Origin of the sequence: Methylobacterium sp. E-025 (assembly GCF_022829705.1) — a bacterium.
Classification (GTDB): domain Bacteria; phylum Pseudomonadota; class Alphaproteobacteria; order Rhizobiales; family Beijerinckiaceae; genus Methylobacterium.
In genome coordinates this window covers 1-57,671 of sequence record NZ_JAKSYR010000052.1, presented here as the reverse complement: position 1 = coordinate 57,671, position 57,671 = coordinate 1, and the positions used below count along the sequence as shown (strand labels likewise).

Annotated in this window: 49 protein-coding genes, 2 tRNA genes and 3 pseudogenes (1 of these 54 running past the window's edge); 30 read left to right on the top strand and 24 right to left on the bottom strand. The window is 67.0% G+C overall.

Annotated elements, in window-relative coordinates; all coding sequences use genetic code 11:
* The 3 genes and pseudogenes from MKK64_RS04790 to MKK64_RS04780 form a co-directional block, all read left to right on the top strand.
* Positions 1-39: the end of a hypothetical protein gene (locus MKK64_RS04790; RefSeq protein ID WP_147843975.1), read on the top strand. Its footprint begins 405 nt before the window's first position; only the last 39 of its 444 coding nucleotides appear in the window; its start codon lies beyond the left edge, outside the window; it ends in the stop codon at positions 37-39.
* A 514-nt stretch (positions 40-553) separates the two neighbouring features.
* Positions 554-763: a hypothetical protein gene (locus MKK64_RS04785; RefSeq protein ID WP_147727535.1), complete on the top strand. Its 210-nt coding sequence runs from the start codon at positions 554-556 to the stop codon at positions 761-763.
* Positions 764-1,018: 255 nt separating this feature from the next.
* Positions 1,019-1,393, top strand: a pseudogene (locus MKK64_RS04780) (transposase); the annotation flags it as partial.
* Between the two features lie 106 nt (positions 1,394-1,499).
* Here MKK64_RS04780 and MKK64_RS04775 read toward each other — a convergent pair.
* Entirely contained in the window at positions 1,500-2,390 is an 891-nt protein-coding gene (locus tag MKK64_RS04775; protein WP_243932412.1) for a LysR family transcriptional regulator, read from the bottom strand.
* A gap of 80 nt (positions 2,391-2,470) precedes the next feature.
* Between MKK64_RS04775 and MKK64_RS04770 the strand changes: the two genes are divergently transcribed.
* The 3 genes from MKK64_RS04770 to MKK64_RS04760 all read left to right on the top strand — a co-directional run bounded on the left by MKK64_RS04770 (position 2,471) and on the right by MKK64_RS04760 (position 4,821).
* The gene (locus MKK64_RS04770) at positions 2,471-3,088 is read left to right on the top strand and encodes a pyridoxamine 5'-phosphate oxidase family protein (RefSeq protein ID WP_243932411.1); all 618 of its coding nucleotides are present in this window, start codon (positions 2,471-2,473) and stop codon (positions 3,086-3,088) included.
* Positions 3,085-3,489: a VOC family protein gene (locus tag MKK64_RS04765; RefSeq protein ID WP_147843978.1), complete on the top strand. Its 405-nt coding sequence runs from the start codon at positions 3,085-3,087 to the stop codon at positions 3,487-3,489. Before MKK64_RS04770 ends, MKK64_RS04765 begins: the two co-directional genes overlap by 4 nt.
* Before the next feature lie 75 nt (positions 3,490-3,564).
* Positions 3,565-4,821 (top strand): YbfB/YjiJ family MFS transporter, encoded by a 1,257-nt coding sequence (locus MKK64_RS04760; RefSeq protein WP_243932410.1) that lies wholly within the window; start codon positions 3,565-3,567, stop codon positions 4,819-4,821.
* A gap of 100 nt (positions 4,822-4,921) precedes the next feature.
* Here MKK64_RS04760 and MKK64_RS04755 read toward each other — a convergent pair whose 3' ends face one another.
* Together MKK64_RS04755 and MKK64_RS04750 are read right to left on the bottom strand one after the other, a co-directional pair.
* Positions 4,922-6,169 (bottom strand): winged helix-turn-helix domain-containing protein, encoded by a 1,248-nt coding sequence (locus MKK64_RS04755; RefSeq protein WP_409567881.1) that lies wholly within the window; start codon positions 6,167-6,169, stop codon positions 4,922-4,924.
* 73 nt (positions 6,170-6,242) lie between these two features.
* Positions 6,243-7,106 (bottom strand): helix-turn-helix transcriptional regulator, encoded by an 864-nt coding sequence (locus tag MKK64_RS04750; protein WP_243932408.1) that lies wholly within the window; start codon positions 7,104-7,106, stop codon positions 6,243-6,245.
* 99 nt (positions 7,107-7,205) lie between these two features.
* On the opposite strand from MKK64_RS04750, the pseudogene MKK64_RS04745 reads away from it, so the two are divergent.
* A pseudogene (locus MKK64_RS04745) lies at positions 7,206-8,107 on the top strand (SDR family oxidoreductase).
* 225 nt (positions 8,108-8,332) lie between these two features.
* Here the strand turns inward: MKK64_RS04745 and MKK64_RS28225 are convergent.
* Together MKK64_RS28225 and MKK64_RS28220 are read right to left on the bottom strand one after the other, a co-directional pair.
* Positions 8,333-8,461, bottom strand: a complete 129-nt coding sequence (locus MKK64_RS28225) for a hypothetical protein (protein WP_313898890.1) — start codon at positions 8,459-8,461, stop codon at positions 8,333-8,335.
* Positions 8,449-8,646 carry a hypothetical protein gene (locus MKK64_RS28220; RefSeq protein ID WP_313898889.1) on the bottom strand — a complete coding sequence of 66 codons (198 nt, stop codon included), beginning with the start codon at positions 8,644-8,646 and terminating at the stop codon, positions 8,449-8,451. Before MKK64_RS28220 ends, MKK64_RS28225 begins: the two co-directional genes overlap by 13 nt.
* A gap of 84 nt (positions 8,647-8,730) precedes the next feature.
* On the opposite strand from MKK64_RS28220, the gene MKK64_RS04735 reads away from it, so the two are divergent.
* The 4 genes and pseudogenes from MKK64_RS04735 to MKK64_RS04720 all read left to right on the top strand — a co-directional run bounded on the left by MKK64_RS04735 (position 8,731) and on the right by MKK64_RS04720 (position 13,554).
* Positions 8,731-9,564, top strand: coding sequence for a DeoR/GlpR family DNA-binding transcription regulator (locus MKK64_RS04735; protein WP_243932407.1), 834 nt, complete (start codon positions 8,731-8,733; stop codon positions 9,562-9,564).
* Positions 9,565-9,650: 86 nt separating this feature from the next.
* A complete protein-coding gene (gene glpD / locus MKK64_RS04730) occupies positions 9,651-11,183 on the top strand; it encodes a glycerol-3-phosphate dehydrogenase (protein ID WP_243932406.1) in 1,533 nt (510 codons plus the stop codon).
* A gap of 84 nt (positions 11,184-11,267) precedes the next feature.
* Positions 11,268-12,772, top strand: a pseudogene (gene glpK / locus MKK64_RS04725) (glycerol kinase GlpK).
* A 50-nt stretch (positions 12,773-12,822) separates the two neighbouring features.
* Positions 12,823-13,554 carry an MIP/aquaporin family protein gene (locus MKK64_RS04720; protein WP_243932405.1) on the top strand — a complete coding sequence of 244 codons (732 nt, stop codon included), beginning with the start codon at positions 12,823-12,825 and terminating at the stop codon, positions 13,552-13,554.
* Positions 13,555-13,564: 10 nt separating this feature from the next.
* On the opposite strand, the gene glmS is transcribed toward MKK64_RS04720, so the two are convergent.
* Positions 13,565-15,391 carry a glutamine--fructose-6-phosphate transaminase (isomerizing) gene (glmS, locus tag MKK64_RS04715; RefSeq protein ID WP_243932404.1) on the bottom strand — a complete coding sequence of 609 codons (1,827 nt, stop codon included), beginning with the start codon at positions 15,389-15,391 and terminating at the stop codon, positions 13,565-13,567.
* Between the two features lie 154 nt (positions 15,392-15,545).
* A complete protein-coding gene (glmU, locus tag MKK64_RS04710; RefSeq protein WP_243932403.1) occupies positions 15,546-16,937 on the bottom strand; it encodes a bifunctional UDP-N-acetylglucosamine diphosphorylase/glucosamine-1-phosphate N-acetyltransferase GlmU in 1,392 nt (463 codons plus the stop codon).
* Between the two features lie 367 nt (positions 16,938-17,304).
* Between glmU and MKK64_RS04705 the strand changes: the two genes are divergently transcribed.
* From MKK64_RS04705 to MKK64_RS04690, 4 genes are all read left to right on the top strand, one after another.
* Positions 17,305-18,816, top strand: coding sequence for a glucan biosynthesis protein (locus MKK64_RS04705; RefSeq protein WP_409567878.1), 1,512 nt, complete (start codon positions 17,305-17,307; stop codon positions 18,814-18,816).
* Positions 18,817-18,902: 86 nt separating this feature from the next.
* Positions 18,903-21,074 carry a glucans biosynthesis glucosyltransferase MdoH gene (gene mdoH / locus MKK64_RS04700; protein WP_243932441.1) on the top strand — a complete coding sequence of 724 codons (2,172 nt, stop codon included), beginning with the start codon at positions 18,903-18,905 and terminating at the stop codon, positions 21,072-21,074.
* A 53-nt stretch (positions 21,075-21,127) separates the two neighbouring features.
* Positions 21,128-21,217 (top strand) — tRNA-Ser (locus MKK64_RS04695).
* A 92-nt stretch (positions 21,218-21,309) separates the two neighbouring features.
* Positions 21,310-23,097 carry a site-specific integrase gene (locus MKK64_RS04690; RefSeq protein ID WP_243932402.1) on the top strand — a complete coding sequence of 596 codons (1,788 nt, stop codon included), beginning with the start codon at positions 21,310-21,312 and terminating at the stop codon, positions 23,095-23,097.
* Between the two features lie 35 nt (positions 23,098-23,132).
* Here MKK64_RS04690 and MKK64_RS04685 read toward each other — a convergent pair whose 3' ends face one another.
* Positions 23,133-23,354, bottom strand: a complete 222-nt coding sequence (locus MKK64_RS04685) for a helix-turn-helix domain-containing protein (RefSeq protein ID WP_243932401.1) — start codon at positions 23,352-23,354, stop codon at positions 23,133-23,135.
* A 192-nt stretch (positions 23,355-23,546) separates the two neighbouring features.
* On the opposite strand from MKK64_RS04685, the gene MKK64_RS04680 reads away from it, so the two are divergent.
* The 3 genes from MKK64_RS04680 (at position 23,547) to MKK64_RS04670 (ending at position 26,159) form a co-directional block, all read left to right on the top strand.
* Entirely contained in the window at positions 23,547-23,996 is a 450-nt protein-coding gene (locus MKK64_RS04680; RefSeq protein ID WP_243932400.1) for a hypothetical protein, read from the top strand.
* A gap of 496 nt (positions 23,997-24,492) precedes the next feature.
* On the top strand, positions 24,493-25,092 hold the full coding sequence (locus MKK64_RS04675; RefSeq protein ID WP_243932399.1) for a hypothetical protein: 600 nt from the start codon (positions 24,493-24,495) through the stop codon (positions 25,090-25,092).
* A 659-nt stretch (positions 25,093-25,751) separates the two neighbouring features.
* The gene (locus MKK64_RS04670; protein WP_243932398.1) at positions 25,752-26,159 is read left to right on the top strand and encodes a hypothetical protein; all 408 of its coding nucleotides are present in this window, start codon (positions 25,752-25,754) and stop codon (positions 26,157-26,159) included.
* Positions 26,160-27,257: 1,098 nt separating this feature from the next.
* Here the strand turns inward: MKK64_RS04670 and MKK64_RS04665 are convergent.
* The 5 genes from MKK64_RS04665 to MKK64_RS04645 form a co-directional block, all read right to left on the bottom strand.
* On the bottom strand, positions 27,258-27,662 hold the full coding sequence (locus MKK64_RS04665) for a type II toxin-antitoxin system PemK/MazF family toxin (protein WP_243932397.1): 405 nt from the start codon (positions 27,660-27,662) through the stop codon (positions 27,258-27,260).
* A 133-nt stretch (positions 27,663-27,795) separates the two neighbouring features.
* Entirely contained in the window at positions 27,796-28,497 is a 702-nt protein-coding gene (locus MKK64_RS04660) for a recombinase family protein (RefSeq protein WP_243932396.1), read from the bottom strand.
* Positions 28,498-28,973: 476 nt separating this feature from the next.
* Positions 28,974-29,288 (bottom strand): hypothetical protein, encoded by a 315-nt coding sequence (locus tag MKK64_RS04655; protein ID WP_243932395.1) that lies wholly within the window; start codon positions 29,286-29,288, stop codon positions 28,974-28,976.
* A 545-nt stretch (positions 29,289-29,833) separates the two neighbouring features.
* Positions 29,834-31,570 (bottom strand): molybdopterin-dependent oxidoreductase, encoded by a 1,737-nt coding sequence (locus MKK64_RS04650; protein WP_243932394.1) that lies wholly within the window; start codon positions 31,568-31,570, stop codon positions 29,834-29,836.
* Positions 31,571-31,934: 364 nt separating this feature from the next.
* Positions 31,935-32,210: a hypothetical protein gene (locus MKK64_RS04645; protein ID WP_243932393.1), complete on the bottom strand. Its 276-nt coding sequence runs from the start codon at positions 32,208-32,210 to the stop codon at positions 31,935-31,937.
* A gap of 145 nt (positions 32,211-32,355) precedes the next feature.
* On the opposite strand from MKK64_RS04645, the gene parA reads away from it, so the two are divergent.
* From parA to MKK64_RS04620, 5 genes are all read left to right on the top strand, one after another.
* Positions 32,356-33,051, top strand: coding sequence for a ParA family partition ATPase (parA, locus tag MKK64_RS04640; RefSeq protein ID WP_279593038.1), 696 nt, complete (start codon positions 32,356-32,358; stop codon positions 33,049-33,051).
* A 47-nt stretch (positions 33,052-33,098) separates the two neighbouring features.
* Positions 33,099-33,383, top strand: a complete 285-nt coding sequence (locus MKK64_RS04635) for a ribbon-helix-helix domain-containing protein (RefSeq protein ID WP_243932392.1) — start codon at positions 33,099-33,101, stop codon at positions 33,381-33,383.
* A 278-nt stretch (positions 33,384-33,661) separates the two neighbouring features.
* Positions 33,662-35,047 carry an ATP-binding protein gene (locus MKK64_RS04630; protein WP_243932391.1) on the top strand — a complete coding sequence of 462 codons (1,386 nt, stop codon included), beginning with the start codon at positions 33,662-33,664 and terminating at the stop codon, positions 35,045-35,047.
* 238 nt (positions 35,048-35,285) lie between these two features.
* Positions 35,286-35,777, top strand: coding sequence for a helix-turn-helix domain-containing protein (locus MKK64_RS04625; protein ID WP_243932390.1), 492 nt, complete (start codon positions 35,286-35,288; stop codon positions 35,775-35,777).
* Between the two features lie 4 nt (positions 35,778-35,781).
* Positions 35,782-35,886: transfer RNA gene (locus MKK64_RS04620), tRNA-OTHER, on the top strand.
* Positions 35,887-35,906: 20 nt separating this feature from the next.
* Here MKK64_RS04620 and MKK64_RS04615 read toward each other — a convergent pair.
* The 3 genes from MKK64_RS04615 to MKK64_RS04605 all read right to left on the bottom strand — a co-directional run bounded on the left by MKK64_RS04615 (position 35,907) and on the right by MKK64_RS04605 (position 40,725).
* Positions 35,907-38,357, bottom strand: coding sequence for a hypothetical protein (locus tag MKK64_RS04615; protein ID WP_243932389.1), 2,451 nt, complete (start codon positions 38,355-38,357; stop codon positions 35,907-35,909).
* A gap of 1,366 nt (positions 38,358-39,723) precedes the next feature.
* Entirely contained in the window at positions 39,724-39,909 is a 186-nt protein-coding gene (locus tag MKK64_RS04610) for a hypothetical protein (protein ID WP_243932388.1), read from the bottom strand.
* Positions 39,910-40,509: 600 nt separating this feature from the next.
* Entirely contained in the window at positions 40,510-40,725 is a 216-nt protein-coding gene (locus MKK64_RS04605) for a hypothetical protein (protein WP_243932387.1), read from the bottom strand.
* A gap of 250 nt (positions 40,726-40,975) precedes the next feature.
* On the opposite strand from MKK64_RS04605, the gene MKK64_RS04600 reads away from it, so the two are divergent.
* Positions 40,976-42,469, top strand: a complete 1,494-nt coding sequence (locus MKK64_RS04600; RefSeq protein WP_243932386.1) for a hypothetical protein — start codon at positions 40,976-40,978, stop codon at positions 42,467-42,469.
* A gap of 682 nt (positions 42,470-43,151) precedes the next feature.
* Here the strand turns inward: MKK64_RS04600 and MKK64_RS04595 are convergent.
* Complete coding sequence (locus MKK64_RS04595) at positions 43,152-44,522, bottom strand: MFS transporter (protein ID WP_243932385.1); 1,371 nt, start codon at positions 44,520-44,522, stop codon at positions 43,152-43,154.
* Positions 44,523-44,642: 120 nt separating this feature from the next.
* On the opposite strand from MKK64_RS04595, the gene cyoA reads away from it, so the two are divergent.
* The 5 genes from cyoA (at position 44,643) to MKK64_RS04570 (ending at position 49,518) form a co-directional block, all read left to right on the top strand.
* The gene (cyoA, locus tag MKK64_RS04590; protein WP_409567874.1) at positions 44,643-45,788 is read left to right on the top strand and encodes a ubiquinol oxidase subunit II; all 1,146 of its coding nucleotides are present in this window, start codon (positions 44,643-44,645) and stop codon (positions 45,786-45,788) included.
* Positions 45,789-45,878: 90 nt separating this feature from the next.
* Positions 45,879-47,876: a cytochrome o ubiquinol oxidase subunit I gene (gene cyoB / locus MKK64_RS04585; RefSeq protein WP_243932384.1), complete on the top strand. Its 1,998-nt coding sequence runs from the start codon at positions 45,879-45,881 to the stop codon at positions 47,874-47,876.
* 1 nt (position 47,877) lies between these two features.
* Entirely contained in the window at positions 47,878-48,510 is a 633-nt protein-coding gene (gene cyoC / locus MKK64_RS04580; RefSeq protein ID WP_243932383.1) for a cytochrome o ubiquinol oxidase subunit III, read from the top strand.
* Complete coding sequence (gene cyoD, locus MKK64_RS04575; RefSeq protein WP_313898888.1) at positions 48,507-48,905, top strand: cytochrome o ubiquinol oxidase subunit IV; 399 nt, start codon at positions 48,507-48,509, stop codon at positions 48,903-48,905. The genes cyoC and cyoD overlap by 4 nt, the downstream gene beginning before the upstream one ends.
* A gap of 166 nt (positions 48,906-49,071) precedes the next feature.
* Positions 49,072-49,518, top strand: a complete 447-nt coding sequence (locus MKK64_RS04570; RefSeq protein ID WP_243932382.1) for a hypothetical protein — start codon at positions 49,072-49,074, stop codon at positions 49,516-49,518.
* Position 49,519: 1 nt separating this feature from the next.
* On the opposite strand, the gene MKK64_RS04565 is transcribed toward MKK64_RS04570, so the two are convergent.
* From MKK64_RS04565 to MKK64_RS04555, 3 genes are all read right to left on the bottom strand, one after another.
* The gene (locus MKK64_RS04565; protein ID WP_243932381.1) at positions 49,520-50,227 is read right to left on the bottom strand and encodes a Crp/Fnr family transcriptional regulator; all 708 of its coding nucleotides are present in this window, start codon (positions 50,225-50,227) and stop codon (positions 49,520-49,522) included.
* A gap of 317 nt (positions 50,228-50,544) precedes the next feature.
* Entirely contained in the window at positions 50,545-51,276 is a 732-nt protein-coding gene (locus MKK64_RS04560) for a Crp/Fnr family transcriptional regulator (RefSeq protein ID WP_243932380.1), read from the bottom strand.
* A 158-nt stretch (positions 51,277-51,434) separates the two neighbouring features.
* Positions 51,435-51,650: a hypothetical protein gene (locus tag MKK64_RS04555; protein WP_243932379.1), complete on the bottom strand. Its 216-nt coding sequence runs from the start codon at positions 51,648-51,650 to the stop codon at positions 51,435-51,437.
* A gap of 843 nt (positions 51,651-52,493) precedes the next feature.
* Between MKK64_RS04555 and MKK64_RS28395 the strand changes: the two genes are divergently transcribed.
* The gene (locus tag MKK64_RS28395; protein WP_409567870.1) at positions 52,494-52,670 is read left to right on the top strand and encodes a ribbon-helix-helix domain-containing protein; all 177 of its coding nucleotides are present in this window, start codon (positions 52,494-52,496) and stop codon (positions 52,668-52,670) included.
* Positions 52,671-55,280: 2,610 nt separating this feature from the next.
* Here MKK64_RS28395 and MKK64_RS04550 read toward each other — a convergent pair.
* The 4 genes from MKK64_RS04550 to MKK64_RS04540 form a co-directional block, all read right to left on the bottom strand.
* Complete coding sequence (locus tag MKK64_RS04550; RefSeq protein ID WP_243932378.1) at positions 55,281-55,697, bottom strand: hypothetical protein; 417 nt, start codon at positions 55,695-55,697, stop codon at positions 55,281-55,283.
* 126 nt (positions 55,698-55,823) lie between these two features.
* On the bottom strand, positions 55,824-55,949 hold the full coding sequence (locus MKK64_RS28045; protein WP_279593036.1) for a hypothetical protein: 126 nt from the start codon (positions 55,947-55,949) through the stop codon (positions 55,824-55,826).
* A 41-nt stretch (positions 55,950-55,990) separates the two neighbouring features.
* Complete coding sequence (locus MKK64_RS04545; RefSeq protein WP_243932377.1) at positions 55,991-56,173, bottom strand: hypothetical protein; 183 nt, start codon at positions 56,171-56,173, stop codon at positions 55,991-55,993.
* Positions 56,174-57,296: 1,123 nt separating this feature from the next.
* Positions 57,297-57,671 (bottom strand): carbohydrate-binding domain-containing protein (locus tag MKK64_RS04540; protein WP_279593035.1); only part of this gene is annotated, 375 nt, incomplete at its 5' end.

Sequence of the window (57,671 nt, the reverse complement as noted above, 5' to 3'; positions counted from 1 at the left end):
CTCAGCCTCGGATCGTTGAGGGTGGTCGTCGCAGACTAGGTGTTTGATCCCACGGTGTGGTGATACGGTTGAGCACCATGCTGCCAGCGATGCGCTCTGGCCCAGGTTCTTCATGGAAGGCCGAGGCGGACTTGTCGATCGCGATGCCGAGCGGAATCTTCCGCGGATCGACCAAGTCAGGATCGATGCTCGCGGCCTCGATGCGGCCACGGAGCACCGCGGTCCTTCCTGATGCGAGGCGTTGGTCTTCGAGCGGTGTCCTGAGCCATTTCTCGGCCCTCCAATTCACGATCTCAGATGGGGATCGGGATGCGGACCCGACATCGAGGGCTGGCCAAAACCTCGATCCCGGCGCGCGCACGGACTCCGAATGACCCCGATCGCGGTTTTTCCTCCCCACGGTCCCAGCCTTCTGGCCTACTCCTCTCTTGCTGTGGTCGAGGGTCTCGCACGATGAGGTCGGCGACGGCTTGGTCGTGCACCGTGATGGGGAACCGCGATCATCTGCAGCGCTTGGCCTTCCTGCCGGCATGAGGTCCGGCGGGAGAGCAGCATGTCGAGCGACACCCACAAGCATCAGGAACTGCTCAGCGCTCTGAAGGCCGCGCAGGGCAAAGGCGACGGCTCCTTCGAGCAGGCGGTGACGAATGCCTTCGAGCACGTCTTCGAGCACCTCGATCGACTGAACTCGCACGTGTCGCTCGGCGGACCGGAGGGGGACGAGCGTCATCTCAAGACCGGTGAGTCGCCGACGCTGCGATAAGCTCCGGGCCCTGACTTCCGATTCGGAGTCAGGGCCGTCGTCGCGGCCTTCCTCTCGATGGCGCCGGTCGTCATGCGACGTGATCGAGCCCAGGGCCGGCAGCGAGTTCGTCGACCAGGATGCTCACGATCCGCATCGGTCGGTCCGTCGTCGGTCGCCTCGCACAGGATGGCGAGCGGGGACGGCCGCACGCCGGCGGCGCGAAGATCGCCGAGGATCCCTGCCGACCAGGGCACTCGGAACCATCGGGGTGTGCGGCTGGTCCAGCGCAACGGCTATCGTGACCGGGACTGGCAGACGCGGGCCGGGAGCGTCGAACTGCGCATTTCGAAGCTGCGGAGAGGCTCGTGCTTCCCATCTTTCTTGATCGCCTCGGCGGCGGTGATCGTGAGCACCGACGGCCGGCGCGAGGTGCGCGGCATGGATGTCGGCCCCTCCGAGGCCGAGACGTTCGGGACAGCCTTCCGCAAGCTCGCCCGGCGGGGGCTGCGCGGGGTCAAGCTGGTGATCTCGGACGCCCACGAGGGCATCAAGGCATCGGTGGCCCAGGTGATGAGCGCAACCTGGCAGCACTGCCGCGTCCATTTCCGGAGGACGGGGCCCGCCCAGGCCGGCCGCTCAGGTCTTCGATGCGCTTTGCGGGGCCCTGATTCCTCGGGGCGCGTTCGAGCCACGGTCCCGCGGTCAGCCTAAAGACTTCAAACGACGGACGATGCGGTCCGGGCGGCCTCCGGACTCACCCCCAGGCGCCGCTCCGCGCGCGGGCGCGCATGGCCTCGATGAACAGGCGGACGCTCGGCAGGTGCGCGCGGCTGGCATCGAACAGCAGGTGGATCGGCACGGGCGGCGGCGCGTGCGCGTCGAGCACGCTGCACAATCGGCCCGCGGCGAGCCCCTCGGCCGCCTGGTAGCTGAGGACGTTCGCGAGCCCGAGCCCGGCCGCGGCGGCGGCCAGCTGGGCATCGATCGAGGTCACGGTCAGCCGCGGCGCGACGGCGACGCCCTGCGACCGCGGGCCGAAGCGCCAGTGGGAGCCGGTTCGGACGTTGTCGCCGGCGATGATGTCGTGCTCGGCGAGCGCCTTCGGGTCGGCCGGCCGCCCGCGCGCGGCGCAGTAGGCCGGGCTCGCGACGATGACCTGCCGCACCGTGCCGAGGGCGACCGACCTGAGACGGCTGTCGCGCGGCTCGCCGATGCGGACCGCCACGTCGATCCCCTCCTCGACCAGCCGGATGTTCCGGTCGAGCAGCATCAGCCGCGCCGACACCGGCCGGTGCCGGGCGAGCAGGTCCGCCACCACGGGGAGGACGTGCAGGCGGCCGAAGACGACCGGCGCCGTGATCTGCAGCTCGCCGTGCGGCGCCGCCTGGCGCCCCATCACGACGTGCTCGGCATCCTGCAGCCGCATCAGGATCTCGCGGGCGCGATCCAGGAGGGCGGCGCCCTCCTCGGTCAGCGCCACGCTGCGGGTCGAGCGCCGGAACAGCGGCACGCCGAGATGCCGCTCGAGGGCGGCGATGGTCCGCGTCACCGCAGGCGGCGAGTGGCCGAGGTGGCGGGAGGCGGCCTTGAAGCCGCCCCGCTCGGCCACCGCGACGAAGGTGGTCAGCGCCGCGAAGCGGTCCACGCGATCATTCCCGAAAACGAAATTCTGAACTGCGAAGGTGATGGATTATCGCCGCCGCGTGAAGCCGCTACCTCTCCGGCATGCCCGGTACCTACTTCCACCACCTGTTCGGCGAGACGGCGCGCACGCTCCAGGCGCGCGCCGGCTCCCGCGCCAGCTACGCCAGGCGGGAGGCCGCGTCCGCCGACGGGTGCGATGCGCTGACCGAGCGCGAGCACGCCTTCCTGCAGGCGCGCGACAGCGTCTACCTGGCGAGCGTCGGCCCCGAGGGCTGGCCCTACATCCAGCATCGCGGGGGGCCGGCCGGCTTCGTCCGGTCGCTGGGCGAAAACCGGATCGGATTCGCCGACTATCCCGGCAACCGGCAGTACATCTCGCAGGGCAACGTGATCGAGCGCGGCCGGGTGGCCCTGTTCGCGATGGACTATCCGGCCCAGCGCCGGCTCAAGCTCATCGGCCACGCGCGCATCGTCGCGGCGGCCGAGGATCCCGATCTCGTCGCGCGGGTCTCGCATCCCGCGGCGCCGCCGGCCGTGGCCGCGTTCCTGATCGACGTGGTCGGCTTCGACTGGAACTGCCCGCAATTCATCGCGCCGCGCTTCACGCGCGCCGAGATCGAGGCCGAGCTCGGGCCGCTGCTCATCGAGAACGCGAACCTGCGCGCCGAGCTGGCGCGCCTCAAGGGAGCCTCCGCATGACCGAGCCGTCGACCCGTGGCGTGCATCACGTCGGCCTCGCCGTGCCGGACCTCGACGCCGCCGAGCGCTTCTTCGTCGACGCGCTCGGATGGCGCGTCGCCGGCGGCGTGCCGTCCTACCCCGCCGTGTTCGTCTCCGACGGCGCGATCCTCGTGACGCTGTGGCGGATCGCCGATCCGGAGGCCGCGGTGCCGTTCGACCGCCGCGCCAACGTCGGGCTGCATCACCTCGCCCTCAAGGTCGCCGACCGCGCGGCGCTCGCCGCCGCCTACGACCGGGTGCGCGGCCATCCGGGGACGACGATCGAGTTCGCGCCCGGTCCGATGCGGGAGGGGTCCGAGACGCACCACTTCATCGGCACGATGCCGGGCGGCGTGCGCCTCGAATTCGCCACGGCGTAGGACCGTTCCTGTCGCCAGCCCGGCTTTCACGTCGACGCCTTGCACTCTCGGACCGAACGGCGGGAACCTCGTCCCATGGCCTTGCCGACGCCTGCCCGGCCTCGAACGCTTCCGCACGGCGATCGCGCTGGCGCCGACGACAGACGGACGGCCCGGCGCGCGGTCGCCTCGGCCTCCTGCGCCAGCCTGATCGGGATCGGGCTCGCGCGGTTCGCCTATACGCCGCTGCTTCCGGCGATCATCGACGGCGGCTGGTTCGAGGCCTCGACCGCGGCCTATCTCGGGGCGGCCAACCTTGCGGGTTATCTCGCCGGCGCCCTGCTCGGGCGGCCGCTCGCCGCCCGCACCCGCGTTCCCGTGGTGCTCCGCGCGATGATGGTGGTGGCGACCGCGGCGTTCTTCGCCTGCGCCTACCCGCTGAACGTCGCGTGGTTCTTCGCCTGGCGCTTCGCGTCGGGCTTTGCCGGAGGCGCGCTGATGGTGCTGGCCGCGCCCGCCGTGCTTCCGCACGTGCCGCCGGGCAAGCGCGGCCTCGCCGGCGGCCTGATCTTCATGGGCATCGGCGTCGGCATCGCGGCGTCGGGGACGCTCGTCCCGCTCCTCCTGCGCGGCGGCTTGCAGCAGGCCTGGTTCGGCCTCGGCGCGCTCTCCTGCCTGCTCACCGTCATCGGCTGGCGGGGCTGGCCGTCCGACGCTCCGGCGGCAGTTCGGCCGGTTGCCGGTGCCGAGCCGTCGCGCGCGCCAGGCCGGGCGGCGCTGCGGGCGCTCTACGCGGAATACGCGCTCAACGCGGCCGCGTGGGTGCCGCACATGCTCTTCCTCGTCGACCTCGTCGCGCGCGGCCTCGGGCAGGGCATCCAGGCCGGATCGCACTATTGGGTGCTGTTCGGGCTCGGCGCGACGGTCGGCCCGATCCTCGTCGGGCACCTCGCCGACCGGACCGGCTTCGGTCCCGCGCTCCGGCTCGCCTTCCTGGTCGAGGCCGGCGCGATCGCGATTCCGGCCCTCGGCCTCGGCCCGTCGTGGCTGATCCTGTCGAGCGTCGCGGTCGGCGCCTTCGTCACCGGAACCGTGCCGCTCATGCTCGGCCGCATCGGCGAGCTCCTGCCCGGGGAGCCGGAGCGGCAGAAGGCGGCCTGGAGCGTCGCCACCGTGGCGTTCGCGCTGTTCCAGGCCGGCGCCGCCTACGGGCTGTCCTTCGTCTTTGCGCACACGGCGGGCAACTACACGCTGCTGTTCGCGCTCGGCACGTCCGCGATGGTGCTGGCGCTCGCCATCGACCTCGGCACGGCGCTGGCGACGCCGCGCCCCGCCTCCCCCGCCCGTCCCTGAGGCTGGCGCCCGAGTCCGGCGGAGTTGAGCGTCCGTGCCGCATCGCAGCCGTGCCGAACGCGGGGCGAGCGGCGCCGCCGCACGATCTCGCGGCGATCGCTCAGCCCGAGGCTTCGTTCGCTCCCGGTTCGATCGACGGCGGGTCGGGCTCGCCGGCGACCGCGATGGGCAGGCCGGTCGCGCCGGCCGCCGGCGCGGCGGCGAGGCTCGCCAGGTCCAGCCACGCCGCCATCAGGCGGAGCTCCCCGAGCAGCCGGTCCATGGTGCCGGGGGGCGCATCGGGCTCCAGGTGCACGCGCTGGACGACCAGCACGCCGATCCGGCGGTTCGCCTTCAGGTCGACGCGGGCGACGAGCGCGCCGTCCATCAGGAAGGGCAGGACGTAGTAGCCGTGCTCACGCTGGTGGGCGGGCGTGTAGATCTCGAGCCGATAGCGGAAGCCGAACAGCCGCTCGGTCCGCGGCCGGTGCCAGATCAGCGGATCGAAGGGCGACAGGAGCGCGGCGCCGTCGAGCCGCCGGCCGAGCCGCGCCTCCCTGTGCCGGTAGGCCGGCTGCGGCCAGCCGCGGACCCGGGCCGGAATCAGCGTGCCGTCCTCGACCAGCTGCGCGATCGGCAGGTGCGCATCGGCGGGCGCGAGGCGATAATAGTCGCGCAGGTCCTGCGCCGTCGCGATGCCGAGCGCCCGCGCCGCGCGTGCGATCAGCTCCCGCCGCGCGTCGATGCCGCTCGGGGTCGGATGCGCGAGGACGGCGCGCGGAAGCACGCGCTCGGGCAGGTCGTAGACGCGCTCGAAGCTGCCGCGACGGTGCGTCGAGGCGACGAGGCCGGCCCAGAACAGCCATTCGAGCGCGTGCTTGGCCGCACTCCACACCCACATGCCCTGCGAGGCCCGGTTGCCCGCGACGTCGGAGGCGGCCAGCGGCCCCTCCGTCTCGATGCGGGCGAGGAGGGCTTCGGCTTCGCCGCGCCTGTCCCCGGCGAAGGGTTCGAGCCGCCGCCATAGGCCGCGGCCGGCGAGGGCCCGGGCCATGCGCCAGCGCAGCAGGGGGTGATGGTCGACTGGCAGGAGCGAGGCCTCGTGCCCCCAATATTCGAAGAACCGCTTCGGCCGGTCGGCCGCCAGGGCGTCGAGGAGCCCGCGCTCGTAGGGGCCCAGGCGCGAGAACAGCGGCAGGTACTGGGCGCGCACCAGCACGTTCACGCTGTCGATCTGAAGCAGGCCGAGCCGGCCGATCTCGTTGCGCATCCGCGCGGCGGAGACGGGTCCCGCGCGCCGGCCCGCGGCGAAGCCCTGGGCGACGAGGGCGATGCGACGGGCCTCGGAGGCGGAGAGGTCTGCCGTCAGGGCCGGCCTCCGGACAGGGGCGGCACGAGGCCCGGCAAGGGCCGCACGGAGTTCGGGAGCTGCGCCGCGTGCACTACGCGGCCTTCGGCGGCAACCCGTCGGCGCCGTTTTCGCCCTGCCGCGCGTGGACGAGGGTGCGGATCCGCTCGCGAACCTCCGGGGTGACTGGGTTGTAGACGATCATGCCGAGATCCGGTCTTCCGTCCACGGCGAAGGCCGAGAACTCCAGCTCGATCGGGCCCAGGACGGGGTGACGGAGCCGCTTGACCCCGTCTCCGTGGGCGTGGACGTCGTTCTCCCGCCACAGGGCGGCGAAGTCCGGGCTGGTGCGGCAGAGCTCGTCCACCAGCTCGCCGACCTCGGAGGCCGCGCCGGCCCGCACCGCGTCCGCCCGGAACGCGCCGACCACGAAGCGGGCGACGCTGTCCCAATCCTGCTGCGCCGTCCGCACCCGCGGGTCGCCGAACATGCGGCGCAGGATGTTGCGCTCGCCGGGTGGCAGCGGTTCCCAGTTGGTCATCACGACGGCGGCGGCGCGGTTCCAGGCGACGACGTCCCAGGTCGCGGTCTTGATCAGGGCCGGGCTGACCTCCAGCGTGTCGAGCAAGCGCTGGAGGCGCGGCGTGATCCCCTCCTGCGGCCGGTAGCGGACCTCGGGCGGACGCCCCAGCGCCAGCATGAAGACGTGCTCGCGCTCGGGCTCGGTCAGCATCAGCCCGGCGGCGATGCGGTTCAGCACGTCCGCCGATGGCGCGCCGCCGCGCCCCTGCTCCAGCCAGGTGTACCAGGTCGCGCTGATGTTCGAGCGCTGGGCGACCTCCTCCCGGCGCAGGCCCGGCGTGCGACGGCGGCCCGAGAACCCGAGGGCGGCCGGATCGAGCTTGGTGCGCCGATCCCGCAGGTAGGCGCCCAGCGAGGGTTCGGAACGGGCGGGCATGGCGATCCTGTTGGGACGTATACCGGGATACGGTCACGACTTTAACGGGATCGGCGGCGGGCCGACAAGGGGCGCTCTGATCACAGCGGAGTGCATCGCATGCGCATCTTCCTCACCGGCGCCACCGGCTTCATCGGCTCGGCCATCGTCCCGGAACTGCTCCGGTCCGGGCATCGGGTGCTCGGGTTGACCCGCTCGGAGGCCGGCGCCCGCAAGCTGATCGAGGCCGGGGTCGAGCCGCATCGCGGCACCCTTGACGACCCGGACAGCCTGCGCCGCGGCGCCGCGCAGGCCGACGGCGTGATCCACACCGCCTTCGACCACGACGACTTCACGAACTTCGTCGCCAATTGCGACAAGGACCGGCGGGCGATCGAGGCCCTGGGGGCCGCCCTTGCCGGCTCGGATCGGCCGCTGCTCATCACCTCCGGTGCGGGAATCGGGAGCCCCGACGACGGCGGCCCGGCCCGGGAGGACGTCTTCGACCGCGCGCACCCGAACCCGCGCATCGCCTCCGAGCTCGCCGGGGCCGCACTGCTGGAGGCGGGGGTGAACGTGTCGGTGGTGCGGCTTCCGCAGGTGCACGACACGGTCAAGCAGGGGCTGATCACCTACCTGATCGACCTCGCCCGGCGGACCGGCGTCTCGGCCTATGTCGGCGACGGCGCCAACCGCTGGGCGGCGGCGCCGGTCCTCGACGTCGCCCGGCTCTACGCGCTCGCCTTCGCGCGGCGGGAGGCGGGCGCCCGCTACCACGCGGTCGCCGAGGAGGGCGTCGCCGCCCGCGACATCGCGCAGACCATCGGCCGCGGCCTGAAGCTGCCGGCGGTCGCCCTCGCGCCGGAAGACGCCGCCGCGCATTTCGGCTGGCTCGCCGCGTTCGTCGGCCTCACATGCCGGCCTCCAGCGCGCTGACGCGGGCCCGGCTCGGCTGGCACCCGACCGGCCGGGGCCTGATCGAGGACTTGGAGCGGATGGACTATTCCCGGCCGCCCGCCTGAGGCGCCCGAGGCCTTCGCCCGTCAGGACGACAGCGTGCGCAGCTCCCCGCGGGCGATGCCGAGCGGCGTCCGCACGAGCAGCCACAGGATGACGGGGGGGCAGCGTCAGGAGCACGAGGGCGGCGGCGTCGGTCGGGAGCCCGGAGCCCGGTCGACACGGCCTCGGAGGATGGCGCGATCGCCGCGTCCCGGACGACCTCCGGCATCGACGGTCTCCCCTCGCGCTCACGCGCGCCGCACCCGCGATTCACCAGGGCTGCCGGAAAAGGCGCGCGAAACCGGCCTGCGCGCAAGGTCGGCGACCGGCAGGGCGCGGATGCGCTGCCCGGTCAGCGCCGCGATCACGTTGAGCACGGCGGGGGCAGCCCGGGCGCGCCGACGCCGCCCGTCGGCGCGCCGCTCTCGACGATGCGCACGTGCACTGCCGGCCTGTGCTCGCGGCGGATCGGGTCGGTGTGGTCGTTCCGCGACTGCCGGGCGCCGTCGCGGTAGACGATCTGCTCGAACAGCCCCGAGGACAGGTCGAGCGCCGCCGGCACCTGGGCCTGCGCGTTTCGTTTGCGAAACCCCGCCGGTCACCTACACTCCGATCCGAGGCGTGCGAGCCCCGGGCCGGAGTTTCCATGACGCGTATGGTCGAGCGGGGCGGCTTCGAGCGGAAGGCGGGCGAGCGCGCCGACGCGTCGGCGGTCGAGACGCGGCGCGGGGCGATCGTCGCCGCGGTGCGCCAGCGCGGCTTCGTGACGATCGAGGCCCTGGCGAGCCAGTTCGGCGTGACCGTGCAGACGATCCGGCGCGACCTCAACGAGCTCAGCGCGGAGGGGCGGCTCGAGCGCTACCGGGGCGGCGGCGGCCTGCCGTCCAGCGTCGAGAACATCGACTACGCCGACCGCCGCACCACGCTGCTGTCCGAGAAGACCCGGATCGGCCGGCTGGCGGCCGGCCGCATCCCGTCGCACTGCTCGGTGTTCCTCAACATCGGCACCACGCCGGAGGCGGTGGCGCGCGAGCTCGTCCGCCACGACGACCTCAGCATCATCACCAACAACCTCAACGTGGCGGTCGGGCTGGCGGAGGCGACCGACTTCCGCATCGTCGTGGCGGGCGGCACGATCCGCAACCGCGACGGCGCCGTCCTGGGGCAGCTCACCTGCGACACCCTCAGCCAGTTCCGGGTCGACGTGGCGGTCATCGGCATCAGCGGGATCGACGCCGACGGCGCCCTGCTCGACTACGATTACGAGGAGGTGCGGGCGACGCAGACCATCCTGGCGCATGCGCGCCAGACCTTCCTCGTGGCCGATCACACCAAGTTCACCCGCCGCCCGATGGTCGAGGTCGGGCGGCTGGAGCAGATCGACACCTTCTTCACCGACCGCGTCCCGCCGCCCGAGATCGTCGCCCTGATGGAACGCCACGGCGTCGCCCTCGCGGTGGCCGACCAAGACGAGCCGTAGCGAACATCGCAATTTTCGCTTGCGAAAATCCTAAGATAAGGTAATATTCTGCCGACCCGGGCATCGGCCGGGGAGGGAGGCGACTCATGACGACGGTCTCGAACGTGCGGGCGCTGGGCGCCCCCTACGACCTGCTCGTCATCGGCGGCGGCATCAACGGCACCGGCATCGCCCGCGACGCGGCCGGGCGTGGCCTCTCCGTGCTGCTGTGCGAGCGCGGAGACCTCGCGGAATTCACCTCGTCCTCGAGCACCAAGCTGATCCACGGCGGCCTGCGCTACCTCGAATACTACGAGTTCCGCCTGGTGCGGGAGGCTCTGGCCGAGCGCGAGCGCCTGCTGCGGCAGGCGCCGCACATCATCTGGCCGCTCCGCTTCGTGCTGCCGCACGACGCGGGCCTGCGCCCGGCCTGGATGCTGCGGGCCGGCCTGTTCCTGTACGACCACCTCGCCCGGCTGCGCACCCTGCCCGGCTCCAAGATGGTTCGCTTGCGAACATCGCCGGTGGGCGCACCGCTTCAGGACCGGCTCACGAAGGGGTTCGTCTATTCCGACTGCTGGGTGGAGGACAGCCGCCTCGTGGTTCTGAACGCCATGGATGCGCGGGCCCGCGGCGCCGAGATCCGCACCCGCACCGGCGTCGAGTCGGCGCGCCGGGTCGACGGGACGTGGACGGCGACCCTGCGCGACGCCGTCACCGGGCGCACCGAGACCGTCCGGGCGAAGGCGGTGGTGAACGCCGCCGGCCCCTGGGTGAGCGCGACGCTCGGCGGAACGCTCGGCGTGAACAGCCGCGCGGCGGTGCGGCTGATCAAGGGCAGCCACATCGTGGTCGCCAAGCTCTACGAGGGCGATCAGGCCTACATCCTGCAGCAGCCCGACAAGCGCATCATCTTCGCGATCCCCTACGAGCGCGACTTCACGCTGATCGGCACCACCGACGTCCCCTACGCGGACGAGCCCGGCCCGGTGCGGATCTCAAAGGACGAGACGCGCTACCTCTGCGACTGCATCAACCGCTCGTTCGCCAAGGCGATCGGGCCGAAGGACGTGGTCTGGAGCTATTCGGGGGTGCGCCCGCTCTACGACGACGCCGCCGCCAACGCCTCGGCGGTGACCCGCGACTACGTGCTCGACGTCGACGATGCCGGCGGGCAGGCGCCGGCGCTCTCGGTGTTCGGGGGCAAGATCACCACCTACCGCCGTCTCGCCGAGCACGCGATCGAGAAGATCGCGTCCCACTTCCCCGGCCTGAAGCCGGCCTGGACGGGCGAGGCGACCCTGCCCGGCGGAGCGATGCCGGAGGCGGATTTCGACGCCTTCCTCGCCGCCTTCGCCCGCGAGGCGCCGTTCCTGCCGGCCGAGACCGCCCGGCGGCTCGCCCGCGCCTACGGCACCGAGGCGCGGGCCATCGTCAAAGGCGCGCGCAGCCTGGCCGACCTCGGCGAGGCGTTCGAGGGCGGCCTGAGCGCGGCGGAGGTCGACTACCTCGTCCGCTCGGAATGGGTCCGCACGGCGGAGGACATCCTGTGGCGGCGCTCGAAGCTCGGCCTGCGCACCAGCCCGGACGGGGCCGCGCGGCTCGCCGCCTACCTGACGCGAAAGGCGGAAGCCGCCTGAATCAAGGTGCGCGGCGCGGAACCGGCGCGAAGACCGGTCCGCGGGAGACGATCGACCCACGGTCCGCAAGGGAGGAAGACAGCCATGTCCCAGTATGTCGGCGCCATCGACCAAGGCACCACCAGCAGCCGCTTCATCGTGTTCGACCGCGAGGGGCGCATCATCGTCTGCAAGCAGCGCGAGCACGCGCAGATCTATCCGCGGCCCGGCCATGTCGAGCACGATCCGATGGAGATCTGGCGCAACACCCAAGGCGTGATGCAGGACGCCCTCGACGGCGCCGGGCTGACGCCGAAGGACCTCCTGTCGATCGGCATCACCAACCAGCGCGAGACCACGCTGATCTGGGACAGGCGCACCGGCCAACCGCTCCACAACGCCCTGGTCTGGCAGGACACCCGCAACGACCGCCTCGTCACCGAATATGCCCGCGACGGCGGGCGCGACCGCTTCCGCGCGCTTACCGGCCTGCCGCTGGCGAGCTACTTCTCCGGGCTGAAGCTGCGCTGGCTCCTCGACCACGTCGCGGGCGCGCGGGAGAAGGCGGAAGCCGGCGACGTGCTGTTCGGCAACATCGACACCTGGCTCGTTTGGAACCTGACGGGCGGCCCGGACGGCGGCCTCCACCTCACCGACGTGACCAATGCCAGCCGCACCCAGCTGATGTCCCTCGAGACTCTGGCCTGGGACGACGGCATGCTCTCGGCCTTCGGCATCCCGCGGGCGATGCTGCCCGAGATCGTCTCCCCTCGCAGGTCTACGGCGAGACGCAGGTGCCGTTTTCCGGCGTGCCGATCGCCGGCATCCTCGGCGACCAGCAGGCGGCCCTGTTCGGCCAGGCCTGCTTCCAGCCGGGCGAGGCCAAGAACACCTACGGCACCGGCTGCTTCGCACTGATGAACACCGGCGAGACGCCCGTACCCTCCACCTGCGGCCTCGTCACCACGCTCGGGTACAAGCTCGACGGCAAGCCGGCGGTCTACGCGCTCGAGGGCTCGATCGCGATCACCGGCGCCCTGGTGCAGTGGCTGCGCGACAACCTGCACATGATCCAGGACAGCGCCGAGGTCGAGAGCCTCGCCACCACGGTCGCGGACAACGGCGGCGTCTACTTCGTGCCCGCCTTCTCGGGCCTCTACGCGCCGCACTGGAACGAGGGCGCCCGTGGCCTGATCATCGGCCTGACCCGCTACGCCAACCGCGGCCACATCGCCCGCGCCTGCCTGGAGGCGACCGCCTTCCAGACGCACGAGGTGCTGGAGGCGATGGAGAAGGATTCCGGCATCCCCGTGCGCGAGCTGCGCTCGGACGGCGGCATGGTCGCCAACGTCACCCTAATGCAGTTCCAGGCCGACATCCTCGACGTGCCGGTGGTGCGCCCGCGGGTCACCGAGACCACGGCACTCGGCGCTGCCTACGCGGCGGGCCTCGCCACCGGCTACTGGCGGAGCACCGACGACCTCGTGCGCAACTGGGGCGTCGACCGGCGCTGGGTGCCGAACATGGACGCGGGCGAGCGCCGGCGCATCACCGCCGCCTGGGGCCGCGCCGTGAAGCGCGCCTTCGACTGGGACGAGCAGGAGGATTGAGGCCGCCGCCTCGACCGCTTCCCATCCCAGACACTCTCGGAGGACATCCCATGACGTCGCCGTTCCTGGGCGAGCTTCTCGGCACGATGGTGCTGATCATCCTCGGCAACGGGGTCGTTGCCGGCGCGCTGCTGCGCGGCTCCAAGGCTGAGGGCGCGGGCTGGATCGCGATCACCGCCGGCTGGGCCTTCGCGGTGCTGGCCGGCATCTTCGTCGCGACCGCGACGGGCAGCCCCGACGCACACATCAACCCGGCGGTGACGATCGCCGGTGCGATCACGTCCGGGAATCCGAGCAAGCTCCTGGTCTACGTGCCCGCGCAGATGATCGGCGCCTTCCTCGGCGCGACCGTGGTCTGGCTGCACTACCTGCCGCACTGGGCCGTCACCGAGGATCAGGGCCTGAAGCGGGCCTGCTTCTGCACCGATCCGGCGATCCGGCAATCGGCCGCGAACTGGACGAGCGAGATCATCGGCACCTTCCTGCTGATCCTGATCGTCAGCGCCCTGCTGTCGCGGACGGTGGGGGCTTCCGGCAACATCCCGACGGGGCTGGCGCCCTACCTCGTCGGCATGGTGGTCTGGGGGATCGGCCTCTCGCTCGGCGGCACCACCGGCTACGCGATCAACCCGGCCCGCGATCTCGGGCCGCGCCTCGCCCATGCGGTGCTGCCGATCGGCGGCAAGGGGCACTCGGATTGGGGCTACGCCCTGATCCCGGTCGCCGGCCCGGCGATCGGTGCGGTGCTCGCGGCGCTCGCGATCCTGCTGATCGGCGTCTGACGGCCGGCGCCTATTCCACCGTCACCGATTTGGCGAGGTTTCTCGGCTGGTCGACGTCCTTACCCATGACGACGGCGGTGTGGTAGGCGACGAGCTGGATCGGCACCGCGTAGACGATCGGCGCCACCGTCGGGTCGAGGTCGGGCATCGTCACCGTGGCCAGGGTGTCGAGCCCGTGCTCGGCCGCGCCCTTGGCGTCGCCGATCAGCACGATGCGCCCGCCGCGGGCGGCGACTTCCTGCATGTTCGACACGGTCTTCTCGAACACCGCGTCGTGGGGGGCGATCACGATCACCGGCACGCTCTCGTCGATCAGGGCGATCGGCCCGTGCTTGAGCTCGCCCGCCGCATAGCCTTCGGCATGGATGTAGCTGATCTCCTTCAGCTTCAACGCGCCCTCCATCGCCATCGGGTAGCTCGTCCCGCGGCCGAGGTAGAGCACGTCGCGCGCCTTGGCGATCTCGCGGGCCAGCCCCTCGATCTCGCTCTCGCGGGCGAGCGCGTCGGCCATCAGGCCGGGCACGGTGATCAGCGCGTCGACGAGGCGGCGCTCCTCGGCCGCATCGATGGTGCCGCGCGCGCGCCCCGCGGCGATGGCCAGGCACAGCAGCACCGTGAGCTGGCACGAGAACGCCTTGGTCGAGGCCACGCCGATCTCGGGGCCGGCGAGCGTCGGCAGCACCACGGAGGATTCCCGCGCGATGGTCGAGGTCGGCACGTTGACGACGCAGACGCTGTGCTGGCCCTGGGACTTCGCGTAGCGCAGGGAGGCCAGGGTGTCGGCGGTCTCGCCCGATTGCGAGATGACGAGGGTCAGCCCGTCCCGCTCCAGCGGCGCCTCGCGGTAGCGCGCCTCGGAGGCCACGTCGATCTCGACCGGCAGCCGCGCGATCTGCTCGAACCAGTAGCGGGCGACGAGCCCGGCATAGAAGGCGGTGCCGCAGGCGGTGATGTTGAGGCGGGACAGCTTGGAGAAGTCGAACGGCAGCGGCTCGGGCAGCGCGACGCGGCCCTGGGCGAGGTCGACGTAGTGGGAGAGCGTGCGGCCGACGACTTCCGGCTGCTCGTGAATCTCCTTGGCCATGAAGTGGCGATGGTTGCCCTTGTCGATCCGGTAGGCCTGGGTCGCGATGGTCTGGCGCGGGCGCTGGACCACCGTGCCGTGGATGTCGCGGATCTCGGCGCCGGCGCGCGACAGGATCGCCCAGTCGCCCTCCTCCAGGTAGGTGAGCGCGTCGGTGAACGGCGCCAGCGCCAGCGCGTCCGAGCCGAGATAGGTCTCGCCCTGGCCGAAGCCGATGGCGAGCGGCGCGCCGTGGCGGGCGCCGATCAGCAGGTCGTCGTGACCGGAGAACAGGAAGCCGAGCGCGAAGGCGCCGCGCAGGCGCGGCAGGCAGGCGGCGACCGCCTCGACCGGCCCGAGGCCCTGGTCCATGGCGTGGCTGACGAGCTGGGCCACCACCTCGGTGTCGGTCTCGCTCTCGAAGCGGACGCCCGTGGCCTCGAGCTCCTGCTTGAGCGCGCGGAAGTTCTCGATGATGCCGTTGTGCACGACCGCGAGCCGCGCGGTGGCGTGGGGGTGGGCGTTGGTCTCGTTCGGCCGCCCGTGCGTCGCCCAGCGGGTGTGGCCGATGCCGATCGCGCCCGCCAGCGGCTCCTCGCGCAGGCGCGCCTCGAGGTTGACGAGCTTGCCCGACGCCCGCCTGCGCGCCAGGCGGCCCTGCTCCAGCGTGGCGATGCCGGCCGAGTCGTAGCCGCGGTATTCCAGGCGCCGCAACGCCTCGATCAGCGGACCGGCCACTGCCCCGTTACCGACGATGCCGACGATGCCGCACATGCTGGGTTGTCTTTCGTATCGCCCGGTGGACCGGCGGCTTGTACCGGATCGGCGCGGCGCGAGGCCAGCCCTCGGTGGCTACGCAGGGCGGGCATCAGGAATCGGGCCAGTGCCAGCCGAGAGATGAGGGACCGGCGCGGCGTTTTGAAGAGGATCAGGATTTCCCCGCGCGCGCCGCCTTCTCCGCCCGCAACGCCGCCCGCTTCGTCTCGGCCCAGCCCGGCTTCGTCGCCTGGCGCCCGCGGGCGACGGCGAGCGCCCCGTCGGGCACGTCGTCGGTGATCACCGAGCCGGAGGCGACGAAGGCGCCGGCCCCGACCGTGACGGGGGCGACGAGGGCCGAGTTCGATCCGATGAAGGCGCCCGCCCCGATCGTGGTGCGGTGCTTCGAGACCCCGTCGTAGTTGCAGGTGATGGTGCCGGCGCCGACGTTGGCGCGGGCGCCGACCTCGGCGTCGCCGAGATAGGTCAGGTGCGCGGCCTTGGCGCCCGGCCCGAGGCGGGCGTTCTTCAGCTCCACGAAGTTGCCGATGGTGGCGCCGGCCTCCAGAACCGCGCCGCCGCGCAGGCGGGCGAACGGGCCGACGCTGGCGCCGGCCTCCAGGCGCACGTCCTTCAGGTGCGAGAAGGCGTGGATCACGCAAGCGTCGTCGACGCGGACGCCGGTGTCGAACACCACGTTGGGCTCGACCAGCACGTCGCGCCCGAGGATCGTGTCGTGGCTCAGGAACACCGTCTCGGGGGCGACGAGCGTCGCGCCGCCGAGCTGGGCGCTGCGGCGCAGGCGCGCCTGGATCGCGGCCTCGGCGACGCCGAGCTGCACCCGGTCGTTGACCCCTTGCGCCTCCGCCTCCGTCACCGGCACCACCGCGACGGAGAGACCGTCGCCGATCGCCAGCGCCACCGCGTCGGGCAGGTAGTACTCGCCGGCGGCGTTGTCGTTGCCGATCCGCTCGAGCAGCGCCAGCGCGTGGGCGCCCGACAGCGCCATCAGGCCGGCATTGCACAGGCGCACCGCGCGCTCCTTAGGCGTGGCGTCCTTCTCCTCGCGGATCGCGACCACGCGGGTGCCCTCGGTGAGCACCCGGCCGTAGCCGGCGGGCGCCTCGGTCTCGAAGGCCAGCACCGCCACCGCCGCGCCCTCGGCCAGGGGCGCCCGCAGCCGCGCCAGGGTCTCGCCGGTGATCAGCGGCGTGTCGCCGAACGCCACGATGACGTCGTCGCCCTCCCCGCCCTCGCCGTTGCTCAGGACCGCCCGCGCCGCGAGCACCGCATGCGCGGTGCCGAGGCGCTCGACCTGCGGGAAGACCTCGGAGCCCGGCGCCAGAGCCTCGATCTCGCGGGCGACGTCCGCGCGGCCGGGCTCGGCCACCACGGCGATGCGCGCGGCGCCGGCCGCCTGCACCGCGGCGAGCACGTGGCCGAGCATGCTCCGCCCGGCGAGGCGGTGGAGCACCTTCGGCAGGTCGGAGCGCATCCGCGTGCCCTTGCCCGCGGCGAGCACGATCGCGGTGAGGCTTCGCCGTACGGGGGCCGGTGTCGTCATCGCGTTCAGGTTCCCGGGGACGCTCGCTGGTGCCGACCGCCCTGATCGGCGGCGACGGGATGAGGGGGACCGGATTAGCCGATCGCGCCCGTCCGGCAAAACGGCGCGTCCCGCGCGCATCGTCCGGCCCGCAAGCGCGGCCTCGATCACACAGGGGACGGAATTCGCCATCGTCGGCCGACCTTAACCGAGGGTTCAGGTGCCGGGATGGTACGAGGGGCCGATTGTTGCGAACCGTTTCCAAGGTCTCGCTGTTTCCGATCCTATCGCCGACCCACCCGAACGAAGGGGCACGACGCTGCCGACCGATCCGCGCTCCGACGCCATCCGTGACCCCGTCTCGCGAGACCGTACCCGCCGCGACGTCGTGCGCCTGTCGGCCGTCGCTGCGGTCCTGGCCGGCGCCGGGTTCCGACCCGTTCCGGCCGCCGCGGAGGACGCCCCCGCCCTGCCCGGCGCCGGCGCACCCTTCGACGCGTCGACCGTGCCCGCCCTCGCCCGCGCGCTGGCCAAGGCCGCCTACGCCGCCCCCCGCACCGACGACCTCCCGGCCAGCCTCAAGGGCCTCAGCCGCGAGGAGTACGGCGCCATCCGCACCAAGCCCGCCGCCGCGATCTGGGCCGGCGACGACCTCGGCTTCACGATCGAGCCGCTGCATCGCGGCGCGATCTTCACCGGCCGCGTCGCGCTGTTCCTGGTCGAGGACGGCCGCATCCGGCCGATCGCCTACGATCCGGCGAGCTTCGACACCGGTGGCTTCGCACTTCCGGAATTCTCGGAGGATCCGGGCTTCTCCGGCTTCCGCCTGCGCGCCCGCTTCCCCGACGGCCCCGACCTGTCGGACTTCGCGGTGTTCCAGGGCGCCTCGTTCTTCCGCCTCGTCGCCAAGGGCCAGGGCTTCGGCATCAACGCCCGCGCGCTGACGCTGCGCCCGGCCGACGCCCGCGGCGAGGAGTTCCCGATCTTCCGCGCGGTGTTCATCGAGCGCCCGGCCGACGGCGCCCTCGTGCTCCACGCCCTGATCGATTCCGATTCCGCCTCCGGCGCCCTGCGGATGGTGCTGCGGCCCGGCACCGAGGCCTCGACCACCGAGGTCGAGACCACGATCTTCGCCCGCAAGGCGATCGATCACCTGGGCCTGGGCGGCATGCAGGCGAGCTACTTGTTCGGCTCCGAGGATCGCCGCCGCGTCGACGACGCGCGCGCCGCCGCCTTCTCGGCCGCCGGCCTGCAGATCCGCAACGGCGCCGGCGAGGCGATCTGGCGCCCGGTTCACAACCCCGACGCGCTGCAGATCTCGTCCTTCGTCGACGAGAACCCGAAGGGCTTCGGGCTGATGCAGCGGGCGCGGACCTACGAGGACTTCGAGGACGACGTGCAGCACTGGGAGTGGCGGCCCTCGCTCTGGCTGGAGCCGGCCGATGCCTGGGCGGGCGGCGCGGTGACGCTGATCGAGATCCCGAGCGATTCCGAATTCAACGAGAACGTGCTGGCCTACTGGCGGCCGAAGGAGCCCGTCGTCGCCGGCTCCGAGACCACCTTCCGCTACCGCCAGCACTGGTGCTGGCAGCCGCCCGCCGCGCCGCTGGCCACCGTGACCGGCACCCGCAGCGGGCGCGGAAGCGCGGGCGCGCGCCGCCTGTTCCTGGTCGACTTCACCGGGGACGGGCTGTTCTCCGAGGGCGGCCTCGACATCGCCCTGGCGGCGGCCCCGGGCAGCATCGCGCGCCAGCAGTTTTTCAGCTACCCGGAGCGCAGGACCGTCCGGGTCGCCTTCGAGCTCGATCCCGGCAGCGAGCGCGCGAGCGAGCTGCGCCTCGCCCTGGTGCGGGGCGGCCGGGCGGTGACCGAAACCTGGCTCTATCGCTGGACGCCGTAGAAGGCAGCGGCGTTCGAGGGACCGCCGGGCCGCATCGGCCGGCCCCGCGAGGCTCCGAAGACGAGGATGGATCAAAGGCCGTGCGCATGGACGATTTCGCCGCCCTCCCCGCGACCGCACGGCGCGACGCCCCGTCGGGCCACCCGGGCGAGCGGTCGTTCCCCGACGCCCTGCCGCCGAAATCGCCCCTGGCGATGCCGGTGCAGAGCCTGTCCGCCTGGGACCCGGCGCTCGGGCATGCGCCGTCGCGGCACCGGGCCCGTCCTCACGCGTCCCGCCTCCTCGTCTTCGGCGGCGCGGTCGCGCTCACCGCCTATGGCGGCTGGCAGATGTACGAGACCGTGTCGGTCTCGGGCTCGCCGACGGCGCTGCAGTACGTGCTGGTCGCGCTGTTCCTCCTGACCTTCTCGTGGATCGCGCTGGCCTTCACGAGCGCGATCCTCGGCTTCGCCGTGCTGCTGCGCCGCCCGCGCCTGCCGCCGGTGCCGGCGGCCCTCGCCACCCGCACCGCCATCCTGATGCCGGTCTACAACGAGGGCACGGCCCGCACCTTCGCGGCGATCGAGGCGATGCGCGAGGCGGTCGACGCCACCGGCCTCGGCACGGCCTTCGACTGGTTCGTGCTGTCGGATTCGACGCAAGCCGACGCCTGGATCGCCGAGGAGCGCGCCTTCCTGGCCTTGCGCGAAGCGCTCGGCCCCGACGCCCGCCTGTACTACCGCCACCGCCGGAGGAACCATCACCGCAAGGCCGGCAACATCGGCGACTTCGTCACCCGCTGGGGCGGGGCCTACGACCACATGCTGGTCCTCGACGCCGACAGCCTGATGACCGGCGACAGCGTCGTCCGGCTCGCCGGCGCGATGGAGGCGGACGCGGATGCCGGCATCATCCAGACGCTGCCGCTCATCATCAACCGCAACACGCTGTTCGCCCGGGTGACCCAGTTCGCCGCCCGCATCTACGGCCCGGTGATCGCCACCGGCCTCGGCCACTGGTCGGGGCGCGACGGCAACTACTGGGGCCACAACGCGATCATCCGCACGAAGGCCTTCGCCGCCGCCTGCGGCCTGCCGGACCTTCCCGGGAAACCGCCCTTCGGCGGGCACGTGCTCAGCCACGACTTCGTGGAGGCCGCCCTGATCCGCCGCGCCGGCTGGGCGGTGTACATGCTGCCGACGCTGCCGGGCTCCTACGAGGAGAGCCCGCCCTCGCTGATCGACGTGGCGGTCCGCGACCGGCGCTGGGCGCAGGGCAACCTCCAGCACGCGCGGATCATCGGGGCGGCGGGGCTGAAGGCGGCCTCGCGCCAGCACTTCGCCACCGGCATCGCCGGCTACGCCGCCTCGCCGTTCTGGCTGTGCCAGCTCGTGGTCGGCATCGCGCTGGTGCTGCAGACGGCCTACGTGAAGCCCGAATACTTCACCACCGAGTTCGGCCTCTACCCGGTCTTCCCGCGCTTCGATCCGGTGCGCGCGCTGCAGCTCTTCGGGCTGACCATGGGCATCCTGCTGGCCCCGAAGTTTTTGGGTCTTCTCCTCGCGCTGATCGACGGCCCGGTGCGTCGGGCCTGCGGCGGCGCGGGCCGGCTGGTCGCGTCCTGCCTCATCGAGATCCTGCTCTCGGCGCTGATCGCGCCGATCGCGATGGTGATCCAGTCGGGCTCGGTGTTCAGCATCCTCGCCGGGCGCGACACCGGCTGGAACCCGCAACGGCGCGACGACGGCTCGATCCCGCTCGGCGACATCGTCCGCCGCCACCGCTGGCACACGGTGCTGGGGCTGGTCTCGGGGATCGCCGCCTTCGCCATCGCCACCTCGCTGTTCCTCTGGATGGCGCCGACCATCCTCGGCCTCGTCCTCGCGATCCCGATCTCCTGGGCGAGCGGGCAGCTGGCGCTCGGCCTCGCCCTGAAGCGGCGCGGCCTGCTGATGACGCCGGAGGAGCGCGACCCGCCGCCGATCGCCACCCGCGCCGGCGCGCTCGCCGCCCGCAACCAGGCCCGCGGCCTCGACGAGGCCGACGCGCTCGCGGCGCTCCACGCCGACCCGGCCCTGGCGGACGCCCACACCCGCATGCTGCCGAGCGCCGAGCCGCGCCCCCGCGGCCGGGTCGACATCGACCACACCCTCGCTCAAGCCAAGGTCGTCGAGGCCGAGACCCTCGACGAGGCCCGCACCTGGCTCAGCTCCAAGGAGCGCATGGCCCTTCTCCACGACCGCGCCCTGCTCGACCGCCTCGTGCGCCTCGCCCCCTGACCCGATTTTCCCGATGTCCGGCGGCCCCGAACTCCGCTACAACCCGATCCGCCGGAAGGGTGGCCGAGTGGTTTAAGGCAGCGGTCTTGAAAACCGCCGTGGGGGCAACTCCACCGTGGGTTCGAATCCCACCTCTTCCGCCAGCATTCCCCTAGGTGGCTGATGCGCCACGAAATGCACCGAAATCAACGGCTTACGTCTGGGCGACTGCTACACACAAGTGTACGCAGGAGGCATGAAGGACGTGGGTCGGCACACATACCTTGCGCGTCGTAAGGGCACGGCGAACTGGCAATTCCGGGCAAGGGTCCCGCTCGATCTCGTTGCCCATTTCGGCAAGCGGGAGGTCACTAAGAGCCTCGGGACCGCCGATCTGGCGGAAGCGAAACGCCGAGTACGGGACGAGGCGGACGCCTTCGACAAGCAATGCCGGGCTGTCCGTGATCGGGCGGCATCTAACGTCTGCGATACGATCGGGAGCGTCGCCCTGACCTCGCTCAGCGAGGCTGCCATCAAGCAAATGGCGCTGGCGTGGTTCGAAACCCTGGCTGCCGAGGGAGAGCGGCGGCACGAGATGGTGTTGCCGCTTGATCGGGATGAAGCGCTGATCAATCTGGATCAGGAAGAGGGCGCGCTGCACGATCCGAACGACCTGGGCCTTGATGCGTCCTATCAAAGCGCGATCCAGCTCCTTCGGGCCAATGACGTTCGTTTGCTCCGGCGCCAGCTCAACCCGATCCGCGCCGCCGGATCGCCGTTGCCGTTTGTGGTCGCCAGAGAGGATGCCGCTTCGGCTCAGTTCCGCCAGCTCTTGGCCCTGCTGCGCAGAGGCCGGCTGGAGGGCATCCATCGAAATAGAGCGCGGCTTTCAGGCGATTACCAGGATAAGGTGTTCGATCCGGTGTTCCGGCCGCGTGCCGAGCCGAACGGCAAGACGCTGGCCCAGGTCATAACGGCGTTTCGCGCTGAACCCGAACGGGCCGGGCAGATCACCAAGCTCCAGCAGACCTACGCGTCTGTGTTCCGCCTTGCGAGCGAGATGTTCGGTACAGATCGACTAGTCCGTGAGATCGGTCGAGAGGAGTGCAAAGTATTCAGGTCGATGGTTCAGTCGCTTCCACCGAATGCAACGAAGCTGTTTCCGAAAAAGTCCCTTGTCGATGTCGCCAAGCTGGCGACGCCAGATACCGATCGACTGCGTCCAGCGACCGTCAACCACTACCTAGACGCCCTGGCGACCCTCTTCAACTATGCGGAAGGTGAGGGTTGGATCACCCAAAACCCAGCAAAGCGGCTCGCAATGAAAGGCGTCAAGAAGCGCCACCGACGTGATCCGTTCACGGCCGCGGAGCTGATCAAGATTTTTCAAGCGCCCCTCTTCACCGGGTGCCTAGACGACCAGAACGGGTACGCGAAGCCCGGACCGGACCGGCCGCGGCGGGGGCGGTTCTGGATCCCTTTGGTTGGGCTCTACACCGGAATGAGGCAGGGCGAAATTGCGCAGCTCCGCACCGACGACGTGCGCCTGTTCCAAGGTGTGCTTTGCATTTTTATCGTGGCAGACGGTGACGACGTAGACGAGGCCGACCGCAAACGGGTTAAAACCGAGGCGGGGGAGCGCTACGTCCCTATCCATCCTACGCTTGAGCAGATTGGTTTCGCTTTGCACGTCGAGCGGATGCGGAAGGCTGGCGCCGAGCGTTTATTTCCCGATATCGTGCGCGGGGCTGACGGCTATTTTAGCCCCTTCTCAAAATGGTTTGGGCGTTTCCTCACGGAAATTGGCGTCAAACGGGATCGCAACGCGTTTCATTCGTTCCGACACTCCTTCCGGGACGCGATGCGAGAGGCCGCCGTGCCACTGGACGTGGTGACGGCACTGGGCGGATGGGTACGAGGCGGCCTCGAAGAGCACTACGGCAGTGGTCGGATCACTGCGCCCGTTCTTCAGCAGCACATGCAACGCATCTGCTACGAAGGGCTCGATCTTTCACACCTTACAGACGCTCATCGCGGTCTGTAGAAGCATGAGCTACCCTGCGATCAACGCAACCGGTTTCACTCACGGTGCGTGGCGCGGCCTACTAATTCGGTGAGATCGACTGCGAGCGCGTTTGCAATGCGGTCCAAGATCAGGATCGTCGGATTGCGTTTCCCGCTCTCGACACCACTGAGATAGGTCTGATGCACCGATGCTCGCGCTGCCAATTCCTCTTGCGACAAGCCGCGGCTGCGCCTGATCCGCTGGACGTTGAGCCCCACCCTTTGCCGTGCGTCCATGCTGCGGATGGAAGCGAGCTTGGCCGCGATCCCTCCATAGACTATGAGTAATAAACGGTGTGGACAGCACCGATTGGAGGGCAGCCGTTAATGGGTAGGAAGTGGCTCACAACCGCAGCCGTTTTATGCGGGCTGCCGCTTTGGGCAGCGCAGCCGGTCGCAGCAAAAACTCCGATCTACCGTTGCGACACGATGAAGAAGCGTATCAGTGACCGGCTTGTTGACACCGATATGTTCGCCCGCCCGATTTACACCCGCCAAGACGAGAACTTCTTCGAGGTGAGCAGCATCGTCGGCATTGAAATCCTGGTTCGATGCAACAATGGCCGGTTCACGAACTTCGATGCGCGCCTTCGGCAAAGTGGAAACGGAGGGAGCATCGACGCCATCAACCGACAGCGGTGGATGGTCCTCTACGCCGCACTCGCACGTGCCTTCGACCCCGAGATGCGCGGCGTCGAGATCGTGTCCAAGACGGACAAGATGGTCGCTGACGCAACTTCCGAGTTCAAGGCGAAGAAGGACGGTGGCGTGAAGGACCCCAAAGGCTATGCAGCCCGGGCGTTTGGCCGCTATGGCATCTCATCCGAGATCGAAGAGGGGCGCATCGCCCTTTCCGCATGGCTCGCTGACGACGAGTAGGGCTCCAGCCCGCCCAGTAGTACTCACGCGCCCCCTGCGATGCACAATAGTGTGGGAGGGGATGGTGACGGTTGATGCAGCTCTGCGGCTAATGCAACCGGTTCCATTGGACATATGCGTAGCACCGAGGCGCAGCCGCATCTCGCGATGTTAGGATGATACCTTAGCCCGGACTTTGATGGCCCCGCCATCGCAGGGCGGCAGATCAATCCCTTGGCCCTCAAGAGCTGTCTGGATCTTCGTCAGGTTCGCTGTAAGCACGTGCTGCGGAACCCCATCAACGGCCTCCATTCGTTTGATGGTCGCTGCCGAAACGTCAGACGCCTCCGCCAACTCTTTCACGGACCACCGCAGGAAGCCGCGGGCCATGCGCATCTGGGCACCCGTCACCATAGCATCAGCCTGATCATTTTTGGGTCTGTCGTGAGCCAATCTGGTTGACGACATGATAGATATGAGCCATATTAGCTCATCGTCGCTTCGAAAGGAAGCGTTGATGACAAGCACTGGCTCGATGTCCCTCTCTTCCCACCTGACCTACATCGACCGCAGCGAGGCTTTCCGGGCTCGGGTCCGCGCTGGCACCCGTGCTCCGGCCCCGGTCCGCAACGACCGCATCGTCTCCTGGGGCGGCACGATGGGCCAGCGGTGGAATGCGACCATCAAGGCGGCTGGCGTCTCGATCCCCGAGGGCACCGTCGTCCTCGCGGTTCGCCTGAACGAGCACGGCCAGCGCAACGTCGTCCTGGTCGAGGCCTACGAGGGCGACCAGGCCGCGTTCGCCTCCTTCCCCCGGCTGGGCCACATGCTCGGCGCTACCGAAATCCAGATCTGCGGCGCGGGCGGCACGATGATGGAGCGCGGCCGGATCGCTCGCGAGCTGGGGCGGCACACCCGCACCGATCGCACCACCCTTCTGACCCGCCCGCTCGTCGTTGCCGGAGCCTTCGACCGGCGAGCCATCATGGCGACCGCCTGTGCTGCCGCGAAGGCCCGTCAGGCTCGGACTGGCGAGACCTGGGGCGCCTGCCTATCGGTCGCCCTCTCCGGCACCTGGGCTCTCGCCAAGTCCGCCCGCTTTGCTACCTCTCACTAAAGGAACGCTATGATCGATACGGCCCCCTTCCCCGTCCCGCAGTTCGAGGGTGCCCGCGCAAGCCGCGATTACGCCCAAAGGGCCGCTCAGCAGTACCGCTGCACGGTCCGGCGCATCCTGGATGGGGGCGCCCGCAGCTCCGGTGACATCGCCGCGGAGCTGAACCAAGTGGCCGGGCCCTTGCCAGCCGGCCGATCGTGGGACGCGGGTAGCGTCGGGCGCCTCCTCAAGCGGCTCGGGATAGACCGGGGCGAGTGGCTGGAGCGGGATGCGGAGGCAGTTCGGGAGCCTATCGAGGGGTTCTGGCAGCAAGGCATCCGCACGGCCCCGCAGCTTGCCATCGCCCTCACTCGATCCGCGGTCCCCTGCCGCGGTGGTCAATGGACGGCTGCGAGGGTCGCCACGCTACTCAAGCGGCTCGCAGGTGATTGGATGACAGAGCGCAATCCCCGCCTTCAGCGAGGGGACAGCGTGCCGCTGGTGACCACTCTGCCAAGCGTCGCCAAGCTGATAGCCTCGATCGAAGCGCCGAAGGTGTCCACAACAGTCGAGGCCCCTGCCCCCCTGGACGCGGAACCTCGGGAGGCGTCTCGCCGCCGCCGGGCGATCCGGGCCTGAGAAGCGTCCACGCAACAGCATTGCCACCACAGGAGAGACAGATGGCCCCGCGCATCCCTACCGCCGAACAGCTTGCGCAAGTACGTGAGGACCTTGCCCTTGATATCGGGGGCACAGGCGACTGGCGATCCAGAGTGCAGGATGAATATCCGGACGACAGGCGGAGCGGCGAAGCGGCCGATATGCTCAGCAAGCTGGAAGCATCAGTGGCCGACATCCCCGATGAACTGATCGCCCGATATGACGCTCTGTGGACGAACGAGGACCACGAAGACCATTTGCACGAGATGACCGAGGATTGGAGCCAGGGAACGCGAGCAGTCGGCTTTGGGGCCGCGCCGTCCAGTGCCCAGAAGATGGTTGAGAAGTTCGTTGAGGAGTGGGAGGCTAAGCTGGCACCGCCGCAGGCACCCGAACCGAAGCCGCGCCGCCGCGCTATCAAAAGCTGATGGCCCCCATCATGCTCCCCCTCGCCTTCGCGGCGCTGGCCTCGATCATGGTGCCGGCCGCCGCGGTCGCATCCCCAAGGTGTCGAAGGTCTACGGGGCGGACGGCCGCCGCGTGGCGGTGATCAAGCGGACCGCGTTCGGGACCAAGGTCTACGGCTCGAACGGCCGGCGGGTCGCCACGATCAATGGTAGGTAGCTGGCCTCTCAGAGAACCACGTTCTGGTCACACAGCCCTTCAGCCTCGGTCGCGTTTTTGGCGCTGAGGGGGGTGGTATGCTGACCGTCCGAAGCCCTGGCCGTACGGTCCGACCCCAGTGCGGTCTTCGCTTCCGCCTCAGTGGCGTAGGGCCTGCTCACGCTCCATTTGAAAGGCCCCTCGCCGGGCTTGGCTTTCGCCCGGAAGCCGTAAAACCACTGCATCACAGGCACCTATCTGTTCCAGCGCCGAAGCACGTTGTCGTGCGGGCCGACATCAACCGCCACATACAGGTCGTCGGCTTCCTTCCGAAGCAAGACGCAGTCGCCGCGGTCGTGTCCTTCGAGGTGCACGATCACGGAGGCCTTGGGGGTTGGCAGCATGATTATGCGGGGCACCGTCGTGCAAGGGCCAGAACCATGCGTTAGCAGACGCGCGACCCGTTGCATGAGGAGAGCGGCTTGTTTCGAGATTGGATGGCCGACGAGAGGCGGTGGCGGACCTACGCCAGCGTACAGCTCCTCAAGCTCCAGGAGCATCTTACTGACGTAGCTGCTGCCGTCGCGGCCGGGGTGTTCCTGCTACTGCTCTCACACTACCAGCACGAGCTAGCTACAGGCTTGGCTTTCGCTCTCTTGCTCGGGTTTATGGCCCAGGCACGTAGTCGCGTGAAGGATCGAGAAGCGGTCCAGGAGCTACTTCGGCGGATGGATGATGAGGCCCGCTCAGGCTGAGTTAGCGTCATGCCGATGGGGCCAAAATTGAAGAAGGCCCCGCCTTGAGGGGCGAGGCCTTCAGACACTGTAGGGGTTTGCGATCACCATCTACAGCGGCCCGCGAGCGGGACTTAATTGCCGGTGCTACCGGCGACCCGCTTGATATGGCGCGGCGTACGCGGACCGTCAACCGAGCCCCAAGCCGCTCCGTACGCACTGCTGAACCTGCGCGAACAGTTCCGGCTCCAACACGCGAACATCGTAAACGCGCTGGCCGCCTTCCCACCTCTCGAACAACAGCCGCAGTCGATGGAAAGCGACCGTCAAGACGATGTCGCCCTTCAACCACATCACCTCTGCCTCGTAAGGATGAGGTAGCAGCGGATCGGGTCGGATCTCCAGATGATGAGCCATGAACTTATGCGGCCTTCTCGTGCTCAGAGGCACGATCGTGCACATCAACGGGCGGCCCGGTATCTCGGGCGAGAGAACAACTGCCGGACGGCGCTTGCCTATTTCAGGGTCCCGAAAGCCGTGAGTTAGGTCAACCCGGACGATCGTACCGGGTTGAGGGTGTGCAACGACCGTCAAACTGCGACCTCATGTGTCAGGCGCGGAACTTAGATCTCAGTGCCGCGCGTTTAGCATACCATTGTCCACATCAGTCCCGCCTTTCGACCAAGCGTCAACACCACGGCGCAGGCTTACAGCTTTCGAGAAACGGCTAGGCAGGTAGGCGCGCCACCAGATTGCGAACGGTGGTCGCGTACCAGGCGCCGCCGCGGGCAGTGCGGATGCCGCGGGCGTTCAGTGCCTCCGCGATCCCGGTCAGACTGGACACCCCGCTGCGCCGGATCGCCTCCACAATCGGTAGGACGTTCGCCGCGAAGGTGTCGGCCACCCGAGCGTTCGCCTGGGCACCGAGCTGCTGCGCCTCCCCCAGGTTCGTGGGGTTGCCCAGCTTGGTGATCGGCTTGCCTAGCTTGGTGACGCCCCGTGCCTTCAGGCCGGCGAGGGCATCGCGGGTCCGCCGGCTGATCATGCGGCGCTCTTGCTCGGCTAGGGCCGCATACACGTGCAGCATGAAAGGGTCGGCGTTCGCCCCCAGCTCGGTGACGATGAAGGGGACGCGCTGGGCCATGAGCCCGGCGATGAACGCAACATCTCGGGACAGCCGATCGAGCTTCGACACCAGGACCGGGCAGCGGAGCCGCTTCGCTACGGCGAGGGCCTTCCCCAGGACCGGCCGGCGCTCCAGGGCGTCCGACCCCTTGCCGGTCTCCACTTCCTCGAACACCTCGACCACGTCGAAGCCCTGGACCTCCGCAAAGGCGCGGATCGCCTCCCGCTGCGCCTCGATCCCGAGCCCGGACTTGCCCTGGGCACCAGTCGAAACTCGGACGTAGGCGACGGCGATGGTGGTCATGAAGTGCTCCCGGCGGGGTGCCCTGTAAGTTCAATATGACCGTTTAGGGTTTACATGCAAGCAAAAAATGTACACAAGGGCTATTGCATCCGGTTGCACTCGGGGAGGGGAGACACAGATGATCAGGAAGGCACGGCCGAGAGGCGATCCCGCTAAGGGTGGAGCCGATACCCGATCGGCAGCGGATGCGCGGGCCGCGGAGCTGGCCCCGATCATGGCCGAGCTGAAGGCGGAGGGTCACACGTCCGTCCGGAAGCTCGCAGAGGCCCTGAGTGTGCGCGGGGTGCCGACAGAGCGCGGCGGACCGTGGCACGCGACAGGGGTGCAAAGGCTGCTCAAACGGATAAAGGCGCTGTCCTAGTGGTCTCAATTTGACGGATGGAACCCATGCCCTGGGTCCGCTTCCGACCCATAGCGGACCTGCCGTCATGCACGCGAAGCGCGTGTCGATCGCATAAGTGGATGTATGGAGCCCTTCAGCCCTCCTTCGGCTTGAAGTCGCCCCATGACAGCGTTTCGGATCGCAGCGACCAGATAACCGACCCTGAAGGTCCGGAGAGCGCCGCCGACAACAGCCCCATCGCCGGGTTCGGGCAGTCGTAGAGCTTCGCGAGCGCGATAGCATCCTCGGGGCTCTCTGCCTCGATATCGCGACCGTCGATCGCGCAGCCCTCGCGACCGTCCAAGAAGCGCAGGACACATTTCAGGCGATAGGTTGGCACGTTAGTCCTCAACGAGATGCTGGTGGAAATCGCCACCATACTCAGCGCTTGTGGCTGCGAGCGTTCCACGTAGCTTGAGTGCTCCTGTCCGATGCATGCGAGCCAGGTAGAGCATACCGTTCGCGAGTGCATGATCCCCTGTGGTGGCCGCGTCAGCGCCGATCGCAGCAAGCTGATCAGCAAACGCATCCTCGGCCTCAGCATCACGGGCCAAGATGCTCATCAGTTTGTAGGCGGTGGCACTCATCGCGGCGAAATAGGGCGAGCGCTCGCGCGAGAGGAGGGGCGGGATATACGGCTAGCCGGAACTGGAGATCCCCACGCAGCAGGCCTCGGTGCTCGCCCCCCCCGGAGGCTTGATGGTGTCCGGCGATTGAGACCTAACGGTCGATACTCATGCCTCGGGTCCGCTTCCGACCCGACACAGACGTACCGACGGCCATTGGCGCTTCCTGAAAGCAGCCATTCTTCGGCCGTCCGGCAACTTCGGCTTGGGGTGGTGAGCGGTCATTGGCTGGACCACCACACGATCCTTTTAACGGCTAACTGCTCCCCGTAGGTCGGGGAAGCGAGCGCTCAAGCATCCCATTTGACTTCCAGGGAATAGCCTGGTGTCAGATCGGCATCCGATAGCCGTAGAACTCGTGGTCCTCGTTGTAACCGCCCTGTCCAGCGCCAAGATCGGCGAAGTCGTGGACGAATTCAATCGCGGTAATCCATTTCACCATCTTGAAGCCCAGCTCGTTCTCGCAGCGCAGGCGCAGCGGCGCACCGTGCAGCACGCTGACCGGAGCACCGTTCATCTCGTAGGCCAGGATGGTCAGCGCGTGGTGCATGTTGTGCATCCGGTGCGCGTCGTAGTAACGCCCCCCTTCGCCACCCTCGGCGAACGAGTAGAACACGGCATAACGGGCCTCGGCACTGGGCTGCACGAGATCAAGGATGTGCTGCATCGGCACGCCGCCCCACTTGGCGACGCCCGACCATCCCTGGATGCAGAAATGCGTGGTGATCTGCTCCTGCTTCGGCATCGCCCTGAGGTCCGCGAGCGAGAACTCCTGTGGTCGATCGACCAGCCCGTCCACCCGCAACCGATAATCCGCAAAATTGCCGGCGACCTGAGCGTCGAACTCGGCGGAGGCGGGCATGGTGCCGTTCGGCCAGAAATACGGCGATATGTCCGCCTCGGTGAGTTCGGACCGTGGGTCCCACCACTCGGCCAGGCCCTTGATCCAGCCGATCATGAACTTACCGACGTGCTGCACCTGCCGCGCGTAGCGGATCGTTACCGGCGAGGCAGCCGCCCAAGCCCCGGCAACCACCGACATCGCCAGCATGAAAGGCAGGAAGCCCGACCACGAGGCGTTCTGCACGCCGGCGAACATGTGGTTGGTATTCTCGCGCAGGCTGGTGACGAACACCATGACGCCGTGCGCCAGGATGAACAGCACGAACCACGAGAAGGACAGGAAGTGAATGGACCGCGCCACCTGCCGGTTCAGCACCCGCCCGGTCCAGCCGAGGCGGTTGGAGATCGCCGGGCTCTGCAGCAGGCCGGTGGCGATGGAGACCGGGGCTGCGATGAACACCGTAGCGAAGTAGGCCAGTTGCTGTAAGGCGTTGTAGCGGGTCCAGCCCTGGTCCACGGGAAAGTCGAGCGACCCGTATTGGATCGCCGTCGAGATCGCGCTTGGGAACACGTCCCAGGTCAGTGGCACCAGGCGACGCCACTGATCGGTGGCGAACAGCATCACGTAGAAGACGACGCCATTCACCGTCCAGAGCATGTTGGTGGAGAAATGCCACCAGCGAGCCAACCCGATGGAGTGGCGCAGCCCTGGAATGCCGAGCCACTTCGGCAGCGTCACGGAGTCGTCTTTGGCGGTCCAGATCCGCCCGGTCGGCACCGGGCGCTGGAAGCGGAACCAGTCCGTGCCTGGCGTGCAATCTCGTTTCCAGTATAGCCGGGGGTGGTCTGCCAGGATTTGGATGCCGGCGCGGATGATGAACATCATGAACAGCATGTTCAGGAAATGCTGTAGCCGCAGCCACCAGGGAAAGCCGGAGTTCACCGAAGGCGCACTCTGCGCGATGCCGGGATGGCGTACGATGAACGCCTTCACGTCCGGATACTCACGCAGGCTCTGTGCAAGGGCGACCACGAGGACGAGAGCGGCGAAGCCGAGTGGCAAGGCCCACAAAGTGCTGACCCAGCGCCGTCCGACGCGGATGCGAGGCACGATGCCTTGCTGCGGCGGCAGCCAATGGCTCAACAGGATGCGATCATCTGCACCACTCAGCTTCGCCGCGAGCGGATCATGGATCGGCACGACATTGGGTGTATCCGTCATCGGCCTGATCCTGTGTGATGCTGGCGCGCCCGCCATGCTCTGCGCGGTGTGTCTGGTCCTCGTTTGGCAATCGGCAGGCTGACAGGATGGTGAGGCATCCAGCAGACCCATCTCGAACTGAAGTCGATGAAGCTGAATGGGTTCCGTAGCCGGTAACAGACCAGGATCACGCTTCCATCCTAGGCCCGGTCCTGCTGCGCGTCCCAATGGTATGTTGCCATCGAGGCAACGAGGGTCTGCCTCGGGTCGTGAGCGGGCGCACCAGCAGCGTCCGCTGTTATGCATGGCTACCCGAGAGCGGACCGGAAGAAATCCACCCTTCTCGGACGTTCAGGGGCGGGTACCAAGGGTCAGATTTCCACCACTACTCGGGAATGTTCGGCTCATCGCCCCACACCGCTGACCCGACGCTGGCTGCTTGCGCGGTAGCAGCAACGCTTGACCCGACGACCGAAGAGCTAATGCTAGCGCTTTCAGTTGACCGGTAAACGAGGCGGTCGCCATCGATCGTACCGACGTAGCGTCCGTCAGGGCCGTGCACCTTGTCGCCGCTGATCCGGCCAACCAGCTTCCCGGACTGGGTGTAGACCTGCGATCCCGACTTCTGAAGCGGTCGGCCGTTCTTCGTATAGAGGCCCATGCCTGTCCCCTTGCGATCCGGAAGCCATCTAGCACGCCTGGCACCCGTGCTTTAACCCACCGTTTACTCTTGCGTGCACACCTGACGACGTGTGCACACGTGCACGGGGCCGCAGGTTCGCATGCGGCTATGCGGGAGAGCGGACATGCGCACCATCGCGCTCATCAATCAGAAGGGCGGCGTCGGGAAGACGACAGTTGCTCTCCACCTTGCCACCGCTTTCCAGGCACAGGGAACGGACGTGCTGGTGCTGGACCTGGACCCGCAGGCATCCGCCGCGGAGTGGCACGACGCACGGGCAGACAAGGTCCCCCACGTGGAGAGCATTCAGCCGGCCCGGCTCGCCAAGGTCGTGGAGCAGGCGGCCGATATCGGCACGGGCATCCTCATCCTGGACACAGCTCCACACGCGGAGAGCACGGCCCTGGAGGCTGCCCGGTGCGCCGATCTGGTGCTGGTGCCGTGTCAGCCCTCGATCATGGACCTCCGGGCGATGCGGAAGACGATCGAGCTGCTGAAACTCGTGAAGGTGCCGGCCTTCGCGATCCTCAACGGCGTCCAGGCGCATGGAACCGTAGCCGATGAAGCGGCCGAGATGATCGAGACCGGGCTAGATCTGCCGGTCTGTCCGGTGCGGCTTGGGGACCGAGTGGCCTACAGCCGATGCTTGATTGGCGGCCAGACTGCGCAGGAGATCGAGCCCGCGGGCAAGGCTGCAGCCGAAATCATACGCTTACACATGTGGGCATGCGAACAACTGCACCTTCCCACAGCATTACACGTGGCCGTGTCCGCGACCGCGAATGCGCACACGTCCGCAGGTGGGATATCCCGCACGTGAACAGTACCACAGGCGAACACGCGCACAGCACAGGAGCACAGGACACCATGACGAACCGCTTCCAAGCTGGGCTCGCCAGCATCAAGAGCAACAGCGGCAAGGCCCCCGCGACGGCGCCGGATGAAGCCGAGCTTCCTGCCGTAATTCCGATGGCAGGGACTGCCCCTAGCCGGAAGGGCAAAGTGGTGATCAGCGCCTACTTCGATCCAGCCGTGCGGCAGCAGCTCGCGATCATGGCGATTAAGCAGGACCGGTCACAGGCAGCCCTTCTCGCCGACGCTCTCAACCTGCTGTTTGAACGGCACGGAGAGGCACCGATCGCTAAAGCGTAATGAGGAGACGGGGCATCTGCACGCCAGTGCAACCGGTTTCACTGAAGCGAAGCCCCCCCTGTCCCCCTGTCCCCCCCTGGCGCTGATCGCGGTGACCACCGCCCTCGACTTGGTCCCCTGATAGGCGCACCGGCAGGCCGGAGGTCTGCTTTCCCCCAGCGCGGACGTTGCTGGCGGGTTCCATCCGTTAGATTTTGACCACTAGGAGCGCCCGCCATGCGCATCCTATCCTTCTCATCCTTACTGCAGCCGAAGCGATCGGATCACAAGAGGGTTCTGTGAAGGAACGTCAGATCTCTGAAGCCGACGCGTTAGTGCTGTGCAAGCGCGCCGAGGGGCACTTTTTCGACCGCAAGGCGGCGGCGATCTCAGGCCAGAAGTTGCAGAAGATCGTAGTGGCCTTGGCCAACGCTGATGGCGGCGAAGTCGTCGTGGGGATCGCTGACGACAAGGACGAGCCCGATCCCACGAAGCGATGGGGCGGTTTCCAGACGGTCGAGGACTTCAACGGTTTCTTGCAAGCCATCCACACGCTCAACCCGTCCGTCGATGCGCGGTACGAGTTCCTGAAGCACGATACCAAGGGCACCGTCGCGCTGCACATCTTCGTGGAGCGGAGTGCCGACGTGAATAAAACGTCCGATGGCAAGGTCTACCAGCGGTCCGGGGCACAGTCCCTGCCGCTGTCGGCGGATCAGATCACGGAGTTGGGCTTCGCCAAGGGCGCTCGCTCCTACGAGAACATGAAGCTCCCGGATCTCACTCCCGAGCAGATCGCGGATGCGCACGAGCTGGCGTCCTTCCTGGCCGACTACTCCCCATCGACCGATCCGCTGGACTATGCCGTCAATCAGCACCTCGTGGACAGCAAGGAGTGGACGCCGCTGGTCGCAGGCATCCTGCTATTCGGCGACAACCCGTCCGCCATGCTGCCTCGGAAGTGCGGGGTCCGGATCTCCCGCTATGAGACCCGCGAGGACGATCCGGAGCGCGCTCACCTTAAGGAGAGCTACTACATCGAAGGTCCGGCCTACCAACTAATTCATGCAGCAGTGAACAAGATCACTTCGATCCTATCCAACATTTCCATGTGGGGCAGCCAGGGATCGGAGCAAAAGGGCTATCCGCCGGAGGCTATCTGGGAGGTCTTCGTCAACGCAATCATCCACCGGGATTATTCGATCTCGGACGATGTGCATGTAACGATATTCAACGACCGCATCGAGATCTCAAGCCCCGGTAAACTTCCCGGATACGTCCGGGTGGATAACATCTTGGATGCCCGCTTCTCGCGGAACTCGAAAATGGTGCGATGCCTCAACCGCTACAGCGACGCGCCGAATAAGGACATGGGCGAGGGCCTGAACACGGCGTTCCAGAAGATGAAGGAGTGGAAGCTGAAGCCGCCCATCATCGAAGAGGACGGCAACTACATCAAGGTGACGATCCGGCACGCTCCGCTAGCCCTGCCGACAGAGGCAATCATGACGTTCCTGGAGGATCACGCCGAGATTACGAACGCCCAGGCGCGGCAGTTGACCGGGATCAAGTCGGAGAACGCGGTCAAGAAAGAGTTCTACAAGCTGCGGGACCAAGGGATCATCGAGCGTGTCCCGAACCGTGGCGGCGGTCACGCCGCCTGGAGGAAAGTCGGAGCGGCGTGATTGCCGAAGAAATCGCCCTGAAGATGCGTTTTACGGGTGACGGATCTGGCAGTGGTACGCCTGTCAGATCCGTCACCCGCAGGCATGTCAGAAACGGCGCACGATGTAGGATGTGCAGTCGATTAGCACGCATCGGGGATACGACGCAGTAGGACGTAGGGGTTCTGCCAGTTCTGACACCCCTTCGCAGGCCGCGTTCGGGTTGCCGGCCGCGGCGACCAGCATCATACCTTCACTCATGACGACGCCGCCGCCCACTGCTGAAATCATCCCCTTGGTTCTGCCACCGCAGGAGAAGCGGAAGGCCGATGACAAGTACGGGAAAGCCGTGATGGGCCACGGCTTCACCATCCTGCCGAAACTGCTCTTCGAGACGCAGGCGCATCTCAAGATCAGCCCTACCGCTTTCAACGTGCTGCTGCATCTCATCTATCACTGGTGGGACGCCAACGATGCTCCCCGCCCTGCCATTGCAACAGTCGCTCGCCGGATGGGGAAAAGCCCGCGCTCGCTCTTCCGCTACTTTGACGAACTCGAAGCGGCAGGGCTCTTGGAGCGCGTCCACCGGTACAAGGGCAAGAAAAAACAGACCGCCAGCGCCTATGTGCTGACCGGCCTGATCGAGAAGCTCCAGAAGATTGAGCCGCAGATGACAGCGGCTAAGAAGTTCAAGGGCAAGCGACTGGTGGACGCCGAAACTCCGGCCAAGGCCTCCACCAGCGCTGCCTAGAGATCATGGCGTAGCTCAACGGAAGAGCGCCCGCTGTCTACTATGCGTCTTGGTCACACCTGAGCATAGCTGCGGGGAGATGCGGGTTCAACTCCCGCCGCCGTGCCCACACTACCTTCCACCGGGTGTTCAGTCGCTGAAGCTCGAACGCTCCTTGGCTGCCCCGGTCGATCCCCCGCCGCCGTTGACGGTCACGTTGAACTGCTTCGCGTTGATGGCACCGACCACCGCATTACAGGCTGCCACCGTGGCCGCGGTGTTGGCCGCGATCGAGCCAAGCGAACCTGCCATGCCCGCCAGCGTCGCATTCAGTCCCGACATGGTGCCTTGAAGCTCAGTGTCGTGGACGTTCAGGACGCCTTGGGCCGTCACCAGCACGGGCGTGGCAAGCCGAAGGGGCTGCTTCACCCCGACCTCGTCCTTGATAGACACCGGCCCTGCGATATCGACCACGGTGCGCCCGCCTGCCGCCACTGCCGCGCCGGGGATCGCCCCCGTAGGCTCAAGCGGTCTCGCGGGCGTCGCCGGGATCGCGGGTGCTCCCTGTGTACCCGGCGTCGGGCCCATGATCGTGACCGGCACCGGCTTGTTCATCGCCTGGATGGGCGAGGGGACCGGGTTGGTGACGTGCACGTTCTCCGAAGACAGGGGCGCCGCTGCCTTGGCCCGAGCATCCGCCGCGGCTCCGGCCGGCTTGTCGCCGTAGCGGATGCTCTTGGTCACCGGTTCACGCTGTTCCTTCGGCTTGAACTCTTGAACACGCTTCGTCAGATCGGCGTCGCTGTGCTCCGCGTGTTCCTGCATCGCCCGGACGGCGTTTGCCCGGTCCGTGGCGTCTTTCACCTTCTGGTCGGCGTCGGAGACCATCTTCATGGCCTTGGCCTCCCGCTCCTGAGTGCGCCTCTTCCGCTCGGCATACGCCACGTTGGCATCGCCCTGGGCCTTCACCTCCGCCTCTGCCCGCTTGAGGTCGTCTTCCAGGCCGGCGCGCTGCCCTGGGAACGCGCCGCGCGCCCTCGGATCGAAGGTGTCCAGCCGGGCCTTGGCCGCGTCCCGCCGCTTGCCCGCCTCCAGGTACGCCTCCTCGCTGTTCGAGCTGGAGTTGTTCCCGAGCATGGCCGACACAGCTTTGCCGATGAGGCTGTTACCCTTCGCGTCGTCCCCGATCGAGCCCAGGAAATCGAGCGTGGCCTTCAGGGCTTGCCCGATAGCCAAGAGCTTCCCCATGCTCTCGGAAAACCCGTCGAAGTCGAGCACGGCCCAGGCGGCGAGGGCCGCAGCCACTGCCCCAACCGCGAGACCGAACGGTCCGAGAGACGCCATGGCGCCGATAACGGGTCCGGCCAGGGCGATTGTGCCCAGAGACGCAATGCCGGCCGTGACCGCCGCAATGCCAGCCATCGCCTTCTGGGTCGCACCCGGATCGGAGGCCGCCGCGACCGCGAGTTTGCCCATGGCGCCCGCGATCTGATCCATCGCGGTGATCGCGGTCCCGACCTCCGGCGCCCCGAGCGCGGTCATGAGCGTGTGGAAGGTGCTCTGGAGCTTGTCGAGCTGGGCGGTGAAGTTCTCGCCCGTCATGATCTCCGTGGCGTTCTTGGGCTGCCGGCGGATCTGCTCCCGCATCGCCTGGATCTGCTCATTCTGGGCAATGAAGTCGGCGATCTGCTTCGAGAAGTTCTTGGCCTTGGCGAAGGTGTCGGTGCCCTTCTGAAGCTCGTTGTCCAAGAACTCCTTGAACTTGTCGATCAGCTTCACCTTGCGGTCATCACCCGACAGGCCGGCCAAGTCCGTGTCGTTGCCGTGCTCCTGGTAGAACCTCTGCCTCGTCGCCCCGATATCTGTGATGCCGGCCTTCTTCAGCGCGGCAGGGACTACGGTGTTGCGGAACGCATCGTATTGGTTCGTGCGGAAGCCCTCGGCATTCGGCATGCTGTCCGGCCGCACCCCGAGATACTTCTTCCCGTCATACAGAAGATCCTTCTTGTTGATCAGGCCCATCTCCATCATCGCCTTGGCGGAGGAGAGCTGCATCTGGCCCTTCACGAAGGATTTCGAGAACATGTAGGTCGCGTCGCCGGCTCCGCTGCCCCCCATAGCCATAGTCAGGGCGGGCAACACCTCGCCCGTGAACTCGTTCGACCAGCCGCGGGCCGTACCACCCGACTTCTGGATGGTCTGAAACAGCTCCTTCGGGTTGAAGATGCCGCGCGTGGCGATGGTGCCGGCGGTGATCGCATCCACGTAGCTCTTGATCTCGCTTTCCGACTTGGTGCCCTTGCCGGTATCCTCCAGCGCCCGGCCGAGATAGCGGGACTGGTCCTCGCCCAGGTTCTTCTTCATGGCCCCATCGCCTACCAGGGCGACCATCTTGGCTGACTGGGCAATGATGGGGGCGAGGCGAGCAGCTTTCTTCATGTCACGGTCACCCGTGTCGGCCACGTCGATGACCGCCTTCATGGCATCGACCACCGAAATGTTCGGGTTCTTCGCGGCGATGCGCTGGGCAGCCTGTGTCGCCTCCTGGATCTCGGCCGTGTTGCGCCCCTGAAGCTTCAGGAGGACTTGCAGGTCGTTCATCTCGCCGCCCGATTTCACAGCGTCCCAAATGGAATGAGCGGTAAAGGCACCGGCCACAGCGCCGCCGATCGCGGCACCATCGTGCGTGTGCGCCCCTCCACCATGACGACCGCCGCTACGCCGGCCGGCCGTTCCACCACCGCCACCGCCACCGGTCCCGCCACCGTGGCCTGCGAAGACGCCAGGCCGCTGCCGACCGCCTCCGCGCGTCTGCCGGGGCTGACGAGGGGAAGGGGCACCCCAAGGAGCGGCCGAAGCCGGAGCTGCCGCCACGGCGGGAAGACCCGAAGGGGTGCGAGCTGCCGGCCGGCGGGAGCTGGGGGCCGCCGGGGGGGCGTTGGCGGCTTCGGGGGGACGGGCGGCCCGGCCGTTCAGGATGCCGGGAACGATGCTCTTCGCGACGGCCCGCGAGATAGCCGGCGGTATCCGGGACAACGCCGTCGCGGTATCGGTGTTCGCAGCATGACCAGCGAGGGCCCGAGCGGCGCGGCCGACCACCTGCGATGATTTCGCGGTCTCGCGGACCGCTCTTTGGAAACCACGGGGCATCGCCTCGCGTGCGGGCGGCGAGGTCTCGGGGGCATGCTCTGCTGCCATCCGGGCAGGCCGATCGACCGGACGAATGGGGACAGCGACGGGACGGGCAAGGTGCGAAGTGACGGGTGGCCCATCGAGCCTCGATCCTGCCCGATGAGGCGTGCGGGCAGCGGCAGATGCGGCCGGGGACCGGGCGGGAAGGGCCTCGCTGCGGCGCTCAGGTGTCCGCCGCGAGCCCGAAGCGATCGAGGCAGCCGCACGGGGCGCCAGTGAAACCGGTTGCACTGAAGTGCGAGAGGTTCGGGCCTGGGCTTTCGCCGCGCGGACGGTCGCTGCGGTCACCGCCTTGGTCTCGCGGGCCGCGCGGCGGCTCTCGCTGGACAGGTTGCGCATCTCCCGAGCGGCCGTGGCAGCGTGGGAGGCTCCACCCCGTAGGCCGTGCAGCTCCCTCGCGGTCGCGCCGATCGCGGTGTGCGCCTCCCGGGCAGCCTTGCCGACCCCCGCCACGGACTTGCCCAGTCCGGCGGATGCCCGATCGGCAGCCTTCATGCTCCGGGAAGCGCCCCGGCCGAACTTCTTAAGCTCGCGGTCGGCCTCGCCGAGAACCGACTTGAACGAGCCCGTAAAGGCCGCGCCGATGGTGACCGTGACATTCGCGCCGCCCGACATGACAGTGCCCCCTAATGGTTTCGATGATGCAAGGCGGCGTTTGCCGCGGGGAACGATAGTTTTTGGACGTGACGGAGCGCGATCGGCTGCGAAATCGTTCCGCCCTACAAGGATAAGGAAAAAGATGGCAAGGACTTCGATGTCCAGTGCCCTCTTCAAATCAGACGTGCGCGGCCAGATATGCCGGTGTCTTGAAGCGTGTACTGGGACGAGCGATGGGGAGCGGTCTCAGAATACGAGTGTCCACGATCGCTGGGATCTGCTCCAGGATCGAATCGTAGAAGCGGGCCGCCTGCCTCTCGCGAATGGGACGACCAGGCCGGAACTTGTCCTGAGCGTTGGTCATGTGGTTTCCTAGGTAAATGTGATCCGGATGCGCGCAATTCGGGACATCGCACCGATGGCAAGCGTAATCCTTCGGTCCAAGCGGAAGATCAGCCGCTAGGGTGCACATGATCCGTGCCACGGGAACACTGCCTGCATGACCGGTGGATAGCCCAACTACGCATTTTGGGGGCATGTTGCAGTTCGCATACTTCATGCAGCCGCATCCCATGCGCGTCAGCCGCCGAAGGTGCCGCTCCGCTTCATCAAACGTCAGGATGTCGGTAGGCCACGACGGTTCATCATGGTGCGGGAGCCGCAAGCGGACGGGTCTCCAGATCGAAATCGAAGGCATGGCGAAGCTCCCTCGCCGGCCCCATCAGGATTTCGGCGGGTTGGGGAGGCTGCCCAGCGCTTGCCGGAGTGCCAGTGTGATTAGGTGAGCCGCGGGATGCGCTCGCGCATACGGACCGGGGGCGCATCTGGAGCGGTCTCCGGTAGGGTGGCTGGAGGCGCCTCGGGGGCGATCTCCGGCCCTAACGGGGAAGGCGGCTCGATCCCCAGGGCCGCCGCGCACGAAGCGAGATGGGCGGCGAGGCGGCGGGAAGTCGTTGTTTCGAGCCTAAACGGCGTCGGGCGCCGCACTGACGCGCTCGCGCACCCGCGCGCGGACCTTGGGTGGCGTTATCTCGACACCCGCGAGAGCACGGTTGACGGCCTCCCGGAGGAAGGCGGCGCGGCTGTAGCTTTCGCCAGGGTTTTCATGCCGGCGCGCGAGCACCAAGCAGTCGATTTTCTCGACAATCTCGTGGCTGCCTTTGTAGCTGAGCGAAATCACCGCTGCCTCCTTCGATCAATTCTTGAGATATATACCAACGCATGCCCGTTCACAAGATATTCTGGTTGCCTATCCCCCACATTCCGGGCATAAAAAACCCCCAGGCGTGAGCCCAGGGGGTTTTGGAAACTTAGAGCGCGTCGTCTCTCTTGGCGGACCGGCGAAGCGCTCTGATCGATACTACGTCGCCGTAGCAATGCTCTGGTGTAGAGCTTTGTTACGGCGCACGTCAAGGCGAAAGGCGCGTACCGTGACTGAGACCGCTACGATTTCCGACCCTGAGAGGCGGAAGCTCTTCAGTCGGCTCTTTGAGCTGCTGACCCGCAGGGCAGCGAGGTTGGTCCCGAACAGCTATGATCGCGATGTGTACCTGTTCATCGCGGACCGGAGCTTCACTTTCGGCAAGCTGTCGAAGGACATCCCCGATCGCTGGTTCCTCGACGGGGTCACCGGCAAGGGCAACACGCGCGGCCACCGCGCGGGCCTGAGCATGAAGCGGGCCCAGCTCTACAAGTCCCGGAAAGTCCTCAAAGACCGTGGCCTTGTCCGTGATCAGAAGGTCGGCCGGTGCAAGCGCTACGCGATTGCCTTGGAGCCGGTGTGGCCCCTGCTCTCAGCAGAAGAGCGCGAGTTTTTTGCCCCGCTCCTGACCCTGGTGGACCCTGTCTGGAAGGCGGAAGAAAAGGCCGAAAGGGTCCACAGCGTGGACGTTCAACAGGTCCACGCTGTGGACCCCCATCTAGAGAAGAGAGTTCTTTTAGAAGAGAGTAAGCGCAGCGCTCGCACACTCGCGCCAGACGCGGATCGAGGGGCTTCGCCTTTTTCAGAAGAGAAGAGGGCTAGCGCCCCTGTTAAATCCTCTCAAGCTGCCGCACCTTCTGTTGCTATCCAGGCTGCTCCGCCTACGGCCACTCCGCCTGTTCCGATCGAGGTTGTTCCGGCTGCTCCGCTCACTGTGAAGGTTGTGAAGCGTGGTCGCGTTCCGCGGGAGTTATGGGGATCGACCTTGTCGGACCGCTTCGACGCCGCGTTTCGCGAAGCTTGGCCCGATGCCGAGCTGCCCCCGGAAGCCTCGATCAAGCTGAGGAAGCAGTGGGAGCAGGTGGCGACGCGCTGGCGGCGGACGGACATCGCTCCGGGAGACTGGATCGAGTGGTGCGTGAAGCACTGGCGCACGACCTACCAAACCGTCTTCCGCCATGTCGAACTCGCGCAGAATAGGGAAGCGGAGTGGAGGGACAAAGCCCCGTGGCTTCGGAAGCGGCAGTGGCGGGAAGACGTGGTGTACTCGGAGTACCCCGACCTCGACTTCCTGCGCAAATACCGAGCCGCGTTCGAGCGCGAGTACGATCGCCGCGACAGCCAAATGCTCCGCACTGACTTGCTCCCAGGAGCTAAGTTACTCCGTCAGCTTCTCCGCGAGGGCTGGCCTCCGGAGGATGCCCAGCGGCAGGTTGATGCGCGGCTGGCGAAGCGGAAGTTCGTTGAGGACCTGGACAAGCGCGCTCGCGAGATCAACGAGGCGGCCCGTCGCCTAGAGCTGGAGAAACAGGACCCTGAATACCGCCTCGCCCTGGTTCGTATCCGCTCCGGCAGGGACCCTGCGGCTACGTGGGTGAAACCGGTTGCACTGGCGAAGCCGCAGGCGAAGGTCCGGGTTATCTACGAGATTGAGGATCTGCCGCCGCTGGTGTCCTCGTGGCCCGAGTGGAAGGACCCTGAAGAATGTTCATGCACAGCATAAACGAGCGGTGCGTAGGCGGCGAGTTGAATGCGCTCGTTCGAGCTTCAGGCGGTGGATAGGGTTGATGACTGCTACACCGAACTGCTACACCGCACGATGGTCGCTTCGCCTAAGTCATTGATTTTGTGAGTGGGAGTGGGTGCGGACGATGGTCTCGCAACTTCCGCCAGCCTCATGGGCTTGCAGCTTGCCCACCGAGATGGCTCTTTTCCTCGGTGAAACCGGTTTCACTCGCACTGTCGATCGGCATGCTTCTGAGTTATTGACGGTAGTGCAGCAGACGAACAGGTCCCCAACCGATACGCATGATTGGGTAAGCCGCTCTTGACGGCAGCAATGCCGACTTGCGTCCGTCCCAGTTGCTCCCCTGGCTGTGGAAGCGTCCCGTAGGCGGACGGCGCTGGCAGGGATTGGCCATTCGCAAACGGGCAGATAACGGCGCTCGCTATAGTTTCCCTCCCGCTTACAGCTCAATCGGCGCCCTGAGAATGTCTGCTTCGAGGCCGTAGAGGATGCCGCAGCCTACGAACAGATTGGGTGATTTTCTGCTAGTATGCTTCCGAATACAGAACCAGAAAAGCGGACACTCTGTAATTGTCTAAATTTGGCCGGGAGCGGAAGGACCGCTTGTAGAAGCGTAGGCGTGCGAAGGCGACGCAAAGGGCGGTCGAAGATCCTGGTTTCATCGCGTTGGCGTTCTGTGCAGCACTCGATTCAGCCCAAGGGCCACGAGCGTGCACAGGGCACCGGAGACGAGATAGGCGCCGACCGACCATAGGCCGAAGGTGCTCGCGAGCCAGAGGGCGACAAGTGGTGCGAAGCCGGCGCCGATGAACCAAGCGGCTGTCGCGGTCGTGCCCGCGCCCGTGTAGCGGTGCTTGGCCGAGAAGCTGGCGTTCAGCGCACCCGAAGACTGGCCGAAGGCGAGCCCGAGGAGGGCGAAGCCCAGCAGCACGTAGGTCCATTCGCCTGCGGGCCCCTTGTCGAGCAGCCGCGGCGCGAAGCCGCCATAGGCGCCGATCAGCACCGCGGAGAGCCCGAGCACGGTCCGCCCCCCGAGCCGATCCGCGAGGAGCCCGGACAGAGCCACGGTCGCGAGCCCGACACCGGCTCCAACCAGCTCGATCACCAGGAAGCGTAAGGGTGCGTCGCCTCCAGCCAGCACGACCCATGACAGGGGAAACACCGTGACGAGGTGGAAGAGGGCGAAGCTCGCCAGGGGGGTGAACGCACCGAGGACGACCGTTCGTCCCTCCTCGCGCACGAGGTCCGACAGGCGGGACGGCTGCAACTCCCGGCTCTCGTAGAGCCGGGCGAATTCGGGGGTGGAGATCAGGCGCAGCCGCGCGAACAGCGCGACGACGTTGATGACAAAGGCGACGAAGAACGGGTAGCGCCAGCCCCAATTGAGGAAGTCCGCCGGCTTCAGCGTGGCGAGCAGGAACGCGAACAGGGCGCTCGCCACGAACATGCCGATCGGTGCGCCGAGTTGCGGAATCATCCGGAACCAGCCGCGCCGTTCTGATGGGGCGCTGAGAGACAGCAGCGCGGGCAGGCCATCCCAGGTGCCGCCCTGCGCGAAGCCCTGCCCGATCCTAAGCATCGCCAGGAGGATCGCGGCGAGACCGCCGACCTGGTCGTGACCCGGCAGGAACGCCATGGCCGCCGTCGATCCCCCGAGCAGGAAAAGCGCCGCCGTAAGCTTGACCCCCCGCCCGTGCCGGCGGTCGATGGCCATGAACGTCAGCGCGCCGAAGGGCCGGGCGACAAAGGCCAGCGAGAAGATCGCGAAGGAGGCGAGCGTGCCGGTCAGCGCGTCGGCGCTGGAAAAGATCAGCGAAGGGAACACCAGCACCGAGGCGATGGCGTAGACAAAGAAGTCGAAGAACTCTGACGAGCGCCCGATGATGACGCCGACCGCGATCTCGCCGGGCCGGATGCGGTGCTCGCGGATATTGACCAGCCGGGCGTCGCGCTCCAGCGGCGTCGAACTAGCGGGTCCGGCGGTCGTGACTCCCATCCGTTCGGTCTCCTCAAACGCCCGCGTCCCCATAGGGGGGGCGGACCGCGCCTCGGCGGCGATTGGTTCCCCACGGCCTTAACGGCGCACGATCCGGGGAGATTTGACCGTGGTCAAAGTCGGCGGGCACCTACGCCGGCTATCCCGGCGGCCATGTCCGCCCCAACATTCAGTCCCACAAAACGGGCCTTCGCCCGCGTCCCGCTCTTGCTGCTCTTGCCGCTCTGGCTCGGCGGCTGCAACATGGTGGTGATGAACCCTACCGGAGACGTCGCGCTGCAGCAGCGCAACCTCATCCTGTTCTCGGTCGGCGTGATGCTGCTCATCATCGTGCCGGTGATGTTACTAACGGTGTTGTTCGCCTGGCGCTACAGGCGGGGCAACCCGAACAAGGTCTACGATCCGGACTTCGACCACTCGACGACGCTCGAACTAGTGATCTGGTCCTGCCCGCTGCTCATTATCATCGCGCTGAGCGCAGTGACCTGGACGAGCACGCACCTGCTCGACCCGTTCCGGCCCCTGGACCGCCTCGCGCCGGGCGTGCCCGTCCCCCCCGATCTGAAGCCGCTGAACGTCCAGGTCGTCGCGCTCGATTGGAAGTGGCTGTTCATTTATCCTGATCTCGGGATCGCCACCGTGAACGAACTGGCGCTGCCGGTGAATGTGCCGGTGCGCTTCGCGATCACTGCGAGCGACCAGTTCAACACGTTCTACGCCCCGACGCTGGCCGGCATGATCTACGCCATGCCGACCATGCGCTCGGAGCTGAACGCGGTGCTCAACAAGCCCGGCGAGAGCTGGGGCTACTCGGGCAACTACACCGGCCGCGGCTATTCAGACATGCGGTTCAAGCTGCGCGGCGTCGAGGTAGCCGATTTCGACCGCTGGGTGGCGTCGGTGAAGGCCGAAGGCGCCAGCCTCGCGCTCTCGAACCTCGTCGAGCTGATCAAGCCCAGCGAGCGGGTGCCGGCGATGCGCTTCGCCTCCGTCGAGGAGGGGCTGTTCGACCGCACGCTCAACCGCTGCGTCGAGCCGGGCAAGCCCTGCATGATCGACCTCATGCGCCGCGACATGGAAGCGGATCGGGAGGCGGGTCGAGACCGTGCGCATCCGCACGGGGGGGCGACGATGCCCTCCGGACGCGCGGCGGAGCCGCTCCTCGGCAGCAAGCCGAAGCCGGCCCTGGACAAGGCGCCCGAAGAGAAGGGCTTCGGCCCTAACGTCACCGCGCCCGCCCGGTCTGATCCCCCCGGTGCGCTCGAGCCGGGCAGCCCGCACAACCGCGACCACCAGTAATCCGCTCACCGCACCGTCCATCCATTCATCCCTCCTCCCGCCCGCACGGGAACGCACCGCGCGGGATAGACCCTTCCCATCGGGACCGTCATGACCGACATCCATCTGAAGACGATCTTCGGACGCCTGACCTGGGAATCCTTCCCGATCCACGAGCCCATCCTGTTCGGCACCTTCGTCGTCGTCGTGCTGCTCGGCCTCGCCATCGTCGGCGCGGTGACGTGGTACCGGCTCTGGGGCTACCTCTGGCACGAATGGTTCACGAGCGTCGATCACAAGAAGATCGGCATCATGTACGTGATCCTCGGCATCGTCATGCTGTTGCGGGGCTTCGCCGACGCGCTGATGATGCGCGCTCAGCAAGCGATCGCCTTCGGGGCGAACGAGGGCTACCTGCCCGCCCATCACTACGATCAGATCTTCACCGCCCACGGGACGATCATGATCTTCTTCGTGGCGATCCCACTGGTGGTGGGCATCATCAACTTCGTGATGCCGCTCCAGATCGGGGCGCGCGACGTCGCCTTCCCGTTCCTGAACAACCTCAGCTTCTGGCTCACCGCCGCGGGCGCGGTCCTCACCATGGTCTCGCTGTTCGTCGGCGAGTTCGCCCGCACGGGCTGGCTGTCCTACGCGCCGCTGGCCGGCCTCGACTACAGTCCGGATACGGGCGTCGACTACTATCTGTGGTCCCTGCAGATCGCGGGCGTGGGCACGACGCTGTCGGCGATCAACATGGTCGCCACCATCGTCAAGATGCGCGCGCCAGGCATGACCATGATGAAGCTGCCGGTGTTCTGCTGGACCGCGCTCTGCTCGAACGTGCTGGCGATCGCGATCTTCCCGGCACTCACCGCCGCCTTCTTCCTGCTGATGCTCGACCGCTACGTCGGCACGAACTTCTTCACCAACGACCGCGGCGGCGCGCCGATGATGTACTGGAACATGGTCTGGATTTGGGGCCACCCGGAAGTCTACGTTCTCGTCCTGCCCGCGTTCGGCATTTACTCCGAGATCACCTCGACCTTCACTGGCAAGCGCCTGTTCGGCTACACGTCGATGGTCTACGCTACGGTGGTCATCACGATCCTGTCCTACCTTGTCTGGCTGCACCACTTCTTCACGATGGGTGCGGGACCGGCCGTGAATTCGTTCTTCGGCATCGCCACGATGGTGATCTCGATCCCCACCGGCGCGAAGATCTTCAACTGGCTGTTCACGATGTACCGCGGCGACATCCGCTTCGAGTTGCCGATGATGTGGGTCGTCGCCTTCATGCTGACCTTCGTCGTCGGCGGCATGACCGGCGTGCTGCTCGCGATCCCGCCCGCCGACTTCGTGCTCCACAACTCGCTGTTCCTCGTGGCGCACTTCCACAATACGATCATCGGCGGCGTCGTGTTCGGCCTGTTTGCCGGCATGGTCTACTGGTTCCCCAAGGCCTTCGGCTTCAGGCTCGACCCGTTCTGGGGCAAGGTCGGCTTCTGGGGCTGGGTCGTCGGCTACTGGGTCGCCTGGACGCCGATCTACGTGGTCGGCCTGATGGGCACCGCGCGCCGCGTGCGCCATTTCGATGATCCGAGCTTCCAGCCCTACTTCGTCATCGCGGCCATCGGCGCGGTAGTCATCCTAGTCGGCATCCTCGGCTTCGTGATGAGCATCGTCATGGGCTTCGTGAACCGGACCGCGTTGCGAGACACGACGGGCGACCCCTGGAACGGTCGCACGCTCGAATGGTCGACCGCCTCGCCGCCGCCGGCCTACAACTTCGCCTTCCTGCCCGTCGTGCACGACCTGGATGCCTGGTACGACATGAAGAGCCGCGGCTATGCCCGGCCCACGGGCGATTTTCGCTCGATTCACATGCCACGGAACACCGGCACCGGCGTGATCCTCGCCGGCCTGTCGCTGAGCCTGGGCTTCGGCATGGTCTGGTACATCTGGTGGCTCGCCGCCGCGAGCTTCCTCGCCCTCATCGCCGTGGCGGTCGGGCACACCTTCAACTTCGCGCGCGACACCTTCATCCCGGCCGACGTGGTCGCGGCTAGCGAGAGCGTGCGCGGGACGCCGCTCGGCCGGGGAGCCTGATATGACCGATCGCGTATGGAACGCTGGCGAGCCCGAGATCGCCTGGCACGAGACCGGAGCGGAGGAGCACGACCACGGCGGGGGCGCCACTCTCCTGGGCTTCTGGATCTACCTGATGAGCGACGCGCTCATTTTCGCCTCGCTGTTCGCGATGTACGGCGTGGTGAGCACGGCCTACTCTGGCGGTCCGGGGCCGCGCCAGCTGTTCGACCTGCCGCTGGTCGCCCTCAACACCGCGCTTCTGCTCGCCTCCTCGATCACCTTCGGGCAGGCCATCCCCCACATGGAGGCGGGACGGGTCGGCCCGACGCGGGCTTGGCTCGCGGTGACGGGCCTCCTCGGCGCAGCCTTCGTCGGCGTCGAACTCTATGAGTTCTCTCACCTGATCGCGGAAGAGGCCGGCCCGCAGCGCAGCGCGTTCCTGTCGGCCTTCTTCACCCTGGTCGGCATGCACGGCGCGCACGTCACCGTCGGGCTGATCTGGATCGCGACGATGCTGGTCCAACTCGGCCAGCACGGACTCAGCGGCGCGATGCGACGCCGGATCGTCTGCCTGTCGATGTTCTGGCACTTCCTCGACATCGTCTGGATCGGCGTCTTCACCTTCGTCTACCTTCATGGAGTGATCCGGTGAGCCTGCATTCCACCCCGACGATGCACGGCGCCTCGGGCGACGTGCGCCAAGACGCGCATGGGCACGCGCATGGGAGCCGGCGCGGCTACCGGATCGGCGTCGCGCTCTCCATCCTGCTGACGGTCGTGCCGTTCTGGCTCGTGATGTCGCGGCCGCTGCCCGATGCGCGGGTGACGACGGCGATCATTTTCGCCCTCGCGCTGATCCAGATCGTCGTCCACGTGATCAGCTTCCTCCATCTCGACACGCGCTCTGAGGGCGGCTGGACGCTGCTCGCCTTCCTCTTCACGGTGGTGATCGTGGTGCTCACGATCGGCGGCTCGATCTGGGTCATGTATCATCTCAACGTGAACATGATGCCGATGCCGGACGCAGCGGCGGCGCCAATGCACTGACCGCGCCGGGGCCGGATGCGGAGGACACCTCGGCTCCCCCTCGGTCCGGTACCGATGCGGCCCGGAAGAGTCTCACAGCCGGGATCGTCTCATGGGAACGCCTCGCCCTCCCGCCCCCCTGGCGGACCATTCCGGCCTCATCGTGGAGGCGGAACTCCATCGCCTCATGGCGCGGCACGCGCACTCGGCTGGCCTATGCGACCACCTCGAAGCCTGCGCCGACAGGCTCCCCACCTGGCCGATTGCGGACGAGGCCGAGCGACTCCGCTCTGCCTTAAACGACTTCATCGGACAGGACGGACCGAGCACCGCTGACCTTGCCGGGATGTTCGGACCTGGCGTTCCCGACGTCCTGACCGCAGCCTTGCTCCGTCACGTCGAGGCACGCCGCACCGACGATCTCGTCCACGCCGGGGACCTGTTGGCGGTGCTCGACGCCGCGGCCGTCAGAATCTCCGCCGACGCGCTCGGCTACATGCTGCGCTGCTTCTTCGCGGCGCGCCGACAGGCGATGGTGTTGGAGATCCTCATGGTCCTGACGCTCGGCCGGCATCGCCTGACAGCCGAGGGCCAATCCCTGCTCATCGACGGCCTGTGCCGTCGGGCGGCGTGACTCACGCCGCCACGGCCCGCCTCCTGAGCCCGCGCGCATCGACGATCGTGACGGTCCGGGCGCCAGACAGGACGATCACCCCGGCGCCCTTCAGTTTCGTCAGTTGCCGGCTCACCGTTTCGATCGTCATTCCTAGCACGTCCGCCATATGGCCGCGCGTCATCGGAAGCTCGAACGTCACCCGTTCCTCCAGGCCCGGTCGGCCCGTGGACGCCCCCGCTCGCACGGCCATGTCGAGCAGGAGCCCGGCCACTTTCTCTCCGGCGGAGAGGCGCGCCAGCGTCAACATGCGCGCGCGGGCTTCGCTCAACGCCTTGAGTGTGCGCTGGAGCAGGAGGTTCCCCATCCGCGCGTGCTGCTCCAAGAAGCGCTCGAACGGGCGTCGCTGGAATGTGCACAGCTCCGCGTCGGTCAGCGCCGTGATAGTGAAACCGATCTCGGCTGCATAGGGCTCGCCGACGAAGTCCGCCGGGTACGACAGGCCGACGATCTGTTCGCGTCCGTCGGCCGTCGCCGCGACGGCCTTCAGGACGCCCGACAGGAGGTTGGCGCAGATCCGGCTGTCTTCGCCTGCCCACATCACGGTCTCACCCGCCGCGACGCGGCGCCGCTGGCAGAGGCCGGCTAGGGCGACGCGCTCCTCGTCGCCGAGGCAGCGGCACAGCGCACGGTCGCGGACGGGGCAGCCTGCGCAGACATCGATCGACACTGGTCCGGTCCTTAAAGCCACTGGCGCGGGCTTCCGCGTCGTGCGCGGAGCGCCCGACGCGGTTCATCGGTGGTTAGGGTAAGGCATGGCGCCTGCGCGGGTGCTCGCCGCATCGAGGCGAGTGCCCGGGTCGGGCCGACAGAGAACTCACGACGGGCCGGGCTTCGGCGAGGAAGGCCGGTACGCGCGGGTGGGGGCATCGGGATCTCCCGGGATCGACGCCTTCCAGCTGATCCCGCCGACGCTCCGCCTCCTTGATTCAGATCAAGGCGGATTGTGCCTCGTACCCAAGGCACCGTGCCCGCAGGGCGGCTTCCTCATCCGGCGAGGCGCTTGAGCCGGCCCAGGTCGAGCAGGCGGACGCCGCCGGGCACGATCAGGATGACCTTCTCGCGGTCGAAGCGCGACAGAGTGCGGCTCACCGTCTCGATCGTGAGGCCGAGGTGGTCGGCGATGTCTTGCCGCCCCATCGGCAGTTCCAGCGTCACCGAGGTCAGACCGATCTCGGCGTAGCGCTCGCGTAGGGCGAGCAGGAAGCCCGCGACCTTCTCCTCGGCTCCGCGGCGGCCGAGCAGCATCATCTGGTCCTGCGCGAGACCGAGTTCGTAGCCCGCGCGCTCGTGCAGGCGCTGCAGCAGGTGGGGCTTTCGCGCCACGAGATCCTGGAACGCCCGCCGCTCGAAGCGGCAGACGGCGACAGGCGACAACGCCTCGGCGGTCACCGTCTGCCGCTCCGGCAGCGCGAGGCCGAGGAAATCCCCAATGAGGGCGAAGCCCATGACGTGGCGGCGCCCGTCCGGCAGCAGGCGCAAGAGGCGCACCGCCCCTTCAGTGATGTTGAAGACGGCGGTCGCCTCCTCGTCCTGCGAGAAGAGGGTTTGGCGCGCATCAAACGCGACGTGCCGGCTAAGCCCTTCGAGTTCGTCGAGTTCGTCGCCGGTGAGTGCAGCGCAGACGCTGACGAGGCGGACCCTGCACTCGGTGCAGCCCCCCTCAGTCCGGCCGTGCCGGCACGGGTGCTGGTCTGGCGCGCAAGTCTCGCTCGGCATCAGGCAGCCCCCGGGTTTCCTCATGGAAACGTGAGCTTACCCGATCTTCGACTGGAACACCTACCTGCGGCCCGTCACCATTCCTATGCGGCTTCCCCGCGCTGGGCACCGCGAGCAACGGCGCCCCGCGAGGGTCGCACCCTGCCGTCACCGGGCTGCTACGCGGTGGACTGCGCCAAAGCCACGACCTCGCAGGTGTCGGCGAGCAGCCGCCAGTCCGGAATGCCTAGGGCTCGGCAGAAGATCGCCTTGGCCTCCCAGGCCGCACCGACGTCCGATCGGGCACGGACCCGCGCGCAGCGTTGCAGCACGCGCCGATCGTGACCGGCGCCGTCGAAGACGATCTTGTGAAAGGTGACGAGATATTCGCGCATCGTGGCACCCGCCTTCCGGTTGGACGGGCCAAAGTCCTGCCGGTTTCGCCGTGCCGCGCTTTGATCCAGCGCAAGGCATCCGGCTACGCAGCCGGGCGGTCACGATCGACTCGGTTGCGGACTGACTCGGCGTCGCGAAGGAAGGTCGCCTGGAATCCCCAGCCCTGTTATTACGCCGACCGAGAGACAATCCGGGGCCAAACCCCTTCGCCCCCACCCCGTCCGCTCCCGATGTACCGTCAGGTTCACCTCGACGACCGCTACGGGCGCACAGCAGAACGTCCGCTTGCGGGCGGTGGGTCAACTTTCGCAGTCCACCCCGAGCCGAAGTTGCCGAGCGTTCGACGAACGGCCGCTTTTGGGAAGCACTGGGTAGCGGTCAGAACGGCCGGCATGGGTCGGAAGGAGACCGCCCGCTTTTGCGAACAGTCTAGTTCGAAGCAGCCATTCCCCTCAAGGTCAGGTCCGGCCATTCCTGATTGCCCAGCGAGGTGCCGTGATGGATTGAAAGCAGCTGTTCGAGGGTACCCTGTCTAGGCATCGTGTGGGGCCGAGCTGGCGGCGGTGTACCAGCTACCAGTCTCTGCTCTCGCCGCCACGAACACGGGTCGCCAACGCCAGTTCGAAGCCCGATTGGTCCGCCCAATCGGGAAGTCAGTGAAACCGGTTTCATTGGGATGCGGCATAGGTAGATGGCCCATCGGCCGGGATTGATAATTGCTACACCGGTCTGCTACACCGCGAGAGCAGCACTCCTGTCTAAGTCGTTGATTTCACTGATGCTGGCGGCCGGGGACGATTGTCCCACCCCTTCCGCCAGATTTCTGATCCAGACGGTCATGTGTGGTTCTCTGGGCTGAACGTGACGCCACCCATCAGGTGCCGCTAGCCGAGGCGTTAAATGATCTGTTCGAAAAGCATGGGCTGAAGCGAGTGGCCGACGAACAGCAACGTCTGCGTGGCGGCGCCGCCAGTAGAGGCCGTCGTGGGGGGAACAGAAGCGCCGATCCCGTAACATAGAGTTTGCTACGACTTTCGCGCCACCTTCCGGTGAGCGTAGCCAAGACTCAAGTTTGGTGTCGTGAAAACCCTCGTTTTCGCGGTCTGCCTACGTCTGCATCGGGGCGAACTGCTTATGTCGGCTTCTGGCGCTCTGCGGACATATCGCCGACTGTCACGGTCGGTGGAATACCGCGGCCACAGCGTTGACTGGAGGCCACTCCGATAGTCCATTTCCTAGGTCCGATGCCGGTTAAGATGGGTGATCAGGACCTAAACCCTTGATGTCGTACCCCTTCGGTTATGGCTGAGAATGCTGGCGCCCCCCTCTACCCATCCTCATTTCTACCCTCCGGTTATCCACCTGCGCGAACAAAAGCGTGAATACCCCATTTGGGCAAATGCTTGGGCACGCCCGATAAAATCGAGAAAAACGCAACAAAATCAAAGTCCGGTATCGGACACTTGTCCGACCGGCGTGCTAGATCGCGTCCACGCCGCCGCGGCGCTTGAGCATCGGCATCGCGCTTCGGCACGGCTACCCCTCAGCCGAGGCTGGCGACAGCGCCGTATTGCTGGTGTTCTGCGAGTGCGGGCACTGCGGAGCGATGTCGTTCGACGGCCTGCCCGACGATCTGCCTGTTTCGGACGTCGCGCTGTGGCTGGTGTGCTCGGCTTGCGGGCGGAGGGACCGGGTGTCAGCACCCGGACGGACTTTTCGGGGGCACTCACCCCGGCGCCGGGCTGAAACTGCGGTCACTGGAGTAGCGCAGCCGGCGGCTGACAGCAGCGTTGCACCACTTGGTCTGTGTCTCTATCACCGCCGGCCGACATTCAATGGGCCCAAAAATCGTCGATCATCAATGAGTCTCATAAGATTAACTTCCTGATTAGCTTAGGTTGATTGTGGCAGAATTTGGCCGCTCGTCATCTGTACTGACCGTCAACTGGAAGTTTATATCGTGCTTTTTTGGAACGGTTTTCAGTCCGCAGATATTACAAGCGAAATTTGTCTTGGGTCCCCAAGAAGGGAACGTGGGCGTACGATGCGCATCGCAAGAGATATCTGCCGTTCGTGTGGTATTGATATACTGATTTTTTTCGGCAGAGATTGCGCAATAACTCAAGTTAAACTGCAGGACCGTCAGCAGCATTGCAACTGCATGGCAGATGAGCACTGCCCTATGGTAACGTTGTCTATGGTGGCGCATGGTTGTGAGCCGATGCCGGCAAATGGTCGCCCTTACAAAAAAGCGTAAGACAGTAGCTCCAGAGCGAAAGGTATTGAAGAATGACCCAGACTGCTCAGCATGATCTGGGCCGCAGAATTCGGCGCCCTGGTATTCAACCCGCGTCGCGTCGAGGCGATCGTCGACACCTGGATCCGATACGGGAACCAGACCTACCGGCGGGCCGGGCCGGCCCGGGGCGGCCTGTCTGAGTGGCTGTTTGGGATGTCAGGCGGTAAGCCGGAAAACCATCGCGGCGTCGCCAATGTGAGACCCCTCCCATCAGCAACGCCCTCCCCCGACGAGATTCGCCTACGACGCTCGGTGGGTGTGCTTCGTCATCGGCTCTTGGGCGCGCATCGTGGCCGAGGGGCCGTTTGCGTTGATCGTACGAAAAAGCCCGCCGTGGCCGGAGCCGGGCGGCCTCAAGTTTGGCTCGCATGGAAAAACGTGAGGCGGAAGTGCCTCACACGAGGCGCCTACGCGATCCACGTGCCAACGAGACGACGCTCGTCGATAGCGATTGCATCCGGGTTGCCGGCTCGGTCCCCGTCGCCTTCTGCAGCTCGACGCGGCCCCTCGAGAAGCCGTCCAGCCAGGCAAACCGAAGGCCGAATGCCATATCCACAGGTTGAACCTTGCGAGCACTCAAGAGTTAATAGCCAAGCTGAAACTCGTCCATAATGGTCGGGATTCGCGTCGGGACGGCCATGATGGTGAAGCGAACTGCGACGTTCGGATTGGTTCTGCTCGCCATGGGCGGATGTTCAAGGCTGCCATTGGGATCCAACGCCTACAGCTCCTTGCCGCCGGCTGGAATACACACAGCGGAAACGCCATCCGTCGCCGATTCAGCGGCTCCTCTCGGACGAGACGCTGCCCTCGCACCGGTGGTTATTCCCGGCACTCTCCTGACGCTTCGAGCGAACGATGGCCGGCGAGGTGTGAACCCGACTGCTGCGCTGGAAGCCCCTGGACGTGACCACTTGCTGACCCAGCCGGTGCATTCTGGGGATCACTCACAGGCAGCGCTGGTCAACCGGCCTCGCAAGTTGATTGACGGAGACGTGAAAGCGACTGGATCGACAGTAGCGTCGGCGCCCAGCGAGCGAGATCGCCCGGTTATTAATACGCAGGATTACAACCGTGAGGTCGTGATGGATCGGTTGGTGAAGGGGGGCAGCGCTGCAGCAAAACCTATCTGCTCAGGCTGCTGACCCAACTGGGTCTCAAGCATGTTTGGTGTCGGCATAGAAACCTGTCCCGGCCGAAGCTGGGCGCGCTGGTCTGCCGATCTCCCCGGTGCTGGATACGCGCGTCCCTCGGCAAGGGTTAGCCGGATCACAGGCAAGAAAAAGCTCGGCGCAGGGGGGGGCGGCCAGGCCTCGGCTAACAGCCATTCTTAAAGTCTACGTGCTTTCCTGATCTCATCATCGTCTGCGGCGATAAACCCGGCAAGCACCCGAGCTGGCGTTGTGTAGACGATGCGAAATTTCTTCGGCATCGGTCCACAACCGACGCACACAGCATAGTCCCAGCGACGCCATACCCGCTCGTTGCGTGCGTCGGTCGCTTTCTGTCTCGCTTGTCCTTCCTGAATTGCGCGTCGGATTTCCGCAGTCTTTTCATCGCTACTCAAGCTCGAGCTCGGAGGTATGGCTGGCCGTGGCTGCAATTTACCTTGGCTGAAAGCTGGCGTGGATATGCCAAAAACGATGAGTGGAATCGCATGGGTGATACGCATTGAGAATCCTAGATATGCTGACTGATTTTCCTTGTTATAAAGGATACGACCTGAAGCGCTGGAAAGTTTCTCCATCTAGAAAAATCTCTTTTGCTAATTGAGGGGCGATCTTTGGCTCTGATCGAAGGGCCCGCCACGGACTCCATGAACTGATTCATATCTTCTGATCGGCGAATCGAGATCGGGGCATTATTTCCCGGATCAGGGATCGTGTGTTGCTGTCAGATCCCGCAGGATCATCGCCGCCACCAACATCAGGACCGCACCACCGAGGCCCGCCATCCAGAGGTAGCCGGCGGTGAACGCACCTTCGGGGCAGGTCTTCATGCTGGTGGCGCTCCCGGCACGACGAGATAGCCCGTGCTAGATCAGGCGCCGATGTAGGGGCGAGCCCGGTCGATGATCGGCCGGATGTCGGGGCGGATGGCGATCAGGAAGACCACCGCGGACACGCCGGATCCGACGCCGATGCCGAGCGCGATTCGGTTCCGACGCGGCACCGTGCCGTCGACCGCACCTGGCGCCGCCGCGTGCAGCACGGACGCGACCATGGACGGCATCACGATCGGCGCCACCACCTCAGCCGTCAGCAGCCACTCCGGCGCCTTCGCGAGCCGGTAGGCAAGCGAGTAGAGGTTCTGGCACCAGTGCGAGAGTAAGCTGAACCAGATCCCGACGATGAGGAAATCGGACCGGCGCGGGTCGGCCTTCCAAAGCGCCGACCATGCGTCCCGCCAGTAGGCGTACAGGACCGGGCTGTTTCAGCGTCGCCGCCACCAGATCGTTCGTCTGCGCCGTGATGCGGCACATTCCCTGGCCACGGTCGCCGAACGTCTAAGTTTCGGCGGCCATTCGCTCGACGAACACCAGCTCCGCCGCTACCTCTCGTTGCGCCAAGCGCTCCGCAAAGAAAGGCCGAGCCGGGAAGTCTGCTGCGAACACGGCCTCGTCCTCAGCGAACCACCCGCCGCACCCAGCGGACGGTGCCTCCCTGGGTACGATGGGCCCCGCTCGATCGCCCAGGGCAGAGGACGGACAACCGGCGGCGCCACCGGCGCACCGAGAAGCGCCGGCCGTCCCAGTTCCAGCGCAGGTTCGGAGCACCACGATCCGCGGTACCGCCCACGCGCGCGACCACAACCGATCCGTGCCCCATCATTCTGATGGACACTCGTGCGACCAGCGTGCTCAAGCCCGTCCACGTCGCCGACGGCGCCTGAGCATCGGCATCGGTGCTTCGGCACGGCTACCCCTCAGCTCGGGCCGGCGACGGCACCGCGTTCCCAATCCGATTCGTATTGATCGGCGCCGATCAGGCTTCGACATTCATGCAAACCATGAAATCGTGCGACGCCTCGACCAGCAGGTCGAACGGGAACTCGGAGGAGCGGTACACGCGCTATCGCTGTTCCGCCCCCCTTCGTGCGTGGTTCTCAAGCCTTGGTTGCCGGTGCGGAACGCTTCGCTCACCCGGATCCCATCGACGCGCCTGAGCCGGGGAGATCAGCACGGCTGCTCACCGTAGATCCGCGCGAACCTCTTCAAGCTTCGCGTTGCCGACGCATCCGACTGCGGGCTCGAACGTCGTCCCGACAGACGAAGCGGTGACGAGAGCGGAACGAATTCCGTTTATCTACGGCGTGAGGGCCACAGGATGACCTTATGACCGGCATGTCACACGTGCCAAAGAATGTCCGTGGCCGTCGTATGGAAGGTCGCGTCGCCGTTCGAGTAGATGCCGGCGACGCCGTTGTTGTTCCATCCCGCCGTGTTGACCGCCGCGTCGCCGGAATAGGCGTGGCCGTCCAGGATCATCTCGTGAACGTAGAGGTTCCGGTCGGTTGCCGTCGTCCCCCCGGAGGCATCGTCGAGGAAGCGGATTGCGATCGCGTGCGCCCCGGGGCCGAAGTTGCCGGTCAGGGTCAGGTCCTCGGTCTGGCCCGCCGCGTGCGAAGCGTTCGTCGTCAGGGTACCACCGACCTGCTGCCCGTCGACGAGCACCGCGAAATGCGGCGTGCCGTTCCAGGCGTCGCCCGACACACGCAGAAC

Coding starts and splice junctions, on each gene's coding strand:
- MKK64_RS04785 (WP_147727535.1), top strand. CDS start 554: ATGTCGAGCGACACCCACAAGCATCAGGAACTGCTCAGCGCTCTGAAG.
- MKK64_RS04770 (WP_243932411.1), top strand. CDS start 2,471: ATGCCCGGTACCTACTTCCACCACCTGTTCGGCGAGACGGCGCGCACG.
- MKK64_RS04765 (WP_147843978.1), top strand. CDS start 3,085: ATGACCGAGCCGTCGACCCGTGGCGTGCATCACGTCGGCCTCGCCGTG.
- MKK64_RS04760 (WP_243932410.1), top strand. CDS start 3,565: ATGGCCTTGCCGACGCCTGCCCGGCCTCGAACGCTTCCGCACGGCGAT.
- MKK64_RS04750 (WP_243932408.1), bottom strand. CDS start 7,106: ATGCCCGCCCGTTCCGAACCCTCGCTGGGCGCCTACCTGCGGGATCGG.
- MKK64_RS04735 (WP_243932407.1), top strand. CDS start 8,731: ATGACGCGTATGGTCGAGCGGGGCGGCTTCGAGCGGAAGGCGGGCGAG.
- glpD (WP_243932406.1), top strand. CDS start 9,651: ATGACGACGGTCTCGAACGTGCGGGCGCTGGGCGCCCCCTACGACCTG.
- MKK64_RS04720 (WP_243932405.1), top strand. CDS start 12,823: ATGACGTCGCCGTTCCTGGGCGAGCTTCTCGGCACGATGGTGCTGATC.
- glmS (WP_243932404.1), bottom strand. CDS start 15,391: ATGTGCGGCATCGTCGGCATCGTCGGTAACGGGGCAGTGGCCGGTCCG.
- glmU (WP_243932403.1), bottom strand. CDS start 16,937: ATGACGACACCGGCCCCCGTACGGCGAAGCCTCACCGCGATCGTGCTC.
- mdoH (WP_243932441.1), top strand. CDS start 18,903: ATGGACGATTTCGCCGCCCTCCCCGCGACCGCACGGCGCGACGCCCCG.
- MKK64_RS04690 (WP_243932402.1), top strand. CDS start 21,310: ATGAAGGACGTGGGTCGGCACACATACCTTGCGCGTCGTAAGGGCACG.
- MKK64_RS04685 (WP_243932401.1), bottom strand. CDS start 23,354: ATGGACGCACGGCAAAGGGTGGGGCTCAACGTCCAGCGGATCAGGCGC.
- MKK64_RS04680 (WP_243932400.1), top strand. CDS start 23,547: ATGAAGAAGCGTATCAGTGACCGGCTTGTTGACACCGATATGTTCGCC.
- MKK64_RS04675 (WP_243932399.1), top strand. CDS start 24,493: ATGACAAGCACTGGCTCGATGTCCCTCTCTTCCCACCTGACCTACATC.
- MKK64_RS04670 (WP_243932398.1), top strand. CDS start 25,752: ATGGCCCCGCGCATCCCTACCGCCGAACAGCTTGCGCAAGTACGTGAG.
- MKK64_RS04660 (WP_243932396.1), bottom strand. CDS start 28,497: ATGACCACCATCGCCGTCGCCTACGTCCGAGTTTCGACTGGTGCCCAG.
- MKK64_RS04650 (WP_243932394.1), bottom strand. CDS start 31,570: ATGACGGATACACCCAATGTCGTGCCGATCCATGATCCGCTCGCGGCG.
- MKK64_RS04645 (WP_243932393.1), bottom strand. CDS start 32,210: ATGGGCCTCTATACGAAGAACGGCCGACCGCTTCAGAAGTCGGGATCG.
- parA (WP_279593038.1), top strand. CDS start 32,356: ATGCGCACCATCGCGCTCATCAATCAGAAGGGCGGCGTCGGGAAGACG.
- MKK64_RS04635 (WP_243932392.1), top strand. CDS start 33,099: ATGACGAACCGCTTCCAAGCTGGGCTCGCCAGCATCAAGAGCAACAGC.
- MKK64_RS04625 (WP_243932390.1), top strand. CDS start 35,286: ATGACGACGCCGCCGCCCACTGCTGAAATCATCCCCTTGGTTCTGCCA.
- MKK64_RS04615 (WP_243932389.1), bottom strand. CDS start 38,357: ATGAACGACCTGCAAGTCCTCCTGAAGCTTCAGGGGCGCAACACGGCC.
- MKK64_RS04610 (WP_243932388.1), bottom strand. CDS start 39,909: ATGACCAACGCTCAGGACAAGTTCCGGCCTGGTCGTCCCATTCGCGAG.
- MKK64_RS04595 (WP_243932385.1), bottom strand. CDS start 44,522: ATGGGGACGCGGGCGTTTGAGGAGACCGAACGGATGGGAGTCACGACC.
- cyoA (WP_409567874.1), top strand. CDS start 44,643: ATGTCCGCCCCAACATTCAGTCCCACAAAACGGGCCTTCGCCCGCGTC.
- cyoB (WP_243932384.1), top strand. CDS start 45,879: ATGACCGACATCCATCTGAAGACGATCTTCGGACGCCTGACCTGGGAA.
- cyoC (WP_243932383.1), top strand. CDS start 47,878: ATGACCGATCGCGTATGGAACGCTGGCGAGCCCGAGATCGCCTGGCAC.
- MKK64_RS04570 (WP_243932382.1), top strand. CDS start 49,072: ATGGCGCGGCACGCGCACTCGGCTGGCCTATGCGACCACCTCGAAGCC.
- MKK64_RS04560 (WP_243932380.1), bottom strand. CDS start 51,276: ATGCCGAGCGAGACTTGCGCGCCAGACCAGCACCCGTGCCGGCACGGC.
- MKK64_RS04555 (WP_243932379.1), bottom strand. CDS start 51,650: ATGCGCGAATATCTCGTCACCTTTCACAAGATCGTCTTCGACGGCGCC.
- MKK64_RS04550 (WP_243932378.1), bottom strand. CDS start 55,697: ATGGAGAAACTTTCCAGCGCTTCAGGTCGTATCCTTTATAACAAGGAA.
- MKK64_RS28045 (WP_279593036.1), bottom strand. CDS start 55,949: ATGAAGACCTGCCCCGAAGGTGCGTTCACCGCCGGCTACCTCTGGATG.
- MKK64_RS04545 (WP_243932377.1), bottom strand. CDS start 56,173: ATGGTCGCGTCCGTGCTGCACGCGGCGGCGCCAGGTGCGGTCGACGGC.